This window comes from Phaeodactylibacter xiamenensis, assembly GCF_000759025.1.
In the GTDB taxonomy this organism is placed as follows: domain Bacteria; phylum Bacteroidota; class Bacteroidia; order Chitinophagales; family Saprospiraceae; genus Phaeodactylibacter; species Phaeodactylibacter xiamenensis.
Map to the genome: position 1 here is coordinate 1 of NZ_JPOS01000101.1, position 57,671 is coordinate 57,671.

At 49.9% G+C, this 57,671-nt stretch carries 44 protein-coding genes and 1 pseudogene; 16 read left to right on the top strand and 29 right to left on the bottom strand.

Annotated features, from left to right (window positions below; translation table 11 throughout):
* Positions 1-424 precede the first annotated feature (424 nt).
* The 7 genes from IX84_RS29560 to IX84_RS29590 all read right to left on the bottom strand — a co-directional run bounded on the left by IX84_RS29560 (position 425) and on the right by IX84_RS29590 (position 10,180).
* The gene (locus IX84_RS29560; protein ID WP_044215673.1) at positions 425-637 is read right to left on the bottom strand and encodes a hypothetical protein; all 213 of its coding nucleotides are present in this window, start codon (positions 635-637) and stop codon (positions 425-427) included.
* 690 nt (positions 638-1,327) lie between these two features.
* The gene (locus IX84_RS29565) at positions 1,328-4,771 is read right to left on the bottom strand and encodes an efflux RND transporter permease subunit (protein WP_044230037.1); all 3,444 of its coding nucleotides are present in this window, start codon (positions 4,769-4,771) and stop codon (positions 1,328-1,330) included.
* 72 nt (positions 4,772-4,843) lie between these two features.
* Entirely contained in the window at positions 4,844-6,010 is a 1,167-nt protein-coding gene (locus IX84_RS29570; RefSeq protein ID WP_052516517.1) for an efflux RND transporter periplasmic adaptor subunit, read from the bottom strand.
* A gap of 32 nt (positions 6,011-6,042) precedes the next feature.
* Positions 6,043-7,455, bottom strand: coding sequence for a TolC family protein (locus tag IX84_RS29575; protein WP_081969016.1), 1,413 nt, complete (start codon positions 7,453-7,455; stop codon positions 6,043-6,045).
* Between the two features lie 24 nt (positions 7,456-7,479).
* Positions 7,480-8,091 (bottom strand): TetR/AcrR family transcriptional regulator, encoded by a 612-nt coding sequence (locus IX84_RS29580; protein WP_044230042.1) that lies wholly within the window; start codon positions 8,089-8,091, stop codon positions 7,480-7,482.
* Between the two features lie 278 nt (positions 8,092-8,369).
* Complete coding sequence (locus tag IX84_RS29585) at positions 8,370-8,978, bottom strand: nucleotidyltransferase family protein (protein ID WP_152605297.1); 609 nt, start codon at positions 8,976-8,978, stop codon at positions 8,370-8,372.
* Positions 8,975-10,180 (bottom strand): serine hydrolase domain-containing protein, encoded by a 1,206-nt coding sequence (locus tag IX84_RS29590; RefSeq protein WP_044230044.1) that lies wholly within the window; start codon positions 10,178-10,180, stop codon positions 8,975-8,977. Before IX84_RS29590 ends, IX84_RS29585 begins: the two co-directional genes overlap by 4 nt.
* Before the next feature lie 618 nt (positions 10,181-10,798).
* On the opposite strand from IX84_RS29590, the gene IX84_RS29595 reads away from it, so the two are divergent.
* From IX84_RS29595 to IX84_RS29610, 4 genes are all read left to right on the top strand, one after another.
* The gene (locus IX84_RS29595; RefSeq protein WP_152605298.1) at positions 10,799-11,527 is read left to right on the top strand and encodes a hypothetical protein; all 729 of its coding nucleotides are present in this window, start codon (positions 10,799-10,801) and stop codon (positions 11,525-11,527) included.
* A gap of 6 nt (positions 11,528-11,533) precedes the next feature.
* Positions 11,534-13,330 carry a hypothetical protein gene (locus IX84_RS29600; protein WP_152605299.1) on the top strand — a complete coding sequence of 599 codons (1,797 nt, stop codon included), beginning with the start codon at positions 11,534-11,536 and terminating at the stop codon, positions 13,328-13,330.
* 246 nt (positions 13,331-13,576) lie between these two features.
* Positions 13,577-16,378, top strand: coding sequence for a gliding motility-associated C-terminal domain-containing protein (locus tag IX84_RS29605; protein ID WP_044230051.1), 2,802 nt, complete (start codon positions 13,577-13,579; stop codon positions 16,376-16,378).
* A 514-nt stretch (positions 16,379-16,892) separates the two neighbouring features.
* Positions 16,893-19,694 carry a gliding motility-associated C-terminal domain-containing protein gene (locus IX84_RS29610; protein ID WP_044230053.1) on the top strand — a complete coding sequence of 934 codons (2,802 nt, stop codon included), beginning with the start codon at positions 16,893-16,895 and terminating at the stop codon, positions 19,692-19,694.
* A 72-nt stretch (positions 19,695-19,766) separates the two neighbouring features.
* Here the strand turns inward: IX84_RS29610 and IX84_RS29615 are convergent, their stop codons facing one another.
* Both IX84_RS29615 and IX84_RS29620 read right to left on the bottom strand, forming a co-directional pair.
* The gene (locus IX84_RS29615; RefSeq protein ID WP_152605300.1) at positions 19,767-20,579 is read right to left on the bottom strand and encodes a tetratricopeptide repeat protein; all 813 of its coding nucleotides are present in this window, start codon (positions 20,577-20,579) and stop codon (positions 19,767-19,769) included.
* 154 nt (positions 20,580-20,733) lie between these two features.
* Entirely contained in the window at positions 20,734-21,447 is a 714-nt protein-coding gene (locus IX84_RS29620; protein ID WP_044230120.1) for a CDP-alcohol phosphatidyltransferase family protein, read from the bottom strand.
* Positions 21,448-21,509: 62 nt separating this feature from the next.
* Here IX84_RS29620 and IX84_RS29625 point away from each other — a divergent pair, with 62 nt between their 5' ends.
* Positions 21,510-23,099: a sodium:solute symporter family protein gene (locus tag IX84_RS29625; RefSeq protein ID WP_052516520.1), complete on the top strand. Its 1,590-nt coding sequence runs from the start codon at positions 21,510-21,512 to the stop codon at positions 23,097-23,099.
* A gap of 7 nt (positions 23,100-23,106) precedes the next feature.
* Here the strand turns inward: IX84_RS29625 and rfbC are convergent, their stop codons facing one another.
* Entirely contained in the window at positions 23,107-23,655 is a 549-nt protein-coding gene (gene rfbC, locus IX84_RS29630) for a dTDP-4-dehydrorhamnose 3,5-epimerase (RefSeq protein ID WP_044230058.1), read from the bottom strand.
* Between the two features lie 69 nt (positions 23,656-23,724).
* A complete protein-coding gene (gene der / locus IX84_RS29635) occupies positions 23,725-25,029 on the bottom strand; it encodes a ribosome biogenesis GTPase Der (RefSeq protein ID WP_044230061.1) in 1,305 nt (434 codons plus the stop codon).
* Between the two features lie 194 nt (positions 25,030-25,223).
* Here der and IX84_RS29640 point away from each other — a divergent pair, with 194 nt between their 5' ends.
* Positions 25,224-25,733, top strand: a complete 510-nt coding sequence (locus IX84_RS29640; protein WP_044230063.1) for a hypothetical protein — start codon at positions 25,224-25,226, stop codon at positions 25,731-25,733.
* Here IX84_RS29640 and IX84_RS29645 read toward each other — a convergent pair.
* The 4 genes from IX84_RS29645 to IX84_RS29660 all read right to left on the bottom strand — a co-directional run bounded on the left by IX84_RS29645 (position 25,718) and on the right by IX84_RS29660 (position 29,590).
* Entirely contained in the window at positions 25,718-26,896 is a 1,179-nt protein-coding gene (locus tag IX84_RS29645) for an amidohydrolase family protein (RefSeq protein ID WP_044230066.1), read from the bottom strand. The two genes, IX84_RS29640 and IX84_RS29645, sit on opposite strands and share 16 nt — an antisense overlap.
* Positions 26,897-26,916: 20 nt before the next feature.
* Positions 26,917-28,050, bottom strand: coding sequence for a DUF1015 family protein (locus tag IX84_RS29650; protein ID WP_044230069.1), 1,134 nt, complete (start codon positions 28,048-28,050; stop codon positions 26,917-26,919).
* A gap of 320 nt (positions 28,051-28,370) precedes the next feature.
* Positions 28,371-29,366 (bottom strand): UPF0236 family transposase-like protein, encoded by a 996-nt coding sequence (locus tag IX84_RS32280; protein ID WP_081969018.1) that lies wholly within the window; start codon positions 29,364-29,366, stop codon positions 28,371-28,373.
* A complete protein-coding gene (locus IX84_RS29660; protein ID WP_044230074.1) occupies positions 29,363-29,590 on the bottom strand; it encodes a hypothetical protein in 228 nt (75 codons plus the stop codon). Before IX84_RS29660 ends, IX84_RS32280 begins: the two co-directional genes overlap by 4 nt.
* A 120-nt stretch (positions 29,591-29,710) precedes the next feature.
* Here IX84_RS29660 and IX84_RS29665 point away from each other — a divergent pair, with 120 nt between their 5' ends.
* The 4 genes and pseudogenes from IX84_RS29665 to IX84_RS29680 all read left to right on the top strand — a co-directional run bounded on the left by IX84_RS29665 (position 29,711) and on the right by IX84_RS29680 (position 33,005).
* Complete coding sequence (locus tag IX84_RS29665) at positions 29,711-29,998, top strand: hypothetical protein (RefSeq protein WP_044230076.1); 288 nt, start codon at positions 29,711-29,713, stop codon at positions 29,996-29,998.
* A gap of 65 nt (positions 29,999-30,063) precedes the next feature.
* A pseudogene (metG, locus tag IX84_RS29670) lies at positions 30,064-32,196 on the top strand (methionine--tRNA ligase); the annotation flags it as partial.
* Between the two features lie 63 nt (positions 32,197-32,259).
* Entirely contained in the window at positions 32,260-32,763 is a 504-nt protein-coding gene (locus IX84_RS29675; RefSeq protein WP_044230081.1) for a hypothetical protein, read from the top strand.
* A 14-nt stretch (positions 32,764-32,777) separates the two neighbouring features.
* Positions 32,778-33,005, top strand: a complete 228-nt coding sequence (locus IX84_RS29680) for a hypothetical protein (RefSeq protein ID WP_044230083.1) — start codon at positions 32,778-32,780, stop codon at positions 33,003-33,005.
* A gap of 93 nt (positions 33,006-33,098) precedes the next feature.
* Here the strand turns inward: IX84_RS29680 and IX84_RS29685 are convergent, their stop codons facing one another.
* The 3 genes from IX84_RS29685 to trxA all read right to left on the bottom strand — a co-directional run bounded on the left by IX84_RS29685 (position 33,099) and on the right by trxA (position 34,551).
* Complete coding sequence (locus tag IX84_RS29685; RefSeq protein ID WP_044230085.1) at positions 33,099-33,512, bottom strand: DUF6691 family protein; 414 nt, start codon at positions 33,510-33,512, stop codon at positions 33,099-33,101.
* Between the two features lie 37 nt (positions 33,513-33,549).
* Positions 33,550-34,146 carry a YeeE/YedE family protein gene (locus tag IX84_RS29690; protein ID WP_044230088.1) on the bottom strand — a complete coding sequence of 199 codons (597 nt, stop codon included), beginning with the start codon at positions 34,144-34,146 and terminating at the stop codon, positions 33,550-33,552.
* 96 nt (positions 34,147-34,242) lie between these two features.
* Entirely contained in the window at positions 34,243-34,551 is a 309-nt protein-coding gene (trxA, locus tag IX84_RS29695; protein WP_044230089.1) for a thioredoxin, read from the bottom strand.
* A 220-nt stretch (positions 34,552-34,771) separates the two neighbouring features.
* On the opposite strand from trxA, the gene IX84_RS33655 reads away from it, so the two are divergent.
* Entirely contained in the window at positions 34,772-36,433 is a 1,662-nt protein-coding gene (locus tag IX84_RS33655; protein ID WP_063978316.1) for a methyltransferase domain-containing protein, read from the top strand.
* Between the two features lie 142 nt (positions 36,434-36,575).
* On the top strand, positions 36,576-37,862 hold the full coding sequence (locus tag IX84_RS29705; protein ID WP_044230091.1) for a sulfatase-like hydrolase/transferase: 1,287 nt from the start codon (positions 36,576-36,578) through the stop codon (positions 37,860-37,862).
* Positions 37,863-37,864: 2 nt separating this feature from the next.
* Here IX84_RS29705 and IX84_RS29710 read toward each other — a convergent pair whose 3' ends face one another.
* On the bottom strand, positions 37,865-38,524 hold the full coding sequence (locus IX84_RS29710) for a heme exporter protein CcmB (RefSeq protein ID WP_044230094.1): 660 nt from the start codon (positions 38,522-38,524) through the stop codon (positions 37,865-37,867).
* A gap of 213 nt (positions 38,525-38,737) precedes the next feature.
* Between IX84_RS29710 and IX84_RS32695 the strand changes: the two genes are divergently transcribed.
* Positions 38,738-40,033, top strand: a complete 1,296-nt coding sequence (locus IX84_RS32695) for an N-acetylmuramoyl-L-alanine amidase family protein (RefSeq protein ID WP_052516521.1) — start codon at positions 38,738-38,740, stop codon at positions 40,031-40,033.
* On the opposite strand, the gene IX84_RS31760 is transcribed toward IX84_RS32695, so the two are convergent.
* Both IX84_RS31760 and IX84_RS33660 read right to left on the bottom strand, forming a co-directional pair.
* Positions 40,013-42,793 carry a serine hydrolase domain-containing protein gene (locus IX84_RS31760; RefSeq protein WP_052516522.1) on the bottom strand — a complete coding sequence of 927 codons (2,781 nt, stop codon included), beginning with the start codon at positions 42,791-42,793 and terminating at the stop codon, positions 40,013-40,015. The two genes, IX84_RS32695 and IX84_RS31760, sit on opposite strands and share 21 nt — an antisense overlap.
* A gap of 203 nt (positions 42,794-42,996) precedes the next feature.
* Positions 42,997-46,704, bottom strand: coding sequence for a hypothetical protein (locus tag IX84_RS33660; RefSeq protein WP_044230096.1), 3,708 nt, complete (start codon positions 46,702-46,704; stop codon positions 42,997-42,999).
* Between the two features lie 284 nt (positions 46,705-46,988).
* On the opposite strand from IX84_RS33660, the gene IX84_RS29730 reads away from it, so the two are divergent.
* Both IX84_RS29730 and IX84_RS29735 read left to right on the top strand, forming a co-directional pair.
* Complete coding sequence (locus IX84_RS29730; protein WP_044230099.1) at positions 46,989-47,720, top strand: helix-turn-helix domain-containing protein; 732 nt, start codon at positions 46,989-46,991, stop codon at positions 47,718-47,720.
* A 152-nt stretch (positions 47,721-47,872) separates the two neighbouring features.
* Complete coding sequence (locus IX84_RS29735) at positions 47,873-48,079, top strand: hypothetical protein (RefSeq protein ID WP_044230100.1); 207 nt, start codon at positions 47,873-47,875, stop codon at positions 48,077-48,079.
* A gap of 86 nt (positions 48,080-48,165) precedes the next feature.
* Here the strand turns inward: IX84_RS29735 and IX84_RS29740 are convergent, their stop codons facing one another.
* The 4 genes from IX84_RS29740 to mutS form a co-directional block, all read right to left on the bottom strand.
* Positions 48,166-48,780 (bottom strand): toxin-antitoxin system YwqK family antitoxin, encoded by a 615-nt coding sequence (locus tag IX84_RS29740; protein ID WP_044230102.1) that lies wholly within the window; start codon positions 48,778-48,780, stop codon positions 48,166-48,168.
* 26 nt (positions 48,781-48,806) lie between these two features.
* Positions 48,807-49,895, bottom strand: a complete 1,089-nt coding sequence (locus IX84_RS29745) for an endonuclease/exonuclease/phosphatase family protein (protein ID WP_044230105.1) — start codon at positions 49,893-49,895, stop codon at positions 48,807-48,809.
* A 24-nt stretch (positions 49,896-49,919) separates the two neighbouring features.
* The gene (dapB, locus tag IX84_RS29750; RefSeq protein ID WP_044230107.1) at positions 49,920-50,639 is read right to left on the bottom strand and encodes a 4-hydroxy-tetrahydrodipicolinate reductase; all 720 of its coding nucleotides are present in this window, start codon (positions 50,637-50,639) and stop codon (positions 49,920-49,922) included.
* A 166-nt stretch (positions 50,640-50,805) separates the two neighbouring features.
* Positions 50,806-53,406, bottom strand: coding sequence for a DNA mismatch repair protein MutS (gene mutS, locus IX84_RS29755; RefSeq protein WP_044230128.1), 2,601 nt, complete (start codon positions 53,404-53,406; stop codon positions 50,806-50,808).
* Positions 53,407-53,647: 241 nt separating this feature from the next.
* Here mutS and IX84_RS29760 point away from each other — a divergent pair, with 241 nt between their 5' ends.
* A complete protein-coding gene (locus IX84_RS29760) occupies positions 53,648-53,995 on the top strand; it encodes a 4Fe-4S dicluster domain-containing protein (RefSeq protein ID WP_044230109.1) in 348 nt (115 codons plus the stop codon).
* A gap of 263 nt (positions 53,996-54,258) precedes the next feature.
* On the opposite strand, the gene tnpC is transcribed toward IX84_RS29760, so the two are convergent.
* The 4 genes from tnpC to IX84_RS29780 form a co-directional block, all read right to left on the bottom strand.
* Positions 54,259-55,731, bottom strand: coding sequence for an IS66 family transposase (tnpC, locus tag IX84_RS29765; protein WP_052516523.1), 1,473 nt, complete (start codon positions 55,729-55,731; stop codon positions 54,259-54,261).
* A 60-nt stretch (positions 55,732-55,791) separates the two neighbouring features.
* Positions 55,792-56,028 (bottom strand): hypothetical protein, encoded by a 237-nt coding sequence (locus tag IX84_RS33145; protein WP_152605302.1) that lies wholly within the window; start codon positions 56,026-56,028, stop codon positions 55,792-55,794.
* Between the two features lie 816 nt (positions 56,029-56,844).
* On the bottom strand, positions 56,845-57,255 hold the full coding sequence (locus IX84_RS29775; protein WP_044230113.1) for a type II toxin-antitoxin system VapC family toxin: 411 nt from the start codon (positions 57,253-57,255) through the stop codon (positions 56,845-56,847).
* A gap of 4 nt (positions 57,256-57,259) precedes the next feature.
* Positions 57,260-57,502, bottom strand: a complete 243-nt coding sequence (locus tag IX84_RS29780; RefSeq protein ID WP_044230115.1) for a hypothetical protein — start codon at positions 57,500-57,502, stop codon at positions 57,260-57,262.
* Positions 57,503-57,671 lie beyond the last annotated feature (169 nt).

A 57,671-nucleotide genomic window follows, 5' to 3' on the forward strand; every position in this document is an offset into this window, starting at 1 on the left:
CACCGTACTCAACGCTCGTGCGGATTATTGGTCAGGCTGGGCTCGTCACCACCTTCCCATAATTCCTCATCGGGGTCCCACCGACGATTGTCTTCACTTGTACCTTAACGACCCCTTGGAGGGAGACGCTTTGATTTAACTTCGCCCCTTCGCAGCTTACCAGCACTTTTGGCGCTGATAAGTCAAGTTGACTAGCTTTGCGGTCAGCCATCGCAACTTGTCCTCCAAGTTTTATCCTCCACCCTGTTACCAGAGCTTCAAAGGCTCGGAGTTTAAAACTACTACGGGCTCATCTGCCACCTGCTGGCGTGTGGCTGCTGCCTCGCCTTGCGACTTGTTAGCTGCTTGTCCAGATAAAAAATCCCGGACACCCCAACAGGCTTCCATGGTTAAGCAAACTTTCCTGTATGGGACACCGTCCGTTTTAACGTGGCAGGTTATCCGGCTTTTGGGCTTTCCCACTTTTTGCAAGGTTACCCACCTGCCGCGCCACTCCCGGTTCGCTCCCGCTACGTGCCCCATACTTGCTAAGGCTTCCTTCCCACCCTACCGTTGCCAGTAACGCAGTTGCCTTCGCATTGGCTTCCCACCGATTAGGCGCCAGGGCTTCTTTCAGCCCTTCGGAAAATGTTTGCATGCCATGCAAACAAAAACCCTGTCATAAAAGATGACAGGGGTCTAACGATAAACAAACACTATGAACAACACTAAGATCTTTAGAGTCAGGTGAGTGAGGTAAAAAGCCCCCGAACACTCGGGGGATACGATTACAAAAACTATGAACAAACACTCACCCGACTCAGATATTTTTAACGCACTTATGCGTAAATCTCTCTTTTTAAGTTTGCTAGGTTTCTTCACCAACAATTACAATACAAATATGAAAGTTTTCAAAGACCCTCAGGAAACGATTAGCTAAAAAATGTGACATGGAAAGACAAAGGTTCTTGGTTCAAATGGAACAACTAGCGTTTCCTTTCCCCTTAATTTAGGAACTTACAAGGGAATCAACCTGCTCTAACCTCTGCTTGCAGTCAGCAATAGGTAACAAAATTCCAAGCCTTATACGGTAGGTTTGAAGCCCGATTTTTCGGAAAAAAGCACCAATTTTTTCCCTCTTGACTTGTTGGATCGGGCAGGTTGATGCGCTATCCGTACCAAAAAGCAGTCGACCTTTCAAATTATCAAATCCTCTTCCTAAAAAAACGCACCTCAAGCTCCGGAACGTATATGCCTTTAGCGAAAAATTCCGGCAGCCAAAAAAAGCCCGCTACAACACCATAACGTGAGGTAGCGGGCTCTGATTCGTATCGAACCTACTTAGCTATTAGACTGCAGAAGAAGCTGCAGGCTCTTTTCCAAAGACTTTCAATACCCCCACTTTCAGGCGGTATGCCAAATAGTACATCACCGGCACTACGACCAAAGTCAGGAAGGTAGCGAATACCAATCCATAGATCACCGTCCAGGCCATAGGCCCCCAAATGGCCGTATTATCTCCACCAATAAATATCTGCGGGTCCAGGTCGGTGATCAGGGTGAAGAAGTTGAAGTTAAATCCAACGGCCAAAGGCACAAGACCAAGCACGGTAGTGATGGCCGTCAATAAAACCGGACGCAGACGGGTGGCACCGCCCTGAACAATCGCCTCCTTCATATCCTCAGTTTCCAGGAATTGATTTTTCGAATAGCCCAGCTCTTCCTGCTTACGGCCTACGAGGATATTTATAAAGTCGATCAATACAATGGCGTTATTCACCACAACTCCTGCCAGTGAAATAATCCCCACACCGGTGAAAATCACTGAAATATCGCGCCCGCCAAAGGCATAGCCCAGAAATACCCCAATCGTACTGAAGAGTACCGACAGGATAATGATGAAGGGCGAAGCTACAGAGTTAAACTGTGCGACGATAATCAGGAATATGGAGAATAGCGCAATACCGAAAGCGGTGTACAGGAAGTCCATATCTTCCGATTGCTGTTGCTGCTCCCCGGTAAACTCATAGGTAAAACCCTCAGGCAGATCATAGGAAGCCATCCATCGGTCTATCTCAGGAATGATCTCGTTGGGATAATACCCTTCCAGCACATTCGAGTAAATAGTAATTACCCGGTCCAGGTTTTTCCGCTTAATCGAGCTGTAGGTGGACGTAAACTTAATGTCTGCAACTGCAGAAATCGGCACCTGAGAAATCTGTCCCGTGGCCGGGCTGCGGAAGGTAATCCGCTGATTAAGCAGGTCATCGATGTCATAGCGGTACTTTTCATCCAAACGGATAAAGATGGGATACTCATCCTCCCCTTCCTTAAACTTGGAAACTTCTTTACCGAAGACAGCCGTTCGCACGGCATTTGCGATATCAAAAGTAGATACCTCATACCGGCGTGCTGCTTCCCGATCCACATTAATGATCAATTCTGGCTTGCCAATCTTGATATCAGCCTGTAGTTCTTCGATGCCCGGGATATTCTGGGAGTTGATATAGTTGATAACATCCTCTGACAGAATCGCCAGCTTATCGATATCCTCACCCTGGATTTCCAGGTTAATCGGTTTACCGGCATTCGGGCCATCCGCGTTTTTGTCGACGGTGATTTTCACACCCGGTACCCCACGTACAGCCTCACGGATATCCTCCATCGCATCGAAAGTAGACAACTCTCCCCGGTCTTTAGAAGGCACGAAAGAGACCGTCAAACGAGCTTTTTGGGGAGAAGCTCCTGGTTCCGGCGGACCATTCGGGTCAGCCGTGTTTTCACCAATCTGAGTCAGTACGGCCTCCACAATGCCCTGATAGGGCTCAATGGCCTTGCTGACTCGCGCCTCGACTTCCTGCACAGCTTCATAAGTTGCGTTGATATCCGTGCCCAGAGGCATATCTACAAAAACGTTGACGTATAACGGATCCGCGGAAGGGAAAAATTCAACTTTCGGCATATTCACAGCTAACAGCGCAAGGGCTGCAAACAACAGCACAAAGGTGCCACCAAAGATCACCCCCGGCACGCGCAGGGCACCGCGGATAAACTTGTCGTAAGCATTCTCCAACACAGGCAAAAAGTTATTCTGAAACTTAAATGCCGCTGGCCGCAGCAGGAACCAGTTGATCAGGGTCACAATAAGGGCAATGCCCAACAGGTTGCGCCCTGCCTCAAAGCCAGTAAAGTGGAAAACCACCGCCAGCACCAGCATCACCCCCGCACCAATAAGAATGTTGGTTTGCCGCCGCTTCCGCACCGCAGGGTCTTCTGCCCGTTCATCCACTTTCATAAAGCGGCTGGTAAATACGGTGTTGATCACCAATGCTACAATGAGGGAGGACGTCAGTACAATTATTAGAGTGATAGGCAGGTACTTCAGGAATTCCCCCATGATGCCAGGCCAAAATGCCAGTGGGAGGAAAGCCGCCAGCGTGGTGGCTGTAGAAGCGATAATTGGCATGGCTACCTCGCCCGCCCCATATTTGGCAGCGTCCCAGCCATTATAACCAATCTGCATGTATCGGTAGATATTCTCCACGACTACAATTGCATTGTCCACAAGAAGCCCTAATGCCAGTATGAGGGCAAAGAGTACCACAATATTCATGGTAACCCCGGTCAGTGACAGGAATAGTATCCCCATGAGCATAGACAATGGAATAGCAAGCCCCACAAACAAGGCATTTCGCAACCCTAAAAAGAACAGCAATACCACCACTACCAGGATCACACCAGATATAATGCTGTTTTCCAGGTTGCTCACCTGATCCCGTGTATTGACAGACTGATCATTGAACAGGCTGATTTTCAAGTCTTCCGGCAACTCTGCACTTGCATCATCCACAATGACCTTAATCTTATCAGAAGCATCGAGAAGGTTTTCGCCCTGCCGCTTGATGACATCCAGAGAAATGACCGGAAAGCCATCCGAACGGGCTATACTGGTGGGGTCCTTGTAGCCAAAGGTCACCTCTGCTATTTCCCGCAGGTAGATAGGGCGCTGATTCTCACTCTTGACGATCATTTCCTCCAGCTCAGAAACGTCCTCGAATTCTCCCTTTACCCGGATCGCCCGGCGGAAGTCATCGTTGAGCAGTTCCCCTCCGGACATGGTGATGTTCTCAGAAGAAATCGCATTCTCAATATCCCGGAAGGTGACTTGCATAGACTCCATCTTAGGCAGGTCAATATCCACCTTAACCTCCCGTTCCCGGGCACCTTTCAGCTCCACTTCGGAGATTTCATCCAGGGTTTCGATCTCATCCTGCAGGTATTCAGCGTAACTGCGGAGTTCATCATTGGTATAGTCACCCGAGATATTGACCGTGACGATTGGAATTTCCGATAGGTTGATGTCCAGGACGGTTGGGTCCTGATCCAAATCGTTCGGCAGTTCGCTTTTAGCTTTGTCCACCGCATCCTTCACCTTCCGGACAGCGTCATCCAGGTCCATATCTGCGGAAAACTCCGCCGTAATCACGGAATAATCCTGTATAGACGTTGACTTGATGTCTTTGATGCCCGTAATCGATTGGAGTTCTTTCTCAATCGGCCGGGTTACCAGGTTTTCAATATCTGCAGCAGAGTTACCAAAATAAGGGGTATTGATATACACTGTGGGCCAGTCTACCTCCGGGAATTGCTCTTTGGGCATATTCTGGTAAGACTGAATCCCGAAAATCAGGATCATAAGCGTGAGGATGAACACACTTGTCCCATTATCTACGGCCAGTGTAGACAAGCTAAACTGCCGTAATTTATCTTTTTGCTTATTTTCTTCAGCCATTTGCGTGGTTTTGTATCAGTGTTCAGCGATGTGGGCGGCTCGCCCGGCTGAATTACTGCTTTTAGTGAGTGCTTAACCTTCTTGCTTTACTTCGACGGGCTCATTATTAGCCAGGCCACGTGCCCCGTCCATAATTAAGACCTCTCCTCCTTCCAGGCCAGATTTGATAACAATCTGCCCATCGTAAGCATCGCCGGTTTTCACATATACCTTGCGGGCTAAAGCACCCGATTTACCATCTTCCAGAATATAGACATAGTCCTTCCCTCCAACTTCCTGCTGCACCATTTCCAGCGGGATGGTGACGACATCTTCAGCCTCCTTGTCTTTGATGAACATGGTAGCCAGCAAATTCGGCTTAATCAGGGAGCTGGATGCCGAAATTCTTGCTTCTACATCAAAAGTACGATTGGAAGGATCGATCGTCCGTCCGATCATGGTGATGGTAGCCATTTGCTCCTCGTCCAGCGCCGGAAAAGCCACTTTCACCTGTTCTCCCCTTTTGACCGCACGAAGGTAAGACTCAGGCACATCAGCAACAGCCTTAAGTCTGTTAGGATTAAGCAACTGCACAATCGGCATACCCGGAGAAGCCAGTTCGCCGCTTTTTAGATAAACCTCTTCCACTACTCCACTCACCGGAGCGTAAACCTTAGACTTGGTCATTTGGAATTCCAGGGTCTCCATGCTTTTCTCCAGGCGCTCCTTACTGTTTTTGGCTTCCAGGTACTGTATTTCAGAACCAATATTCTGGTCCCACAGACGCTTTTGGCGCTCGAACACCGTGGTTGCCAGTTCCAGTGACTTCTCCAGCTCTGCCATTTGCTTGTCCAACTGCTCGAGATCCAGCTCGGCAATAAGTTGCCCTTTCCGGACATTGTCTCCTTCCTCTACAGTAAGGTTGAGAATGCGTCCGGCAACCTCACTTGTGACATTGATATAGTCATCGGCAGCAACTGAAGCCTGAATTTCCACAAAGTGCTCAAAGTTGGTGCGTTCCACCGGTGCAGTGGTAACCAGTTTCCTTTTGTTAGCCACCATAGTGGGGTCCTGAACCGCTATAGCTTTTTCAAGTTGTTCCACCTCTTGGGTGAGCTTACTGAGTTCACTGCGCTTTTCCTTGAGCAGGGTGCGCTTCTCTTCCAGCGATTCCGGCAGTTGCCCTTCTTCATTGGCGGCAGGCTGACAACCTGCGAGCATGGCCATCAAAAGTGCGACAATCGGGATGATGTATTTCATGATGTGATATTGGTGTTTTTTGTGGATAAAATTTACTTGCCGAGCGCCATCTCCAGACGCGCTTTGGATTGCAGCACGTCATAGAGCGCCTGCATGTAGTTGCTTTGTGTGGTGTAAAGGCTTTGTTCTGCCTGTGTTACTTCCAGGCTGGAGCCTACGCCTTCGCGGTATTTCACCTGAGCGGTTTCGTAAATCCGCTCTGCCAGATCGAGGTTGTTTTGCTGGCTGTTCAGGCGGCTGGAGGCGTTGCGGAAATTCGTTTGCGCGTTCGCCACTTCCAGGCTGATACCCCGGACCAATTCCTCCCGTTGGTTCCTCGCCTTCTCGAGGTCGAGGCGTGCCCGCTGGATTTTGGCTTTCTTGTTGAGCCCATCAAAAATAGGCACACTCATGCTCAGCCCCACATAGGCAGAAGGCGCCCAAAAACCGGATTGAAAATCGTCGCCCTGATATTGTTGCTGCACGGCTCCGAAGGCGTTTAGGCTTGGTAAATAACCGGCCTGATTCAGCTTGATGTTCAGCTCATTCATACGGATCGCCTGATCAATTAATGCCACTTCCGGACGAGATGCCGGGCTGGCTTCTTCACTCAGCAGTGCCTCCGCTTCGATGGTCATGGCATCCAAGTCATCAGAAACGACCAGAGGCTGATCAATGGGGAAACCAATGGTGTATTTCAGATTGGTCAGGGATACCTCCTTCTGGCGGACCAGGTTTTCGCGCTCGATGCGCAAATTTGATAATGAAAGTTCCTGCCGGTCAAGGTCCAGCTGTTCCGCAAATCCGGCTTTGTACAACTCCCTGGTTTCAAACAGCAGTTGCTCCAGATTCTTGATGTTTTTTTCGAGCAGCTCAATGCTTTCCTGCACCAGAAGCACAGGCAGGTAAGCTTCAATGACTGCATTCTCCACCTCACGCTGGGTAGTGGCAAAATCCCGGAGCGTATACTGCCGGTAAGCACGCGCTGCTTTCAAAGCCACGAAGAAAGAGCCATCAAAGATCATGGCATTGACGTCAATCCCGGCCGTAAAGTTATTGCGCAGGAAAAAGGCAATGCCTTCATCGCCGCCTCCGCCACCATTGCCGGAAAACGACTCGTCAACCGCCATCTGGGTTTGGTTGGACAATTGATCGTAAAGGTCTACAGCGAGTACTTGCCCGAAAAGCCCAAAGATGTCAAAACCTTCAGGAAGTGGTTGCCGCGGCACAGCTAGATAATGCTGGTAATTGAGCGAGCCATTGACTTGTGGCAACCCAGAGGAGCGCCGTTCTACGATTTGCTCCTCTGCGTCCGCAATCGCAATCTGGGCATCCTTGATAGTAAGGCTGTTCTCCAGCGCATAGTCGATAGCATCATCTAGTGACATTTGTACAGCTTGTTGCTGTGCCAGCAATGGTAAAGCCAGCAAAAGCATCATAACGGTCGAGTGAATCCTTATTTTCATTCTTTATGCTATGGTTTTGGATGTTTATTGTTCTTGTTCTTCCGCAGCCAGGTGTTTAGCCAATAACTGCCGCCCCTTTTCAGAAGCAATGCCGTGTATGTGGTAGCGAATGTACTCCTGATGTATAGTAGCCAGGTCATACTCTCCACTCTCGAAAACCTCTTCATCAGCAACGAGCACAGACTTGCCTACGTAAAGCCGGGCGATAATTTCCGGATTGAGCTCTGAGCGATAGATACCTTGCCTCATGCCCCGCTCAATATTATCAATAATCACGCCGTATACATGCTGCTTCATCTGGGACTCCATTCGCTTCCAAATCGTGCCATAGTACTTCCGCAGATCGTAAACTGTGGTTGGTGACATGGACCGCAGCTTCTCCACTACGTACCGGCCAATCCTCAGCATTTCCTCCAGCGCATCGGATGAAGTGGAGCGGATTTCCTCCGTCATGCATTTCTCTTCGCTTACGTGTGCGTGAAAAATCTGCTCTATCAACTCCGCCTTATTGCTCACATACTGGTAAAGCGTTTTTTTGGAGATCCCCAGCTCGCGAGCAATATCATCCATGGTCACGCTTTTTATGCCGTAGCGCATGAACAACTCAAATGAAGCTTTAATAATATCCTGTTTCAATTGCACGCTTGTTTTTGTAGCCCGTGGCAAAATTACAAGCAAAAAACATAGGAAACCAGCAGAAGTTTAAAAGTTTCCTGAGTTTTTGAAACTTTATGCTTAGGGTGTATTTTGATTCGACAAACAGCAGCTCTTTGCCGACAAAACCGCAAAGGCTTTCAAAAATTCTAAAGCCTTAGGGAGCGCAACAACAAAAACAGAATATAATTTTGTAAAAATCAAAACAGCAGGACATGGACTCCCGCTTGCCCGTTCAAGCCAAATCAATACTTAAGATGCTATAATTCCTCTTGTCTGAGAAACCGCTCCCAATCTTCAGGGAAGTCAAGGTCAAGCGCTCCCGCTGGAAACGGCACAGATTGCAGGGACTCGCGGTACTTATGCAAGATAGGCTTAGCCCCTTTCTGCCCATTAAGCGCTAATAGTTCTGGAAAAAGGTGAGAAGCAAAAATAGCAGGCACGCCTAGCCCCTCCGTATAATAAGCCGCGATACCAGGCGCACGGCTCTGCTGAAGCTGGCCTAGCATTTTTTGCAACAACTCTGAGGTAAGGTAAGGTTGGTCTGTGAGCACAAAGCCCGCATACTGAAGCTCCGGCAAAAGCTCAATGGCAGCGGACAGCCCTGCATGTACGGAGCTGCCCATCCCTGTTGCCCAATTGGGGTTGTAAACCGTATGGACAAAACCAGGCAGGACAGCCTCGACAGCCGCCCGACGCGCTCCGGTCACCACGACCACCGCTTCAAAGCCGGCCTCAAGCGCCAGGCAGCTCATCCGTGCCACTAACGGTTGCCCATTGAGTTCAAGCAATTGCTTGGCTTCTCCCATGCGTGAAGAAGCACCAGCAGCTAGTACCACACAAACTGTTGTTGATGCAGATGGTTTCACGGCCCGGTGATTTGTTCCTTATACAAATCAAAAAGGTAAGGGACCGCATTGCCTACAGTTTGGTTTGGAGCGTTTGTAAGCAGAACAATACCAATGTCTTCCTCCGGCAGGAAAGCAATTTCGGCACGAAAGCCATTAACATAACCACTATGACCTACAATCCACTGATTATCAATTTCAAAAACACGCCAGCCCATCGCATAGTAACCGGCTTGCAACCCGGCCCAGTTGCGGTGCATAATGCGGGCAGCCGGTATCGGGATTGCAGGGCAAAGCACATCAGACAAGACCCGTTCAGGCAGCACATCGGGCCGGTGCCCACTGACCGCAACCAGCCATTTTGCCATATCCCTAATGCTTGCATTCACGCCTGCAGCCCCCGGCACTTCATAAAAGTTAGGCTCCACAGCCGTCGGCGCGTATCCTTCAGCCAGCCGGCGATGGGGCATTGCCTTATCTCCATCCTCCACAAAAGCAGCGTATCCGACCGAAGCCCTGTACATCCCTAGTGGCTCGAACAGCCATTCTCCAGCTAGTGCACTAAAGGTTTGCCCGGTTGACTGCCGAAGCATATCAGCCCCAAGATTAAAAAGAACATTCTGATAATTGTGATAACTGCCAGGAGGGTGTACTCGCTTCACCAATGGGAGAAGGCCTAAAATATTGGAATAGGAGCGCCCCATATTCAAGAGATTGGAATAGGTATGCCTTGGCATCCCGGTTGTGTGGGTTAGGAAGTGCTGCAATTCCAGATTCTCCAGCCCTTCAGCAACACCGACCGCTTTCTGGGGCGTGTAAGCGCAGTACGGAGCGGACCAGTCAATCAGCCCTGCATCCACCAAACGACCAGCGATTGCGCCAGTCACCCCTTTTGAAAGTGAAGCGATTCTGAAAAGGGTACTGGGCAGGACTGCATCTCCAACTTCCGCCGATTTAACGCCATGAGTGCCTATAGTCGCGACAACGCCTTCTTTTACGACTGCCCATGCCGCTCCCGGCACCCCTTCCTGCTCCAACTGCTGCCTCAATACCTTTTCGTACCCATTTAAAAAAGATTGGAATGGCTCCTTTGCTACGGCAACTCGCTTTTCAACCGAACGCACCACCATGCCCCCATCTTCTGCGACCATTGTGTCAACAGACATGAACAAACTCATCACACCTAACAGTACCCCAAAAACGGCAATCCGCTTTGATAACATATCCTCGGTTTTTCTTCCCCAACTGCAATTTTAAGGCCCATAATCGAGAATCACAAGAAACTAAAGCACTCAGGCAAAACATTGTTGCACATTAAAATAAAGGCAGCGCCTAGACTGTTTTTTCGGATTAAGCAAATTCTCTTTTTGTTATTGTAACCTTTTTTGTAACTTTGACGTAAACTTAACAGGTGCACCTGCGCGATTAATGTTACAAGTTATTGTTCTGCAATCCGCTAGTAAGTGTTCCTTGAGCTACACACATACCACATAATCGCCTATGCTTAAAGCAAAAGGTAATCCCATCCACCGATTATAAACTCGCTTATACGTATTAGATAAGCGGTATAAACATTCTGCGAAATCCTTGATTTCACCTAGGTAATTCGCATCTTCTACTTTAACAAACACTCAGGCTGAAAAGCCATGAACAACATCAAAAAAAGACACTGACAGGTAGTTACACCTGACTGTTAGTCTTTTGTCTGTTTAGGAGCTAAAAAGAGGCTAAGGGTTATGTTGGGCGTTTTACCAAACAATTCCAACCCTGCCATTAAAATTAAGTCACAAACGAAAGTACTCCTTGTCCGGGCACTTAACGTGTTAGAAATGATTTGCCTCATGATTAGAGCATTCTCCCTCATTAAACCAATGGTATTGCTGCTGTGCCTCACAGCGGTGGTGGAGGGGTATGGTCAGTCTGAAGCCTTACGCCTTTTCGATACCGGGCGGCATTCACTGGGTATTTTCACGGGTTCTACTGCGCTTATAGGCATTGACTACGCTCGCCCTGTTGGCAAAAAGACTTGGCTGAGAAGCTGTTTTAGCTACATGGACTTTGATGTCAGAGACTGGGAAACGAATTTCAATCGCTACGAGCAATATGCCTCTATCAATCTCAACGTTAGAAATTCCTCTTTGAGCCTGCTAATTGATCACGTCATTGCCCCCAAACTGAATTTACGGTTCGTAACTGGTATCGGATTGTTCCTTATGAATGATTTCAGTGGTTCCATCAAGCTGAGGGACCCTCTGAAAATCAACGATATCTACTTTGAGCCAGACGAATTGGGCTACGTATACGGAGGATTGCGTTACAACCTGAAGCTCAACCCTTACTTCGGGGTTGCGCTTGGACGCCTTACCCACCCTAACCGCCGCCTTACCGTAGGCCTTGATATCGGCACTTTTTACAAAGGCGCTCCGGAAGTCTTCATTAACGGGACGGCATTGATCCGCAATAACGAGCATAATGCTGAAATCCTGACCAATAATATGTCTGGCTACCGTTGGTTTCCAGTTTTTAATTTACGTTTTGGCTATTCCATTGATCCTAATTATAATCCTTAATTAATCATGAAAAGATTACATCTACAAAAACTGAGACTGTATACCCTCCTTGCCGTTATGGCTTGGGGCGCATTCTCTTGTACAAAGCCGGGAGACTTGCTTGAAGGTACGTTTGTCAATGTACAAACCGATCTGCTAGTCAACCCAATGACCATTCAGGTCCTCAACTACGACGGGGGGGAAGTCCCCAGAGACATAAGCGTAACAGCCTATGGTGCAGACAAGGACCAGATTTTCACCGTGCTGGGCGAGCGCGAACTCACCCTTAGCTACTCTAACGCCGACAAGAACGCTGCATTCCTGTCGCTGGCTGTCCGCAGAATTGTTGAATTCGACGAACAAGACCCACTCGAATTTACGCTTAAGTTTGAGGCAGAAGGGTATATGCCTTTGTTCCGCACTTTCCGACTGACTAATAATACGGACCGGAGAATGCACAACATTCGGATGTTACCGATCGGTGCAAACCTCGATGGGCTGAACCAGGAAACGGTATCCATTCAGCAGGGCAGCAACGGCACAACTGAGCGGTATAGCGCCCGCACGCCTTCTGCCAATAACAATCAGCGGGTCAGCGTTGAGGTTGCGCCCAACACCCGCATGATGGACAGCAACGGTAAGACCATTTCCGGTAATGTCGATGCATACGTTGTGAGTTATGATTACACGAACCGAATCACGAACAAAGTGGCTCCCGCCAGCCTGTTTTCCAACAACGCACGTGCTAAAAACGGCGAAAGCTTAGGCCAGCTTAACTTTGCCCCGGTTGCGGTCTACTCCATTGATATGTACGGCGCAGAAGGAGAAGTTAAGCAGTTTGACAAGCCGGTTAAAGTGCAGGTCGAAATACCTTTCGGTACACCTCACCCTGAAACCGGAGCTCCAATCAAGCCAGGTGACGAACTGGAGGCCTGGAGTTTCAACGAAAGCATCGGTGACTGGCAGGAAGAAGGCCGGGCATCTGTAATCAGTGAAAACGGTGGCAAGCTCATCGCTGAGTTTGAGCAGACCCACTTATCCACCTGGTTCTTTGGTGGCCGTCGCTACTGTAACCCACCAACCAAATTCTTTATTGAGAACGTTAATCAGCCACAGAATGGCCCTCAAACGTTTTACTACGTAGAGGTTATTAACACACTTAATGGAAATATTGTAGGCACATTTAACAACACCCGCTTTTACGATGGTGAAATCATCACCCTCATCGTACCAGCCAACTTCCAGAATGCGCCTGCAGTCGTGCAGTTTGAAATCTATCAATTTGAAGGAGATGCCACACCGTTGTACACTTCTCCCTTATTCGCGCCCTGTGGCGATCAGTTGACGATCAACCTGGATGATGTGCTGGCTCCTCCTGCGGGACTGGGCACTACCTTCTTTGTAGATGTTGCAGGCACTTGCAGCTCTACGTTCAGTAACCTGGTTGTTCGGCCGACTTTGCCTATTCAGTTCCGTCCTTCCGGAAACACCGGTTGGAATCCACTAGGCTGGCTGGATGAAGGAGAGGGCTCTACGATGGCGCTTGAAAAAGGAGAATATTACGATTTCCGAATTTCTTACCGAACACTTGAGCGTTGTGTATTTAACCTTCAGGTGCCAACCGCAGACTCCACTGTAATCATCGAAAGTTCTGTATACAACTACGGCCCTGGAATGCCCTTTATGGAAACCATTGACGTAGACTACGTAGATACGGACAACGATGGCATAGAAGAAACTGTTTTCTTCAATTATACCAATATCAACGTACCTGATCAGGCGTGCCAGGAGTATATCGATTTCCTGAACGCTCCGATCAACTAAGTTTTTTTCGACAGGTTTAAGTAGTATTATTCTTAGGTAACGCTCCGTTCATGGGCGTTACTTTTTTATTTCATTACTTACCCTCTTTCCTCTGAAATATTAGCACATAGGCCGTACAGCTTACAAACTATTTCCGCACAATTGCCGTTTTAAAGTTTGTAAATCAGTAAATTGAAAAAGACTATGAGTGTGAGCGCCTAAACGCCAGGGCTGCCTTATCAGAAAACTGTACAAATACCTACGCCTATGTCTTACCGATACTATACACAACGCTTTCTGCTTTTATTGCTGTTTCTAACGACAGGGGCTTCCACCCTGCTTGCTACCCACAACCGGGCTGGTGAAATCAGAGTAGAACTTGTGGATGGTGATTGCACGGGGCCAAACGGTCTGACTGTACAGGCCACTGTGATTACCTACACCAAAGCCAGTAGTATCCCTGCTGACCGGGATACGCTCACCATCTGCTGGGGAGATGGCACCTGCGAGCGGGTAGCTCGTTCCAATGGGCCAGGCAGTCCACCACAGGGTGTCATTCTGGAAAATGATACCAAGCGCAACTTTTATATTGCCACTCATACTTATCCGGCAAGGACAACCTACACGATTTCCATGACCGACCCCAACCGGAACGGGGGTATCCTGAATGTCAACTTTCCCAATTCCGATCAGGTCCGTTTTCACATACAAACAGAATATACCTTTCTCAACCCACAGGTTCAGGGCTGCAATAACTCGCCTATACTCCTGCAGCCCCCGATTGACATTGGCTGCGTAGGTCGGGTATTTACACACAACCCTAATGCCTTCGATGCCGACAATGATAGCCTGACCTATGAGTTTATCACGCCCATGCAGGATGTGAACCTCCCAGTACCCAACTATCAGGAGGTCACTGCAATCAATCCGGGGCCCAATAATCAAATTACCATTGACCGGTTTACAGGCGATATCGTATGGGATGCGCCACAGCGGGCAGGCGAGTACAACATCGCCATTCTCATCCGCGAATACCGCAATGGGCAGCAGATCGGCTCTATCGTCCGGGACATGCAGATACTCGTAGAAGAATGCGAAAACCTGCCTCCTGTCGTGGAGGTCCCCTTCGATGAAGTCTGCGTCATCGCCGGCAATGTCCTCGAATTTGATGTGCGGGCTACCGCACCGCTCTCCGAAGACGAACAGCTGGTCCGCCTGACCGCGCTTGGAGGCCCATTCGAAGTCACCTACGGGCCTGCGACCTTCACGCCCAACACAGAAACCTTTGAAGAAGACCCCGTTGTCAAGACCTTCCGCTGGGATGTCCCCTGCGAAGCCATCAGCGCCCAATTTTACCAGGTCGTCTTCAAAGCTACTGATAATGGCTTCGGCGACACCACCGGGCTGGCTACCCTCAAAACCGTGCGCATAAAAGTGGTGGGGCCGCCGCCCGAGGATGTGCAGGCCGAGCCGCAGTCCAACGAGGTCAATGTCTCCTGGCAGATGCCCTACGCCTGCGAGGATACCGAAAATAACTACTTCCGCGGCTTCACCGTATGGAGGCGGGAAGGCAGCGCCAACTTTGTGCGCGACACCTGCACCCCCGGCCTGGACGGCAGCGGGTATACCAAACTTTTTAATGTGCCCATCATGGACACAGAAGACGGAAGGTATATCTACACCGATACCGATGTGGAGCGGGGGCGGACCTATTGCTACCGCATCCTGGCCGAGTTCGCGCTCACTACTCCGACTGGCAGCACTACCTACAACCCCGTGGAAAGCCTCGCCTCGGATTCCATCTGTGTGCAGCTCAATCGGGATATCCCGTTGATTACCAATGTGAGCGTGCTCACCACCGATACTGGCAGCGGTGAGATGGAGGTCTGCTGGTCCAAACCGGTAGCTGAGGATTTAGACACCTTGCTCAACCCCGGCCCGTACGTTTATGAAGTCCTCCGAGCCGAGGGGCAGAACCCGCCCGAGGATGCTTTCCAGCCGATTGGGATTACCTTCAGCAGCCCGACTTTCGCCGGGGCCAATGACACTTGCTTTGTCGATACTGGCCTTAATACCACTGAGCAATCCTACAGCTATATCGTCGCTTTCTACGTCAATAACGAGAGCGAGCCGCTTGGCCTGACCAACCCGGCATCTTCCGTGTTCCTGAGCATCGAGCCAACGGACAACACCAACATCCTGTCCTGGTCAGAAAATGTGCCCTGGAACAACTTTGAATACACGATTTTCAGAGAAAACGACAGCGGGGCCTATGATTCCCTGGCCACCGTAACGGAGCCCCCCTACCGGGACGAAGGCCTCATCAACGGCACCGAATATTGCTACTACGTCCGCTCGGCCGGCACCTATGGCATAGAGGGCATCCCCGGGCCACTGCTGAACAACTCCCAACGCAATTGCAGTATCCCCATCGATAATATTGCCCCCTGCCCTCCTACCCTCGAGGTGACAAATGGCTGTGATACCCAGACCGACTGCTCGGATGAAGAAGCCCTTGCCAATACGCTGGATTGGGTCAACCCGATGGATATTTGCGAGGAAACCGACGATGTGGTTGGCTACCGGATTTACTATGCCCCATTCGAAGGCAGCGACTTTGAGTTTATCGCTTCCATTGACGATTCCAGGCTCACCGTCTATGACCATAAACCAGAAATAGGCATTGCAGGCTGCTACGCCGTCACTGCGGTGGACACCTTTGCCAACGAAAGTGAATTCAGCAATATCATTTGCGTCGACAATTGCCCGTTCTACCAGCTCCCGAACGCCTTTACGCCCAACGGGGACGGCCAAAATGACATCTTCCGCCCTTACCCCTACTGCTTCATTGACCGTGTGGAATTCACCGTGTTCAACCGCTGGGGGCAAGTCGTATTCACTACCAACGACCCTGACCTCAACTGGGACGGCACTAATCTGCAGGGGCAGGCTTTGGAGGACGGCACTTACTTCTACAATTGCCGTTACTTCGAGCAACGGGTTACCGGCATTCAGCCCGGCCCGGAAATACTAAAGGGCTACATTGAACTGATTACGAATAATCGTTGATCTTCATTATGTGAGCTAAAAACTGAAGCCCCGGAGCTGCCAGACTGGCAGCCCGGGGCTTTCTCTTTCAACCGAAAATCTGGAGTACCCTCTGCTAATTTGAAAAATAGGGCCTCATTCTCCAAGAATCTTTTCCGGATACAAACGCCATGCCCCAACTGTGCCTTGCTTTTTCCACCAAGGGCTTTTTACAATCAGAGGACCGGGGCTGCCACTCTCTAAGCCCCAAGATGTTGGTTTTAATACGATCAACAATGACGGCATAGAAAAGCTAACTTTCTGTAGTCTACATGATCGTTGCTTAGGTTACATTCCGGGCACTGAGTGCTGAATTCAAGCGCTGTGCCTAATTGAGAAATGCCTCCATTATTTGGCATATAGGCCGTAAGGTTTACAAACTATTCCTGCCTGCTACCCATTTTAAAGCTTGTAAATCAGTAAATTGCCAGTAGCTATGATCCGGGTACCTGGTTATAGGTTATCCATCAAAAAAACTAAACAAATCCCTACGCCTATGTTTTATCGACTCTTTCCGCTCCGTGTTTTGCTTTTCCTGTTGTTTTTGATAACAATTTCCTCCACTCTGCTTGCCACTCATAACCGGGCCGGTGAGATCAGAGTAGAACTTGTGGATACTACCTGCACCAGCGATAACAGTCTAACGGTCCGGGCTACGGTGATCACCTATACCAAAGCCAGCAGTATTTCTGTTGACCGGGACACGCTCACTATCTGCTGGGGAGATGGCACCTGCGAACGGGTGGGTCGTGCCAATGGCCTTGGTACCCCACCACAAGGGGTCATTCTCGAAAATGATACCAAGCGCAACCTTTACATCGCCACACACACTTATTCGGCAAGGGCAACCTATACCATCTCCATGACCGACCCCAATCGGAATGCTGGCATCCTGAATGTCAACGCCCCCTTCTCCGAACAGGTCCCTTTTCATATACAGACAGAATATACCTTTCTCAACCCTCAGGTACAGGGCTGCAATAACTCGCCTATACTCCTGCAGCCCCCAATTGACATTGGCTGCGTAGGTCAGGTATTCACCCATAACCCCAATGCCTTCGATGCAGACAATGACAGCCTGAGTTATGAGTTTATCACCCCTATGCAAGAAGTCGACTTCTCGGCACCCAATTATCAGGAGGTGATGGAAATCGAACCGGGAATAGACAACCAAATTACTATTGACTCATTAACTGGCGATATCGTATGGAATGCCCCGCAGAAGGCAGGCGAGTACAACATCGCCATTCTCATCCGCGAATACCGCAATGGGCAGCAGATCGGCTCTATCGTCCGGGATATGCAGATACTCGTAGAAGAATGCGAAAACCTGCCTCCTGTCGTGGAGGTCCCCTTCGATGAAGTCTGCGTCATCGCCGGCAATGTCCTCGAATTTGATGTGCGGGCTACCGCACCGCTCTCCGAAGACGAACAGCTGGTCCGCCTGACCGCGCTTGGAGGCCCATTCGAAGTCACCTACGGGCCTGCGACCTTCACGCCCAACACAGAAACCTTTGAAGAAGACCCCGTTGTCAAGACCTTCCGCTGGGATGTCCCCTGCGAAGCCATCAGCGCCCAATTTTACCAGGTCGTCTTCAAAGCTACTGATAATGGCTTCGGCGACACCACCGGGCTGGCTACCCTCAAAACCGTGCGCATAAAAGTGGTGGGGCCGCCGCCCGAGGATGTGCAGGCCGAGCCGCAGTCCAACGAGGTCAATGTCTCCTGGCAGATGCCCTACGCCTGCGAGGATACCGAAAATAACTACTTCCGCGGCTTCACCGTATGGAGGCGGGAAGGCAGCGCCAACTTTGTGCGCGACACCTGCACCCCCGGCCTGGACGGCAGCGGGTATACCAAACTTTTTAATGTGCCCATCATGGACACAGAAGACGGAAGGTATATCTACACCGATACCGATGTGGAGCGGGGGCGGACCTATTGCTACCGCATCCTGGCCGAGTTCGCGCTCACTACTCCGACTGGCAGCACTACCTACAACCCCGTGGAAAGCCTCGCCTCGGATTCCATCTGTGTGCAGCTCAACCGGGATATCCCATTGATTACCAATGTGAGCGTGCTCACGACCGATACAGGTGGCGGAGAAATGGAGGTCTGCTGGTCCAAGCCCGTAGCGGAAGATTTGGACACCTTGCTTAACCCCGGACCGTACGTTTATGAAGTCCTTCGAGCCGAGGGGCAGAACCCGCCTGAGGAGGCTTTCCAGCCGATTGGGATCACCTTCAGCAGCCCGACTTTCGCCGGGGCCAATGACACTTGCTTTGTCGATACTGGCCTTAATACCGCTGAGCAATCCTACAGCTATATCGTCGCTTTCTACGTCAATAACGAGAGCGAGCCGCTTGGCCTGACCAACCCTGCGTCCTCCGTATTCCTGAGCATTGAGCCAACGGACAACACCAACATCCTGTCCTGGTCAGAAAATGTGCCCTGGAACAACTTTGAATACACCATTTTCAGGGAAAACGACAGCGGGGACTATGATTCCCTGGCCACCGTAACGGAGCCCCCCTACCGGGACGAAGGCCTCATCAACGGCACCGAATATTGCTACTACGTCCGCTCGGCCGGCACCTACGACATAGAGGGCATCCCCGGTCCACTGCTGAACAACTCCCAACGCAATTGCAGTATCCCCATCGATAATATCGCCCCCTGCCCTCCTACCCTCGAGGTGACAAATGGCTGTGACACCCAGACCGACTGCTCGGATGAAGAAGCCCTTGCCAATACGCTGGATTGGGTCAACCCGATGGATATTTGCGAGGAAACTGACGATGTGGTTGGCTACCGGATTTACTATGCCCCATTCGAAGGCAGTGACTTCGAGTTTATCGCTTCCATTGACGATTCCAGGCTCACCGTTTATGACCATAAGCCAGAAATAGGCATTGCAGGCTGCTACGCCGTCACTGCGGTGGACACCTTTGCCAACGAAAGTGAATTCAGCAACATCATTTGCGTCGACAACTGCCCGTTCTACCAGCTCCCGAACGCCTTTACGCCCAACGGGGACGGCCAAAATGACATCTTTCGCCCTTACCCCTACTGCTTCATTGACCGTGTGGAATTCACCGTGTTCAACCGCTGGGGGCAGGTCGTATTCACTACCAACGACCCTGACCTCAACTGGGACGGCACTAATCTGCAGGGGCAGGCTTTGGAGGACGGCACTTACTTCTACAATTGCCGTTACTTCGAGCGGCGGGTTACCGGCATTCAGCCCGGCCCTGTAATCCTGAAGGGCTATATTGAGCTGATTAGGAACAGCCGTTAATTTCAAAACAAAAGCCCCGGGAAACCAATCAGGCAGCCCGGGGCTTTTTCTTTCACAGCAACCAGCCTGTTATTAGCCGCCCAGCTGGCCGATTTCGTATTTCGCACGCTCAACGTACTTACTGTCTGTGATCATCTTATACGCTTCAATAGAGCCAGCTGTATCACCTTTAGACTTTAGGATTTCCGCCTTCTGCATCAGGTACTTGTCTGCGCCATCAGCTGCCAGCTCAATGGCTTTTTCGGCATGCATGAGCGCATCATCCTTGCTGCCATCGCTTAGCAATGCGTCGCTAAGGTAGTAATGGACATCAGCACTTTCCCCGCCTTCGAGATAAGCTGCGGCCATATCCTTGACCAGAGCCCAGTCTTTGTACCCCCAGGCAACAGCAACCATATTCTCGGCTTTACTGTTCATTTGCTCAGCCTTGTCGGCCTTGCCCGCCTTTTCGCAAGCCACACCAGCCGTTTGGTAAGCTCCAACAGCCTTGGCCATCATATCCATACCTTCAAGCGCTTGTGCCTTACCGATATAATTAGCATAGAAACCAGGGTTATAATCTAGGCCCTGCTGATAAGCCTCCAGCGCTTTTTCATGGTCATCAGCCTTACGTGCATTAGTACCTACGTAATAAGCTGCAATGGCACCATTTTTCTTGGCCAGTTGCATAACCTTGATATCAGTCTCGGAGGAAGAATCTGCTGTTTCCAGGGCCTGGCCCATTAGCTCAAAGGCTGCATCATACTCTTTCGCTTTCAGCTTAGCAAGGCCATCGTTGTAGAGGCTGGCAGCCGAAGCCGTTTGTTCTTCTTCTTGTGCATTAAGCGTATTGGTAAACAGTCCAAAAATTGCAAAAACACCCGCTAAAATGATTGTTCTTTTCACGATAACAAACACGTTTTGTTAGTTTAAAAATATATACAATGATATCGACTTCGACACTTATTTGCCTTTGAGACGCCTAAATGCCGAATTTGTAACGTCGAATGCTGGTTTTGGGTTTAGAAACTGCGCCGTTAAGCCCGTTTGTCCCCAATTATCATCGGCGGTCAAACCAAAAGGTAGCCAGTATAGCAAAAATGCCAAAATAGAGCAGGGACGATACACTGCCCCACCAAAAGACTGGCATTTCACGGGGCTGATACCAAAGCAGCCCTACCATAGAGACAATAAAGACCACCGTCGCTGTCAGATTGCCCGCCCGCCAGCGTTTTGTCCGGCTTGGATAGGCAAACTTCACCGGTACAAACTGTAGCACCGCCAGTATTATTATAAACAAAAGGTTAATGGTACTTTCCCACTCAAATACGAAAAGCAGATAGAAAGCCACCATATTCCACATCACCGGAAAACCAATGAAGTAGTAATCCTCCGAAATCATGCCCGACTTTCCATAATAGACGGCCGAAGTGACCAAGATGAGAAAAGCGGCCCACAAATCATAGGGGGAGGCGATAATTCCCGCCTGATAGATGAGAAATGCCGGGATTATGGCGTAACCGGCAAAGTCGATCACAAAGTCTATGCTCTTGCCGCTCATTTCCGGCAGCACTTCAGTGACTTTGAAGCGCCGGGCCAGTGTACCGTCCACTCCATCGATAACCTGAGCAGCCAGCAACCACCACATGGCTTTGGTATAGTTGTGCTGTGTACCTTCAACCATTGCCATAAACACGGTGATGATGCCACTTGCGGTAAAGAGGTGGACGGCCCAAGCCTGAGCTCGTTGACAAGTGGTGTACGGCTTCCCCATAGATTGATCTTGCTGCAGCGCTAAAATATGAGTAATTTTCGGCATTTCAGAATAACCAGCCTATGCCCTTACAGACTTGGCGTTTACTCCGTCCCTCCATCGTTCTATTAGTCATTCTTGGACTGGGCGGAGCCTATCTCCACTTTTTCACAGAGCAGCCACTAAGCTGGCCGGCTTACCTGGCCATGATGTTTTTTTACGCGCTCATTTTCGGTGTAGGTGCCTATGCCGCAAGCCTGAGACAGGGCAATGATAGTGAAAGCCTGATGCTGGCCGGGCGGCAACTGCCCCTTTTTCTGGCTATTTTCACCATGAGTGCGACCTGGGTTGGAGGAGGCTACATCAACGGTACCGCAGAGTATACGGCCAGTGCCGGGCTAGTGTGGGTACAGGCGCCCTGGGGCTATGCGCTTAGCTTGGTTGTCGGTGGCCTGTTTTTCGCCCGCCGCATGCGCACCTACCGCTTTCACACCCTTTTGGACCCGCTTGAACAACGGTTTGGAAAACGGACCACAGCCCTGCTGTTCCTTCCCGCCCTGTCTGGAGAGCTTTTCTGGACCGCTGCTATTCTGACAGCCTTAGGCACAACCTTCGGCGCTATTGCAGGGCTGGACACCCCAACTGCAATAATGGTTTCCGCCATCATCACCATCGCCTACACGGCTCTGGGCGGGCTATGGGCAGTGGCCCTCACTGATGTTATTCAGCTTCTTTTGCTCTTTGGTGGATTGTGGCTGGTCACGCCCTACGCACTAGAACAGACTGGCGGATGGACGGCAGCTTGGGCAGATTACCAGCAGGCTTACGGTGCTGCCGCGAGCCTACTGCCTAGCCGCGAAGCACTTGGGGCTTACTACTGGAATTGGTGGGATTATGCTTTGCTGCTCATTTTTGGCGGTATACCCTGGCAGGTCTACTTTCAACGGGTGCTCTCTTCTAAAGATGCAGATACTGCTGTCCGGCTGTCCCTGATTGCAGGAGTGGTTTGCCTATTGGCTGCGGTGCCTGCCGTCATGATTGGTATTGCTGCCCATGCGGCTGACTGGACTGCCTTGGGTTTGCCGCCCCCGCCTGACGCGGCCTCCACCCTGCCGTGGGTAGTCCGGTACCTTACCCCCTCGTGGGTAGGAATCATTGGGCTGGGCGCCATCGCGGCAGCTGTTATGTCCTCGGCCGATTCGTCTATCCTCTCAGCTTCTTCAATGGCAAGTTGGAATGTTTTCCGGCCCTTGGTACAGCCCGAAGCCTCATCAGCCAGGCTTGGTAAGGTCGTACAACGTATGATTTGGATCATTGGCGTGGCTGCCACCTTGATTGCCCTGAATATCCAGAGTGTTTATGAGTTGTGGTTCCTATGCAGCGACTTTGTGTATTGCTTGCTGTTCCCGGCCCTGGTCTGCGCGTTATTCGACCCCAAAGCCAATTCAACCGGGGCTGTTGCCGGATTATTGGTTGCAGCTTTTCTGAGATTTGGAGGGGGGGATGCCACCCTCGGCATACCCTTGCTGCTCCCTTACCCAATGGTGGAGGATGGGGTGTCGCTATTCCCTTTCCGCACTACAGCGATGCTGTCCGGATTACTCACTATCGTAATCGTATCAAGGCTAACCCTGCGGTGGTACCCTCCTAAGCAATTGAAAAAAATCGACTGATGCGGGTTTACCAAACCGGGCGGTGCTCCCCGAATGCAGGCTGCACTTTATCCTTTTCAGACAGGATAACCTCGTTGAGGTCAAACTCCCAGTCAATTCCCAGTTCGGCATCGTTGAATAGGATTCCTCCTTCGTGCGCTTTAGAATAGAAATTGTCGCATTTGTAAAAGAACTCCGCCGTGGGGCTTAGCACAAGATATCCATGCGCAAAGCCACGAGGTACGAAAAGCTGCCTTTTGTTTTCGGCACTTAGCCGAAGGCTGAACCACTTGCCGTAGGTTGCTGACCCGGGGCGGATGTCCACCACCATATCCAAGACCTCCCCTTCGAGTACACGGACCAGTTTGGCCTGAGCCATATCTCCGACCTGATAATGCAAACCCCGCAGCACGCCTCGGGTTGAGCGTGCCTGATTGTCCTGAACGAAGGGCACCGTAATACCTGCCTCCTCAAATCTTTGCTGGTTGAAAGCTTCGTAAAAATAACCCCGGTCATCTTTCCAAACCTGAGGCTCAAATATCTTCAACCCCTCAACGGGCGTATCCAGAAATGGCATATTAGTTTGACTTTACGCCTGCAATATAGCTGCTGCTTGCGGGTTTTCCCAAAGCACAGCGGTAAATCACTATTTTTTTCGGAAAAACACACCAATGGGCACGCCTGAGAAATTAAACTTTTTGCGAAGCTGATTTTCCAGATAGTGCCGGTAGTTATCTTTCACATGTTTGGGGTTGTTGCAGAAAAAGGCAAATGCCGGGTAGTAGGTCGGCAACTGCGTAACATATTTGATTTTGACAAAACGCCCCCGGTGAGAGGGTGGCGGATACCGCTCAATGGCTTCCAGCATGACTTCATTTAGTGTGGACGTTTTGATCTTCCGGCTCCGGTTCTCGTAAACCTCCAGACCAGTCTCCACAGCCTGAAATATCCGCTGCTTGTCTGCAACAGAAATGAACAGAATAGGCACATCCGAAAACGGCGCAATCCGGTTGCGAAGCTCTTTCTCATAGTCCCGAGCCGTATTGGTTTCCTTTTCCAGCAGGTCCCACTTATTCACCAGTATGACAATGCCTTTATTCCGGCGCTGTGCCAGCCGGAAGATGCTCATATCCTGTGTCTCCATCCCCGTTTGCGCATCGATCATCAGCAAGCAGACATCGGCTTCCTCAATGGCTTTGATGGCACGCATCACAGAATAGAACTCCAGATCTTCGTGCACTCTTGACTTTTTCCGTATGCCGGCGGTGTCTATGAGCAGAAACTCTTTATCGAACTTAGCGTACGTAGAGTGAATAGAGTCACGGGTAGTCCCGGCAATATCAGTGACAATATTACGATCTTCTCCCAAAAGCGCATTTGTTAAAGAAGACTTCCCCACATTAGGCTGCCCCACGATAGCGAAGCGCGGCAGCTGGCTAGGCTCCTCTTCTTTTTCTTCAATGTGCTCCACTACGGCATCCAGCAGGTCACCCGAGCCGCTACCTGTCAAAGAAGAAAGGAAGTAGGTATTCTCGAAGCCCAGGCTCCAGAATTCGTTCGCCTCCATCATGCGATTGTGGTTGTCTACCTTATTGACGGCTAGATAAACCGGCTTTTCAGTACGGCGCAGCATACTAGCTACCTCTTCGTCAAGGTCTGTAATGCCCGTGGTCACATCGACCATAAAGACAATCACCCTCGCTTCCTCGATAGCAATCTGTACCTGAGAGCGGATGGCCGCCTCAAAAATGTCTTCGGAATGCTTCACGAAACCACCCGTATCGACCACCGTGAAGGTCTTCCCATTCCAGTAGCTGGTGCCGTATTGCCGATCGCGCGTAACGCCACTGATGTCATCAATAATGGCCTGCCGCTCTCCGATCAACCGGTTGTATAGCGTCGATTTGCCTACGTTGGGCCGGCCGACAACCGCTACAATATTATTACTCATTGCTTTGTATTCAAATTTTTACAGCCCACAAAGATACGGGTTAATCTGAGAACTTGGCTGCATGGCTTGTACATCTGTACAGAAGTTGTGGCTTCTGCCTGCCCAAAATGTTAAAATTCAACTTTTTTCACGATCCAATTATGGAATTTGACCATCCACGCGACAAATAAGTATAAAACAACCCTAAAAAAACCATGTACACCCTAACAATTGTGAAGGCAATCAGTATTGCCCTGCTTTCCGCATGCCCTATGGCACAGCCCGGATTAAGCGCAACGTCTACGGATTTATTTGGCACGCACCAGCTGAATACCGCCTACGGGCTGATGAACATTCAGGTGGGGGTAGCGCTTGAGCAACAGGCCTCAGCGCTAGCCATCGGGCCACAAACGATATTCGTAAAGAACGCCCCTCTGATCCGGGTCCTGGAACTGATGGAGCGGCCGATCGCGCCCTGCCCGCTTACAGCCTATAACTTTGGGCCCCCACCTTCGATGGATGATTTTCCTGAACGAAAGGGCATCACTGCGCAAACGCTGCTGGCAGAGCGTATCCATTTCAAAATTTCCTGCAGCGATTGCCAGTTGGAAGACTTACAGGAAGTGGCTTTTGACTTTTTTCAATCTAAGTTGCCCAAAGAACCTGAGTCACAAGACCATCCGCAGCTGCTCAGTCAAACCGGGGCAACTCAGACCAACCGCTGAACCTGAGTAGAAGCCTCAAGTTTCAGGCTTTCATCTATGCTCAGCAAATTGAGCCCGGGTGCCTTGCCCGGCTCAATACTGCCCAGTTCTGCTTCGTACCCTAAAGCTTCAGCCCCGTTGAGCGTTGCCCACTGTAGCAGAGTCTCGAAGGGCACATAGGATTGATATTTAGCAATGGTCTTCATTTCCTCAAGGACCGAAAGCTGCCAGTTGGAGGTCAGGCTATCCGTACCGATGGTCATGCGCGCACCGTTGTCCATGAAGGCTTTATAGTTGGGCAAGCGGTTCTCAATATAGAGGTTGGCGTTGGCACAGGTCGCCCAGTATACGTTGTCGCTCCATTCCTGCGCCGCCTGAATATCCGCTGCCGTAGTCATCGTATTGTGCACAAAAAGCGTACGGCAGGCCGGGTTCATATGCTGCATCGCATAGTAGATGGATGGCCGCCCGGTAGGCTTCAGCTGCTCGACTGAAAAGCCAAAGGCATTGTAAAAATCCACGAAGCCTCCTTCCTTGGACAGGAAAAACTGGTTCTCGTGCACCGTTTCCTGATTGTGTATGCTAACGGTGCTATTTGTATCCGGATTAAGTGCATTGATTTTTTCGAAAAGTGTTGGAGAGACGGTGTAAGGCGCATGGGGCACAGCCGCTTTTTTATTGCCATTGCCTGCTGCCTGTCCGTCGTAGACCTCTTTGTAGTTCTCAAAGGTTTGCCCGGCCATACTATCCTGCAGGAAGTCAAACATCTCTACGAAAGTATAATACCGGATCGGGCTTTCGGCTTTGCAGGCCGCAGTATCCGTTTTATTAGAGATATCGCCTACAGCCACTATGCCTTCCTCGCACATTTCCTTATCGGCCCGGTCGATAGCGTCGAGTATCTCCTCCATGGGAATATCCCGAAACTTGACCACCTGCTGCAAAAACGGCAACAGCCCCGTCCCGGTATCCACCCGACCTTTCATATGAGAAAGCTCAAGGTGGCAGTGGGTATTAATGAAGCCCGGTACAATGACGCCACGATGGACCTCAAGCGTAACCGGGTCATGTGCCTCGCGGGCATCAATTGACTGGATAAAACCTTGGTCATCAACGACCACCACGCCTTCTTTTACGGGTGTTCCCACCACAGGAAAAACATAGTCTGCAGTTAGCTTTCGCATAGGTTTATTTTTTCAAAACATTATCCTTTCACCTCTACACCGATCTGTTTTCCAATCCGCTTCACCAACAAGCCATTTTTCATTCGGGGTTCAAACCAAGTAGACTTGGGTGGCAGGACCTGCCCAATATCAGCAACTTTAATCACCTCTTCCATTTGTACTGGATAAAGGCAGAACGCGACACTATCCGGTTCTTTTTCTGCTTGCTTAAGCACTCCGGCTATTCCTTTGGGCCCCTCAATATACTTGACCCGCTGATCATTGCGCACATCCTCGATGCCCAGAAGTTTGCTCATCACTTTATGATTCAGCAACATGGCATCAAGCACTACCGGCTGGCTCGCGTACTCCAGCATGATGCGCTCTTTCCATCTCAACCGGTACCACTCCCCGCGCAGGTACATCGTCAGTTCGAACTTCCGGCTGGGTTTGGCGGCTTGCTCAATGGGCTCAATTTCAAAAGTATGAGAAAGGCGCGCCATAAACTGAGCCGGAGAATGCCCGTTAAGGCTCTTGATCACTCGGTTAAAATCCTGTATCTGAATATCATGAATAGGAAAGAATGCCGCAAAAAGGCTGGCGTAGTCTTCCTTGTTGCCCCCGGTCTGATCGAACAGCCTAAGTGCGGTGGAAGTGCGGTGGTGCCCATCGGCAATATAGGTTATCGGGACATGCTCCATAAAGAGCGCCTGCAAACTGGCAACCTGATCCGGTGCAGCAACACGCCATATTTTATGGTACTCTTTGTCCCCGCTGAGCTGAAACTGCATGAGCGGCACCTGCTCCTGTTTGTACTGTTCCAGCCAGTTTTTGATGGCGGGTACAGGGTGATGAGCCAGTAAGACCGGTTTTACTGCCGCTTTTCGGCGCAGTAGCAATTGTAGTTGCTTCTCTTCTTTTTCGGCCAGGGTCTCCTCATGTTTTCGGATCCGGTCATTCAGACAATCAGCCATGTGTACACCGGAGATTACCCCGGTAAAGCTTCTGCTCCCCTTGGTGATCTGGTATACAAATATAGAAGGTTCTTCTATTTCGTGAAAGAAGCCCTCCTCAAAGTATTTATCATACTCCTGTTTGACGGTCCCAAAGAATTGTTCGGGAGTCTGTATTTTTTCAAGCTTAGGGAAAGTTGCCCTGAATGGTAGCAGCTGCATAAATGGTTTTATATGGCTGTAATTCGGGCGGGAAATTACAAAAAAAAGAAAGTGTAGCAGCATTACGCCGCTACACTCCTAAAAAACTAAACCCCAGTTATAATTCTTGTCAGCGAATTTACGCTGTTTGTTTCAGTTGTTTCGCCTAAGTAACGCCTCAGATTTTCGGATTGTTGCCTCGCAAATGTTAAATTTTTTTCAGACAAATCTGGCTCCGGCGTCAGGAGATAGAAAAACGGCAAACTGAAAGATCTTATTGCAACGCAAAGAAAAAAAATTCCCTCCAATGATCCAACGCGTGTGTATAACAAATTGCACAGCTATGCCGCTGCGACAAGTTGCTGGATCGTACTCCACGCTCCACTTTTACGATAGCACCGCAAATCCGCGATGGCTTGCGCCCCATCAACCGTCCAGCGTTGGCCGGATAATTTGAGCCGCTGCTGCAAGACACTACGATGAGCGGCCTCTACTGGTCCAGAGCCGATGAGCAGCCCTTCATCCCTGTAGGTTTTGTACTGCATACGGTCTTCATGCTCTTCGTAATAAGATAGCAGTTTCGCCTTAGCTTCCCGGGCTTCGTGATTTCTCGCTCTGAGGCAGCTTACGTTATCCACTACCTCGTGCACTCTATTGGCTGAGAGTACTTCACACTGGCCAGCCACCCAGGCTTTGCGTTTTTCATCTACTCTAAACTGATGTTTTGCAAAGAGCACCAGTTTTTCTTTGGCGTGATAGAAGTCTAATATTTGACGAGCCCCAGGGAAGTTGTCCTCGGCCCAACGCCATATCCATGGGGCTCCATCTCCCAAAATGACCTTTTTTTGATAGGGTACTAGATGGCGCTCCAGTTTAGGGAAAAACTGGTCGACACTGCCAAAATGGGACACATAGACGGATTGGCGTATTTGTCTGCGCTTGGCCGACAGTTGTACCACATCTTGGTGTTGAAATATGCGGCCGAGCTTAATTTCTTTCCAGCTCTTTTCCTCTCGTGTAGGGAGCATCATGCCATCCATCATCACATAAGTAGGCGCTTGCTCATCAGTAATTTCTAAACTGGGTATGGCCCCTTCCGCATCCGCGCTGACCAATGGGCCTACTAAACTGCCATAGTGCATACAGACACGCTGTATTTGCATACCAGATAAGTCTAGCCTAAGCAGTTCTTCCAGTGTCTCGCTAGCCTGCTCGTAAACACTGCCCTGTCCTAGCAGGCAGCACAGCTCCCGCAGGCGCTCACTGAGGGCAAAGCGTTTTGTGCCTTGGCATAGCACGTGGTTTTTAGACAGCGTAAGCTGCCCAAAACTTGTCAAGACTTTTTTTTAGCGTTGCGGCTCTTTGGCAGTGGCCCATCTTGTTGGGTAGCTACCTTGTGGGCAAATTGGCGGGCTAAATCTAAAACGCTATTCTCATAAGCTGACGATGAGGTCGCGTTGGCTTGAGATTGCAGAAAGTCGAGTAGCTCGGCACGCATGCCACTTAGTATCTCGTCGGCAACTTGTTCTAGCTCGCTCGGGGTGGGGGTTGGCTTCTTCATACTTTAAAGATAGCTAACTTGTGCAATTTGTTATACACACATCCAACGCCCCTTTACACATCGTACATCATTATAGTAACATGTAAAGGTTTCACCCGATTAATCTGAAAAAAATCACCTATGAACACCTTAGCTCTGAAAACAGAACTTACCCATTTGACGATGAGCCGCAGCGCTTTCGGCCGCACCCCTGAAGAAGTGCTCAACCGGCTCCGGCAGTCCATCAACGGCAGCCCGATCCCTTTGGGCTCCTTCCTTGGTATGAGGTGCACGAGTATGCGCAATATCGGTAAGGATATTCGTACTGCTCATTACGTCTTGCTCTATGAAGGTCAGGCATTGCTAATTAAGCTGACCAATTTTCTGCCACGCAACCGCTGGGAAATCAGCACCTGCGCTTTTATGTAGCTACCTCAGGGAACTCTGCTCTTGCTTTAGCCATTAATAAACGGTGAAAGAAATATTATCTTCGCCGACAAAGCCGACTAAACATGAGCAAGAGATATATCGTTACTTCCGCATTGCCTTACGCCAACGGTGCCCTACACCTTGGCCACCTCGCGGGCGCCTACCTTCCCGCTGATATTTATGTCCGCTACCTTCGCCTGCTTGGCAAAGACGTAGTTTGGGTGTGTGGTTCCGACGAGCACGGCGCTGCCATCACCATTCGGGCCAAAAAAGAGGGCATCTCCCCTCAGGAGATTATCGACAAATACCACGGGCTGAACAAACAAACGTTTCAGCAGCTCGGAATTTCCTTTGACATTTACCACCGGACCAGCGCTCCTATCCACCACGAAACGGCTCAGGACTTTTTCACCACACTCTATAATAAAGGTGGAGAATTTGAGGAGCGAGAGCAGGAACAGTATTACGATGAAGACTACGATCAGTTTCTGGCTGACCGTTATATCACAGGTACCTGCCCCAAATGCGGCCACGGCGCTGCCTTTGGAGACCAATGCGAAAACTGCGGTTCCGATCTCTCCCCTACCGAGCTCATCGACCCCAAATCTACCCTCAGCGGAAAAGCGCCCACCCTGCGCAAAACTACCCATTGGTATTTCAAGCTTGACAAACACGAAGACTGGCTTCGGGATTGGATCGACAAAGGCATTCTGGATGGCAAAACGCACCACGACCCCAAGGCCTGGAAACGACATGTAGTCGGGCAATGCCTGAGCTGGCTGGATGGCGGGCTGCAGCCCCGTGCCATCACCCGAGACCTGGATTGGGGCATACCAGTGCCCGTGGAAAATGCAGAAGGCAAAGTACTCTACGTTTGGTTTGATGCCCCAATCGGCTACATCTCGGCCACCCGCGAATGGGCCAAACAAAATGGTAAGAACTGGGAAGACTATTGGAAAAGCGAAGACAGCGAGCTGATCCACTTCATCGGCAAAGACAATATTGTGTTCCACTGCATCGTCTTCCCGGCCATGCTAAAAGCATACGGCGGCTACAACCTTCCGGTAAATGTGCCGGCCAATCAGTTCCTTAACTTCGAGGGTGAAAAATTTTCCAAATCCCGTGGTTGGGGGCTCGAACAGCACCAATACCTGGAAGAGTTCAAAGACTTCCCTAATAAGGAAGATGCCCTGCGCTACGCCCTGACCCGTAATATGCCGGAAAACCGGGACGCCGACTTTAAATGGGACGAATTCGTGGATTTCCACGATAAAGAACTGGCAGACAACCTTGGCAACTTTGTTAACCGGGTGATTGTATTGTCCAACAAGTATTTTGAAGGAACTGTCCCTACTCCAAACACCGATACCTATTCAATCCTGGCCCCTGCCCTTGAGATTGTGGACCGCATCGTACAGGATCTGGACCGATTCAGCTTCCGCACGGCCGCTCAGGGCGTGATGGAACTATCAGCCTGGGGCAATGCTTACCTGCAAGATGCAGCACCATGGGCCCTCTACAAGGCAAACCCGGAAGACCCGGCCATACGGGATATCATGTTTACAGGCCTGCAGGTGGTCGCCCTGCTCAGCTTGCTGACAGCGCCCTTCATTCCGTTTACCAGCCCGAAACTACGCAGGCTGGCGGGCTTGCCGGAATTAGAAAACGGCGACCTCCAAAAAGCCCTGGAGCAACTGGCCAATAAAGAGCCGCTGCTCCCGGCCGGTCACAAGATTGGCCAACCCGAGCTGCTTTTTGCCAAAATCCACGACCGCAAAGACGACAGCCGTCTGCAAATCGTAAACCGGCAAAAGGAAAAACTGGAAGCCATCGAAGCAGCCGACCAGGCTCAGGAACGCGAGCCGATCAAACCCAACATCGAGTTTGACGACTTCACTAAACTGGACTTACGGACCGGCACCATCCTGGCGGCAGAGAAAATGCCAAAAGCGAACAAGCTCCTGAAGCTTACCGTTGATATTGGTAGTGAAAAGCGGACCGTCGTTTCCGGTATCGCTAAGTTTTTCAAGCCGGAAGACTTACCCGGGCAAACGGTAGTCTTAGTGGCCAATCTCGCCCCGCGCAAACTAAGGGGCGTAGAATCTCAGGGCATGGTCTTGATGGCTGAAAACCAGGAAGGTGAACTTGCCTTCGTACATCCGCAGGATGGTTTCGGAAACGGTTGGATTGTCCGCTAATTTTCGGACCCACATTGGGCAGGCTTCTCCACGCTTGCCCAATACTAAACCATTTGGAGCTACATGACTGACCATTATGAGTTTATTCTAGCCGGTAAAAATATCGTACTCAACGCCGAAGGGTTTCTAGACCATGTACGCATCGACGCCGAACCTGCCGAAAAAACGATGACCCTCAAGGAAGGGTTTTTGGAATTATCGCAGTCCCCAACACCTCATTTCCTCCTCGCTACCGTACATAACGGACAACCTATGCTGATCCGAAAATCAGAGCCTAGAAGCAAAAATGCTACAGACAAAGCCCTACAGGACTTTACCCGTACTTCCGGCACTGATGTTTTCTGTTTCACCATGGATGAACAATTCGAGTTCAAGCATTATTTCTACTATCGTGCCGGCAAGCTGCTGAAATCAACTACGAAAGGCAATGCTGCCACAGAAATCCCATACGAAAAAATGGGCCGTACTCCTGAGCTTGTGCTTACTGCTTTCTGCGACAGCTGGCTGGTTCTTCAGCAGCTGCAGTGGCAATGCTTCCGGCTTCAAGCTTCTTTGGAGGGTGCCTGATACTCATCAAATACATGCGCAACAATACCGTTTTTTTTGCCTTTGGTTTATTCCTGTTGCTCTTTGGCGTTGCAGCCGTATGCTTCAGTCAGCTGATCATTGAGGATATTTTACAAATCGAGCGTGAATTCGGGCAGGAGCCGCTCAGCCTCACCTTTGTAAGGGCAGGTTTAGTAAGCAGCCTGATTGGGGCAGGTTTGTTATTCTTCGGAGCCTGGCGCAACCGGCAGCACAAAAATTAGGCTCACAAATTGCTTTGCGAGCCCAATTAATGGAGGATGAGCTATAAGCACAGCCCATCCGTAACCCAATAAATCACCCAACTGAAAATATCTTTAGTGCGGCAGGTACTTTATGACCAGCCCGTAGGTAAAGGTCCCCAGTGTAGCGCCTGCGAGTATCAGAAGCATAATGGTGTAGCCGCTGCCAAGCAAAACGTACATAGGCCCAGGGCAGCAACCTACCAGCGCCCAGCCCAATCCAAAGATCGTGCCGGCAAGCAAATGCCGCTTAATGTTCAAATTCATAGGATTGTAACCGACCAGTGTGCCCCGCAGGGTGGTCATTTTCGTTTTCTTCATCAGCCACATGGAAGCAGCACCCAATACCACTGCGGTACCAATAATGCCATACATATGGAAGCTCTCGAAGCGGAACATCTCGTGAATACGGAACCAGGAAACAGCCTCTGATTTGGCCATTACAATCCCGAAAAAGACGCCCACTGTCAGGAATGATAAGTTTTTCATATCGTTGTGTTTCTACGACTTTTTGCTAAAAAAATGATTACCCCACCAGGAATGGGAAGATGAAATGGGTCATAGCCAGCCCACCGATAAAGAAGCCGATCACCGTAATGAGCGAAGGCAACTGGAAGTGCGCCAGGCCAGAGATGGCATGCCCCGAAGTACAGCCATCACCGTAGCGGGCACCAAAGCCGACCAGAAAACCACCTCCCACTGCCATGAGGATACCACTCAGGCTCTCAAAGTTGAACAGGGAAGTCGGCACAAAACCAATACCCTTGGCATCTGCCTCCGGGTAATTGATCCCGATCGTTGCCAGGTAGTCGACTGTTTCCGGGCTAATCGCGACAGGCTCAGGACTCTGTAAGAAATGAGTGGCAATATAACCACCGATCAGACCACCGATCACAAAGGCGATCCTCCAAAACTCCTCCTTGACATCCATTTTGAAAAAGTCAGATACTTTTCCTGCACCCGCAGCACTGCAAAAGGCTTTAAAAGTAGTAGAAACGCCAAAGCTGCGTCCCATCCAGGTCATCAAAGCGAGCACCAATGCTATAGCAGCACCCGAAACCGCCCAGTGCCAGGGTTGGCTGATGAATTGAACCAAGGATGAAGCATTTACCGCTAAATTCATAATTATTCTATTTGTTAGTATTGTCGAAAAGTTTGTTTACTCCGGTCAGGGTGCCGCAATTTTGCCAGCACGGCAACGCCTCCGGCGAACAGTACTTTAGTTGGCAAACTGATTGATCACATGTTTTAGCTGATGCGCGGACTGCATGCCCGACTGCCGCCACATGATTTCACCGTTTTTAAACAGCACGAATGTAGGGACGCCCTGAATTTGCATCTTAGTAGCGAGCGCCCGGTTGCGGTCTACATCTATTTTTACGATAGACGCTTTGCCATCGATTTCCCCTGCCACTTCTTTCAGGATTGGCGCCATTGCCTTACAAGGCCCGCACCACTCGGCTGAGAAATCAATAAGGACTGGCTTTTCGCCGTTGATCAAGTCGTTGAAAGACATTTTCTTGCTCATGTTCAATTGTATTTTTTGACGATCACAGTGCAAAGATGCGACGATGCCCGCCTCCATTCAGTGACGGCAGTCACACTCTGCATAAATTTAAAACCTACTCAATAGATAGGAAATGTTATCTGGTATAAATTTGTTCGCTTTCACTGATTTGTGATGACAGTCACCAAAACTTTATACTGAATTACTGATATTTAGGCGTCAACAACGAAACTTATAAACTATGCAAAAAACGGTGAGCCATCCACTCCCCCCAGCGAAGACCATCGAAGCACTCCCCAAAGCCTTACAATACATCGCCCGGCAACTGGAAGCCAAACGCGCCTTAAAACCTGCGGATATGCGCAGGATCGTCCTGGAAGCCGGTGTTCAACCTGCAGATATAGCACCCTGGGCCGACTATGACCATCCTGCTGCCGACAGCTACGGCCGTAAACTGATTTACGAGGGCAATCATTTTGAAATCATGGCCATGAGCTGGCAGCCTGGCGATTTCTCCGGCATCCACGACCATGGCTATACAGAATGGGGCGCTGTACAGGTATTCGGCCCCGCAGAGCATGCCACATTCCGGATTGAGGAAGGGCGTATTTCAACCTTGGCACGCTTTCCCTTTGAGCCCGGTGATGTCGTTGGCGTAAGCCACACCCTCGTTCATCAAATGGGCAACCCTACCGCTGAGCCTTTCCAAACCCTGCATGTCTATGGCAGGCCCGAAGACATTGAGAATGTCACCGGCGATGCCCGGGTGTACGATTTGGAAAACCAAACCATTCAGCGCGTTGATGGCGGTGTGTTCTTCGCGCTTCCGGAAAGTGAAATTAAATGGACAGAGCCCGGTCCAAAAGCAGACTTTCCCACCCTGCTGCGCTATCAGGTGGAGCTGACCCGGCGCTTAAAGCGAATGGCAGAGGCCGGACTGCCAGGTGCCCGGGAGCAATTGGAAGCCGCTGCGCAACGCCTTTTTTCTGATGCTGCTCAGTCCCAGCTGCTCAAAGACCTTAGAGCACATACCAACGCGGACAATCATACCGACAACTCCGTATTTTGGCGTATCCTTAATCAGGAACTCCGTGCGGCTGCTCAACTACAGAACGAGCTCGCCGAAACAGCAACACAGGGCGACCAATTCCACAAATATGCAGCGCTCTACGACGAACTTATCTGCCGTCCCTGCCTGAAAGGCTTCATTGCCGGCGGGTTCGAATTTTTCAAACAAAAATTCGCCCCGGATTTTTCAGACAAGCGCTTCCTGTCCATTGGTGCCGGCACAGGCCTGGTGGAACGGTATATCATTGATGAACTGGGACTGCCCTACGATCAACTCCTCGGCATGGACCTTTCGGAGGCAATGGTACAGGAGGCCCGGCAGCGGATCCGTGCCGAACAGGGCGATATTCTTGCTTTTGACGCAGATGGCAAACAATGGGATATTGCCTTCACAGGCCTGAATGTCTTCCACTATCTGCCAAGCAGCCACCTGCAGGAAGCCATTGAGAAGACCGCCGCGCTGGTCAAGCCCGGTGGCTACTTCCTGGGCGACTTTATCACGCCCGACCACATCCGCTGGTACCCCAATGTGATGTACGCCGAAGATCAGTCCATCATCTCACTGCGCACGCCCAGGCTCATTGAAGAAGAAGGGCGCATGTACCAGGAAAGCGAAATTCTTAATATTGAATTCAGGAATGGCCAAATGGATCTCAACTACGCCGGCCGGCACAAGCGTTTCCTCCCTCCTTTGCACCGGGTACGCACCTACTTTGAGCGCGCATTCGGAGGTAATGTACTGCTCTACGATGCCTACAGCCTTGGGCTTATACCCGAAGAGGCAGACAGCTGTAAGAGTACCCGCTACTTTGTGGTGGCGCAGAAAGCGCTTTAGTAGCTAGATAGACTTGATGTTTTGGAGGAATACCTTGTGATTAAACCCGCTCGTTTTCTCCAACGCATCGAGTCTAAATAAGTCCCCTCTGCCTGAGTACAATTCCTGGCTTATCTTCCTTTATCTTTAAAGCGGCGCTTACATGAAGTACTTTACAATATTGCTATTTGCTCTGGCATTCACACTCGGCTGCAATGACGAACCGGAGACCCCCACCCCAACGGCTACAGCTCAGCCCAACATCCTTTTGATCCTGGCAGACGATATGGGCAAGGATGCCACCTCTGGGTTTACGGAAGGTAACACGAAGCCAGGCACGCCCAATCTTGACCGTCTTCGCACAGAAGGCCTCACTTTCAACCGTCTTTGGGTCAATCCAACCTGTTCTCCTACCCGGGCTTCCATCCTGACAGGCAGGTACGGCTACCGTACAGGTGTTAAGTGGGCCGGCGACCCTTTACCGACTACTGAAAAATCACTGCACCAATATATAAAGGACGGTACAGATGGTGCCTACGCTACTGCACTGATCGGCAAATGGCATTTATCAGAGGAAGGGGCGGTGGCGACCCCGGAAAGCTTTGGCATTGATTACTATGCAGGCCTGGCCCGTGGGGCAGTCCAAAACTATTACCAATGGCAACTGACAGAGGATGGCAGCGGCAGCCTTCAAACCGAATACATCACTCAGGTATTCACGGACCTTTCAATAGATTGGGTCAACAGCCAGTCTAAACCCTGGTTTTTATGGCTGGCGTACAATGCCCCTCACACGCCTTTTCATACGCCACCGGCTGCTATGCATACTCAGGGGGCGCTTCCAGACTATACCGATGGGCTTGACCCCACACCTTATTATATGGCAGCTATTGAAGCGATGGACTTTCAAATTGGACGCCTGCTCGAGGGCATTCCGACAGAAGTGCTGGACAATACCCTCATCATTTTCTTAGCGGATAACGGTACGCCTGCCCAGGTGGCACAAGCTCCTTACTCTGGCAGTACCGTCAAGGGCAGTCTGTACCAGGGAGGAGTGAATGTCCCTATGTTTGTCTCCGGCAAAGGCGTTACACGTCAGGGGGAGGATAACAGTCTTTTATGCAGCACAGACCTGTTCAGCACTATTGCCAACCTGACGGGCATTAACGAAGCTGTTTATCAGGATAGCTACAGTTTTGCCAACCTCCTCACCGGGGGCCAGGGAAGCAGGACGTTTCAGTATACAGAGATGGACAATGGCACTACCAATGCCTGGGCAATCAGTAACGGAAAGTATAAGCTCATTACCGGCGCTGATGGGAATGAAGAATTGTACCAGCTCGAGCAAGACCCCTACGAAAACACTAATTTACTCATAGATGCATTACCCTCAGAGGCAGCTGAAGCCAAAAGCGTTTTGGAGGCAGAATTATCAGCCATCAGAAATTAAGCCTAATCCCGCCAAAGGAAGGGAAAAAGGACCAGTGCAATACCCAGCAACAGCAAATCGATCGACACCAGGATCATCACATCTTTCTCAATGCCGGTATCCCGCATCAGCCGCAGGGCGTTAGCCGAGAGCTTGATGAGGGTCAGCAGGACCGGGATGACAAGCGGAAAACCCAGTATGGCCATAAGCGTAGCGCTGCTGTCTGCTTTGGAAGCGATAGCGGAAACAAAGGTGAATGTAATAGAAAACCCCGTTGCCCCCAGAAAAATTATGCCAAAAAACTGCGCCGTTTCCTTGACCGGATTGCCCGCCACAAAGCTAAAGCCCAGCCAGGTGAGCAGGCTCAGCAGGCTCAGGAGCAGGATATTGTAGAGCATCTTGGACAATAGAATGGAGGTCGGGTTTGCCAGGGTGTAGTAGTACAATTCCCGGGCACCATGCTCCTGCACAAAGCTTTTGACCACAGCGCTAATGGAGGCAAACAGCACGATCACCCAAAATAAGGCATTCCAAACATCCGGCTGTACCCGCTGAAAAGAGGAATAGACAATAAAAATGGTGGAAAACACGTAAAGCAATATACCGCTGATGGCATAGCTCGACCTGAGCTCCAGGCGGAGGTCCTTGCGCAACAGAAAAACCACTTCTTTCATCAATCCCATGGCGCGAAGGTAGGGAATTTGGGGGTTAATGAGTATATTTTGCCCCCAACTATACTGACGATTAAGTGGTTTGCCATAGCAAACCTACTGAATGCCTGTCCGCCGTACTTAATACTAAGGCAGGCGGGTCAGCATTCACGCAATACGAAGTGGCTTGCGCTTGTCCTGACAAGCTACGCTTCGTCAGTGGTCGACGTTGCAAACCACTTCGTATTGCATATAAACCAAAATGAACTGGTAGTCATTAATATGGACTACAAAGGGTTTGCAATGATGCAGAAAATTATATCCCTGACAATACTAATGACTTACTGGCTGACCATACAGCCAGCACAAGCTCAACTCCCAAAAGCTACTGTACCGGAAAGCAACCGGTATTTTACGGTCAAAGCCGTGTCCGGTGATGGGATTTACGCGCTTATGCGACGATACGGGCTCGACGGCAATTCCTGTAACTTCACCAAATTTTATACCCTCAACAGTCTTAAGAAAAATTCGCATCTCATTGTAGGGCGGACCTACGAGCTGCCCATCCTCCTCTATGAGTTCAACGGGCGTACGATCAGGTCCACCATTGGCATTGATGACTGGAATCTTGCCGTTCGGATTCAGGACTACAATGAGCGTATGCTGGCAGAAAAACAGCGCGATCAATCCTTTAAAGACAACCGGGTCCTTTGGGTGCCCTACCATGAGCTTTACTGTCCGGAGCCAGACCTCAAAATCCCGGAGCCTATAACCGAGCGGCAGCCAGAGGAAGCTGTTGACAAGTCCGGCAGCGGCAATCGCCGGTTCCCTATTTTCGGCCCTAAATATGCCTACACTCCTCTGGAAAGCACCCGGCTCAAAGGCAAGGTTTTTTACATTGTAAGTGGGCATGGGGGCCCGGACCCCGGCGCCATAGGCCGGCGTGGCGAGTATAGCCTTTGTGAAGATGAATACGCCTATGACGTGGCGCTGCGCCTTTGCCGGAACCTTGTAGCCCATGGTGCAACCGCCTATATGATCATCCGCGACGACAACGATGGGATACGAAGCGACAAATTCCTGGACTGCGACTATGACGAAGTGGTCTGGGGCGGTCAGAAAATAATGCGGCAACAAAAGCCCCGGCTGTTCCAGCGGTCTAATGCCATTAACGAACTGTACGAAAAAAACAAGGCCGCAGGAGTTACCGAACAAACGACCATCATCGTGCACGTAGATTCCAGAAACAAAGGCGAGCGCAAAGACGTCTTTTTCTACTATCACCCAACCAGCTCTGAGAGTAAAACAGTGGCTTTGGACCTACAGCATGCACTGCGCAAAAAGTACCGCAAATACCGCGCCAACGGTCAGTACCATGGTACGGTCACTCCCCGCGACCTGCACATGCTGAGGGAAACACTAACACCTTCCGTGTACGTTGAACTGGCTAATATCAGGAATAAGTTCGACCAACAGCGGGTCATTCTGGAAAGCAACCGGCAGGCACTTGCCGATTGGCTGCTAGAGGGGATTTTGGACTGAGGCCAGCGGGCGCTCCATTTCCGGCCATTCCGGTTCAAACGTACCGAGGGCATCGTAGATCACATTATGGATACGCTCTCTCACTTTATCCTTGAAAAGTTTGCGGTTGCTGCGGTCCGGGTGAATCCGGTTGGATAGGAATATATAAATCAGCTCTTCGTCCGGGTCTACCCAGACACAAGTGCCCGTAAAACCGGTATGCCCATAAGTACGCTCACTGATGGCTTCCGGGTAACCTCCCTCTTCGATATCATCTTCCTCTGGTTTATCAAAGCCCAGCCCACGGTGGTTACCATGATCGGCGCTGGTGAAATACTCAATCGTTTCCGGCTCCAGGAACTGCTGCCCGCCATAAGTACCGCCATTGAGGAGCATCTGGAACAACACCGCCAGGTCCTCTGCATTGCTAAACAGGCCCGCATGCCCGGCCACGCCTCCCAAAAGCGCCGCTGTTTCATCGTGCACAAACCCATGTACCAGCTGATGCCGCCAGCGATAATCATCTTCTGTAGGTACAATCTGATCTGCAGGGTAGTGCGCGAGCGGTGTAAAGCGGGTAAAGCGTAACCCGAGGGGCTGGTAAAAGTGCATGGTTGCAAGTGTATCCAGGCGGTGCCCGCCGAGGGCTTCCACCACTCGTTGGGCCAGCACAAAATTGGCGTCGCTGTAACGGTATCGGGTACGGCGGCCGCGCAGGCGTTGCATGTCTTCCCAAATCTTGTCGTGAAACTGTGTAGAGAAGAAGAAGTTCTTCGATACCGGCACGGCAAAATCAGGTGAGCTGGTTTTACAAAAGTAATCAGCGCAATTATCGTTGTCTGCTTCGCGGGCGAGCAAATAAGGGATTACTGGCAGGTGAGGTTGCAACCCGCTGCGATGGGTCATTATTTTTTGAAGAGTCAGGTTGCGCAGGCGGCTGTTGGATGGCAGGTCTAAATATTCCCGGAGCTGGCCTTTGGGCTGCAACTGACCGGCTTCATATTGCTGCATCGCCATCAGGGTAGTCGCTGCAATTTTTGTAATGGAGGCCACATCGTACAGATCCGAGTGCTGTATCTTTTGTTCCTTTTTATAGGTATGGTGGCCAAAAGCCTTATTATAAATGACCTTCCCGGATTTCGCAACCAGCACCTGTGCCCCGGGCGTTGCCCCCTCGTCAATGGCTGACTGCACAATCGCGTCGATACCAACCAGGCGTTGAGGCAATACCCCCACCTGCTGAGGCAAAGCATACTCCAGGCGTACGGCCTCTGTTTTCTCCCCCTGCCCGATCAGGAAATCGGGGCTGTAGGTCAATGGCAATCGCCCTCTTGCAGCAATCCCCCCGAATAGGAGTTGTGCTGCCAGTTCTTTTTCAAGATCGCTATTGCCAAAAGCCTGTACCACCACTTCATTCCGGCTCAGCTGTTGAAGGTTAACGGGGTGCCCAAGGTTGACCACCACCACTTCTGCCTGCTGCCTGATACGGTCCAGCTGGCCCAGGTCAGGCGCTTGCAAAAGGTATTGATCCAGCAGCACAATAAGGCGGTCGGCAGTTGCTGCTTCCGCCCATGAGCGCACCAGCCGATAATTGGCATAGTGCCCGAAGCGCTGTTCAAAATGCCGGTCATAGACCGTACCTGGCAGGTGCAGGATCGTCCAGCCTTTCTCCCCTGCTTCGAGAGGGACCCGCTGTTCGGGGTTGGCAGCCAGGACAATCGAAGAAGCATAGGCTTTGCGCTGCCATACCGCCCAGCTTGTGGCACTGAAGTATTCTTCTCTGGAAAGCCGTTCGGGCTGTGCTTCCACTGTTGCGCCCGCTACAGAAGCCTCCAACGCTGGTTTTGAGGCAGCAGGACGGGGCTCGGGCTCAGGTTTATCCCCTGCCCAGGCGCGGGCTTTAAGAATTCTTGTCAGCTTTTGATTGAGCTGTTCTTCGCTAAGTACGCCTCTGCGGTAGGCTTGCTTTAGCGCTTTCAGCGCAGGGGTATATTGACCGGCCTCAATCACCAGCAAGTCAACATCCTGTTCAAGCCAGTTGGCGATTTGAGCTTCTGTCGTTACCTCTGCGATGAGCAGCCCGCCAAACTGAAGCCGGTTGCGAAAGAGATCTGCCAGGCGGCCACTCCGCCCGAGTTGTTCCACCGGCAGCCAGAAACCACCCAAGCCTGCTTCAATTAAAGTTTTATGGTAGGCTAAGGACTTCAGAAAAGCTTTGGTGGTGTCTACCGAAAGTAAATCTGTATCTGAAAAAGGAGCGGCGACAGAAAGCAAATGGGCTTTGTTCATTTGATTGATCCAGCGAGCCTGATTTTGGATACCCGCTTCCGGCAGCAAGGTTGCTCCTCCTTCCATACCGTAGCCAGGCAAACTTAGCCAGCTCAGCTGTAATGCATTCGCCTGATGAATATAGGCTTGTTCCAACCGGATGCGCAGACTATCGTCTCCAATTGAAGAGATGACCTCTAAGGAAGGGAAGGCTTGCTGCTCCCCAAACAGATAGCCGGGCAAACGATTAGGCTCAGTCACCTTTAAAGGCGGGAAGGAAGTCCGGGTTTCCCAAAGACGGTCTATACGGTCCAAATCCTCCGGAGCAGCTACAGTAAGCCAGCAACCGGAAGCCGCACCCAGGCGGGCAGCACTTACCTGAGCTACATCCGTTTTCAAGACCAATAACTGCTGTAGCTTTTCATCCGTTGTTTTTTCTTTCAGGTACTGATCGATTCCCGGGGGAGCAGACTGTAAAAAGAGTGACAGCCCGGGCAGCTCTACATCAGGCAAAGGGGCTTCCGTTTGGCAAGACCATGCCAAACTCAGTCCTACAACCACTAAAATTAACTTATTCCTCATCATCCTCGCTACCTGATTATATTCCAATATACGAAGCAGCTCCGCAATGAGTTGCTCACCTAATAGAGAAAACGCAAAATAAAACCCGGCGGCCGTTAAGAAAGGATTAAAGTTGCATTTTATACTGCTAAGCTCTACTCTTCCTCTTCTGCTGTTAAAAACGGCAGTGGGGGTTCCTCCTGAATCAGAATACTGGCCAGCTTCCGGGCCTGCAACTCGGGGTTGCGCCACCACTCCGGCGACCAGATTTGGTGGAGTTCGTAACCTTGTCCCTGCCAGCATTGCCGCTGTTGAGCCTCCCACGCAAAACTAGTGTACGGAGTGTGGGCCTTAAAGCCATCCACCAAAAGGCCAAATCTCCTGGAAAAGCCGGGTGCCGGATCAATGGTTAAGGCTATCTGGCCATCAGGTGTACGTTCGGCCAGGTGCAGGCGCCCCGGGCTCAAATAAGGCTTCAGATAATGCTGTACCTGCCGCAGTAAATTGTAGGGAGGCGGAAAAGCAGGTGGTTGTTGCAATTGGCCTGCAAAACGAGCGGACAACTGTTCGATTTTAGATACATCATTATTTGCGCAGGCTTTCAAAAATGCGAAATAAACCGGCAGGCGCTGCCCGGCTTCGAACAGTTTTTCTCCTTCCTCCAGCCAATCAACAGGCAGGGAGTTGACTACCCATGCTTTTTGCCGGGCTGCGCTCATCAGTGCTTCTAATTGTTGCTGTACACCGGGCTGATCCAGCCGGTGTACATGCCCTGTGACAGGCCCGTTAGGCCCTACCGGACCGAAAGTGGCAGAGACAATCAAAATATCAAATTTCTGCCCTTCTACTTCAGACAAATCCATCAGTGTAAGGCCATTACGATCGAGCTGCTGAATGGTTTCCACACCGGTGCTCCGCCTTTGCTTGATGCCCAGCAGGTAGTCGGCCAGCAACAACCGCTGCCCTGTCGTGAGACAAACGATGCCAACCGATGGGTAGGTACGCTGTGGGGTCCTTTCAATTTTGGCAAGCATGGCTAATACGGAGCGCGCTTCCGCGTCGTTCTGCTCAAGCGCTTCATCGTAAATACCATCCACCTGTTCGAAAGCCACCTGTTCTTTGGTGGGCAATACGGGAGCAGGTTGTGCTGCGTTTCGAAAGTGCAAAGTGCTGGTTCCGTGCATGTGCCGCAGTTGAAAAGCCGGCACTTCTCCCTGAAGCTCCTGCGGCTGCAGCGACTGATCATCCCATCCTCTGGGGCTTAACATAAGGGTACGGTGCCCCATTGCGGATAAGCGTTCCAGCATAGCTGCCGGCACCAGATGTGCTTCTTCGATGATTACCAGACCAAAGCGCTGTTTGCTTTCTGAGAATAGCTCATCGGCTAAATGGGGCACCGTCAGCAAAGCCGGGCTGGTGGCAACGGGAACGTCTCCCAGGGTGCGCAGATGACGGGCAAACTGTATCTGCTCTTCAACTGTTCCGCCCTGCATCAGCCATTTGTAGGCGATTTTACGGCGGCGGCGCAAATCCTGTACGGCCTGCTCCTTTCTGGACTGCCAAAGCTGCAGGATATGCGCGGGCAGGTTTTCCTTTAGGCTTTCCGTTACCTTTGCATATTCTTCCAGCGCATCCAAATCTGGCGGCAATACTGCTTCGTAAGATTGGCTAAGCACATTATCAAGGAACCAGGTCCGGAAGGCCGCCATCCAGTTATCAGGTTTCACCCTGAGGAGGCCTTTGACCATCCGTCGGGCGTGCTCATCCAATTGCAGCCAATTGCGCTGCCAGGCATAGAAGTTGCCAAATTCAGGCAGTGCGCGCTTGGTTTCTTCAAGCTGCTCCACCACCTCATCCAAAAACCGCTGCCGTTTGGGTAACGTGAGGGTATTGTGGCTTAGGGGCAAGTGATAAAGCCCGGTTTCATTAATATCATCGAGTAGGCGGTCGAGACTTTTTTCTAACTCCTCCACCTGATTGTCAAAGCCCAAACGGGGATTCACGGACTTACGGCTGAGGCGGGTTACTTCATCCTGAACCTGCTCCCGCAGGTTCATCCGCCATTGCTGCAATCTAGATTCAAAAGCTTTCAGCCACTGGTTCAGCCCGGGCATTTCTGCCTCATCCCAACTGGGGAATTCAGCATCAAAATAGGGCTGCCGCTGAAAGTCTACCTTCAATTTGCGGTATCCTTCCAGAATCTCTTTTCGGGCAGCACGCAGCGCCTTCGCCCGGTCTGAGAAGACTTGTCTGAGGCGAAGGGAACCTGCTCCGGCACTCCAAAACTCTTTGCCATGCTCGGACTCCTGCTCCGCCATCGTATCTTTGAGCTCAATAAGCTGTCGGGCAAACTTTTGGTAATATTGTTCGTAGTGAGCTGAAAGCTGATCGGCGTAGGCGTCAATGCGGTTGATGAACCACAATTGCAGCCGGGTGGCTTTATCCAGGAGTTGCCGGACCTGTGTCTCTGCAAACATCCTGGCATCTTCTTCCTCCATTCTCAAAAACAGGCCCGGGCTAAGCTTTCCCAACGGGCTGCGGATGGTGTGGGTCTTTTTGAACAGCTGATAGCAGCGCTCCACTACTTCGGAGAGTGCATCGTAGGCCTCTGAGTTGAACGTATAGTCCTGCGCATTGAGCTGCGTACCCAAAAGTTCTTTACCTTCCGTTTGAGCGCTCTCCAGGTACTGCCCCACTGTCTGTGCCCAGGGTTGCCCGGCAACGGTAACAGCCCGGTAAGCCCGATAGCTCTCCGTGAGCTTGGCGTGGAGGCGCTGTCCCTTGTTCATAATTTGCTTTAGCCTTCGGTGATCCCCGGGCTGTTGCGCGCCCCGGTTTGAAGCAGAGGCACGCAGAATATCGAGCATTAGCATCTTATCAGCCGCAGTATCACGGAGAAGGAAAGCCAGCCTTGAAAGCCCCTGTTGATCGATGGCCATTTCATACTCCTTAAGAGTACCGGTCCGGGGCGAAACAACAAGGCAGGGTTTTCCATGAGCTAACTGATTGACCAGGAGGTGGACCCCCAGAGCCGATTTGCCTGTCCCACTGTGGCCGTCTGCCCAGCTACAGCCCTTTTGCTGTAATTGTTCTGCTACAGTGGCCTGAAAGGGGTCCAGGGTATAGGGCCCAAAAGTATCTGACATACCCTCTCTATGAGCAGGCGTTGCCTGTGGGAGGCCAATGGTACAGGGCGGTTGATGCGGGAAACAGCTCAGAATAGCAGCTTCCACAAAAGCACCATTGCCTCTTTCAGTACGAACAAAGGCGTGGCTGTCAGTCATTATGGGCAAACCCTTCAGGGCAGGTGACGGCAATTCCAGCTCGGTAGCTACATTTTGACAAAATTGCTGCAGATGTTTTAATCCAAAGGACTGCTGGTTGAGAAACCGGTCAAAAACAGGAGCGAGGTCTTTCCCTGTTTTATTTTTCCAGTACGAAATAAGATAGACATTAGGCCGCAGGCGGTGAGTCGGTGTCCTGGACAGGCGCCAGGGGCTATTGTACTGATTTCCCGGCTCCAGGTGTACTTCCCAGATCAGCAGCGGAGCAAAAACCACTCTGCCGGATTCGGCTTCTTCATCCTGAAAGAAAGGATAGCCGATGCCAACGGCTGCCCCGCCCCGGGACCGCTCCCAGGCCCGGCTTTCAAAGTACACCTGCCTTAATCCAGGCTCCTGGTCCACACCTGTGGCAATGATACTTCGAAAATCGCCCTGTATCAATTGCTGGAGTAAAGACTCGCCCTGTTTATCCGGTAGGCTGACAAAATCAAGAGCAACCTCAAAATCAGGATGTGTATTAAGGTGTGTGCTGCTTTCACTCCAGGCATACTGAATCATTTCCTGGGCACTCGCCTGCATCTTCATCGTATTTTTACTGTTAGTAGGGTCTTAATTTATCGCCATTTTCCCGAATCCAATAACTTTTTTGGAAAGTCTTTTAAACGCCCCCTTTTTAGTCACGGTAATGTCATCTTGTATCCTTGTCCACTATTTGAAACAAACCTGAGTCTTCTAAGCTTCTAAAAAACTTGGAAAAGGCCTGCCAATAGCCTATATTGTCTTCATAAGCCACTGGCTATCAAATGTTTAACCTTTTAGAGGTAAATACCATCAAAGGTTAAACAAAACAGACAAAAAACAACATGATTCCAAACATCGCCGTCATATTAACCAATGCCCAAAAGCGCATTCTCTGGGTCAATGATGACTTTACCCACATCACGGGCTATTCTTTGCCCGAGGTGGTTGGGAAAAGCCCCGGGGGGATATTGCAGGGGCCAAATACAGAACCTGAAGCTATCAATCAAATCAGGCAGGGGCTGGCCAATGAGCTGCCATTCCGGGGAGAAATTACAAACTACCGCAAGAACGGAGAGGAATACCTGTGCCGCCTGGTCATCCACCCGGTGTACGATGAGTCTCAAAACCTGACCAACTTCATAGCATTTGAAGTGGACGGCAATGCGGTAGAAACAGAATTACCGATTCCTCTGCTTAATCTGGAAGAGAAATACAGCTCAAGCAGCCTTAAAGGCATGGAAGAACTCCGGCTTTATCTGCGCATGAAACAGACAATAGAGGAAGAATCTTTGTTTTTGGACCCTAACCTCTCCCTTCGCAGTGTTGCCGACCGACTGAGCACAAATACCAAATACCTTTCTCAAGTGGTCAATCACAATGCAAAATGCAACTTTCAGCAGTTTATCAACTTCTACCGGGTAATAGAGGTCAAAGAGAAAATTAAGGACCCAAAATTTTACAACCTCACGCTATTTGGGATCGCCCGGCAATGTGGCTTCAAAAACAAGTCTACGTTTTATAAAGTATTCAAGGAGGTGACCGGGATGACGCCCCGCAAATACCTTAAGCAATAGCTCTGAAAATGAGTGCTTTGTTCCATATTCGCGAATACGGACCCTTCCCTTCCGCTTAAACTTGCCTTACCGCTTAATAAACAGCACCTTGAGTGTAGCAAGATTGCAAATGGCTTGCTCAGGTGCAAGCTTCATCATTTAAAGTTAAAATTATGAGCGGTATCAGAGAAATGATCGGCTTTGCTTTCTGGGTGAATAATACCAGGAAGGAGCCGATGGAAGCACTGCTCAACGGCCACAATGGTTATTCCAAGGAAAGGACCACTATTATGCATGACCTTGAGGAAGAAAATATTAGAAATATCCTAAAAAGGACAGCAGAAAAAATTGGAGATTCTCAGGTAAATCACTACAATTGAGGTCTCTACGTCTTTTTTAAGGCATTGGAGAATTATCATCATTTCATTAGCCGAAGCCCCGGGGGCTTCGGCTTTTATATTTCTGGTTACTCCACTACGCCTCCTTCGACCTTCTCTCCATCCCGGTATTCGTACTCCAACATGACATTGCCTTCTTCGTCATAAAAGCGATAGGCGCCGTGCTGTTTGCCATCCTTATAATTGACTTCTTTTTGCAGGTCACCGGTTTTTCTATTGTATTCGAGGTAGGTCCCGTCGAGTTCTCCATTTTTATAATTGGCTTGCTTTTCAACCCTGCCAAAACTATAGGCAGCCCAGGGGCCATCCAGCTTGTTGTTCTTATAGGTAGCCCTCAGGGTGATATGCCCCCGGGTATTGAACTCCAGATAAGTTCCATTGTAATTCCCATCTGCATAGGTGGTGAGCTTGGCCGGGAATTTACCCTCCAGTCCGTATTCAATCCAGGCGCCAATCTTTTTGCCATCGTAAAGCATTCCTTCTTCGATAATAGCACCTTCTGCGTTGCGCTTCACCAGACGCTGTGCCGGCGAGTTCTCAATGTAAGTGACCTCGTATCCCTCTGTCACAGCCTTATTGGCGTCATTGCCGGTTGGTGGAGCAGACTGTTGCGGGCTTTTAGCGGGCTGCTCACAAGCGGTGAAAAATGCTGCCAAAGCAAGCATCATGAAGAATTTGTACATGCTACTATGATTTTTGTTTTCGAAAATTATTTCAACTCAACCTCCAGGTAGACGGGCTGATGATCAGAATAGCGGAATTTCTGATCGATACCTTTCACCTGCCTGATTTGAACATTAGGGCTGACCAGGAAGAAGTCGATCAGGGTAATGAAAGTCTCGCCCGGGCGGTAGGGTGTTTTGGTCTTCCGGTTGGTGGGCACCCTGGGGTCATACGCCCACTGCCAGTCCGCAGGCAGGTATTCCGGGCCGATATTGATTTGAGTGTACCCCTGTGTGCGGCCTGGCATATAGCCATCAAAGCGGAAAAAAGGCGGCACCTGATTCCAGTCGCCACCAACTACTACATAATGCCCCGCCTGATATTCTTTAAGGAATAACTCCTTCAAAAAAGCCATCTGTTGTTGTTTCAGCGACCCATCAGCATCGTAGGCTGAGTTGTGTACATTCATGACCACAAGCTCTTTGTCGCCTTTTACGCGGAAGCGGTGCAAAGCCACGCAGCGGTCCAATTGAAACAAGCGGACCGGCCAGGGGAAGGCGCCCGGAAGTTGCAGGCGGACCGACTCGTAAGGCTGGTACTTGCTGTAGGTACCCAGGCCGCTCTCTACTTCTCCGTAAAGATGCCAGGGCTCAAAAACGGGAATCGGTACGAGTGGCGAGCGGTAATTGGTCGCGAAAAAAGCACTGTAATCCGTTTTCTGCCCCCTGACCAGTTCATGCTGATTCGCAAAATAGCTGCGCTTGGAGTGGTAATCGACTTCCTGGAAGAGGAAAAAGTCTGAGGCGGTGGAACCTACAAATTGCTCAACGCCTTCGTTGTTTTTTTGTACGGCTTCCTTAGGGGCACGCACCATCCGTCCTTTGGACAAGTACATGTTCCCATGGTCGAAAAAGAACTCCGACTCCTCGCCCAGCCCACCAAAGCCCAGGTTCCAGGTTACGAAGGTCAGTAAGCTATCTTCAATAACCGGAATGGAGGCTGCTCCCGAATTTTCCAGTGGTGTTTTTGCTTCCGGCACCCAATCATTTAATGTACCATAGAGTAGCACACCGCCTACGTAGAGCACTAGAAGCAGGGTGAAAGCGATAGCAACTCTGGCGATTAATTTTTTCATAAGCCTGTCTCTTTGTCTATATTTTTACAGCCCCAGCATGTCCCGCATTCCAAACACCCCTTTCTTCCCGATCAGCCAATGGGCTGCCTGCAGAGCGCCTCTGGCAAACCCCTCCCGGCTGTGTGCTTCGTGACGGATAGTGAGGGTATCCACAGCCGAGGTATAGCGAATTTCATGCGTACCTTTCACGTCCCCTTCCCGTATGGCTTCGATAGGGATGTGCCCGGCTTCCGCATTTGTACCCTCCTGCCAGCCTTTTACGCGCTCCAGACTTTCGATCATATCCTCCGCAAGGGTAATGGCTGTGCCGCTTGGGGCATCCAGCTTTTGGATATGGTGGATTTCTGTCATGGAGGGCTGATAAGCTGGCCAGTCATTCATCAGCTCTGCCAGCTTTTGGTTGAGAGCGAAGAAGAGGTTGACTCCTATGCTGAAGTTGGAGGCGTAGAAAAAAGCGCCCTCTTTTTCCAGGCAAAGCGCCTTAGCTTCTTCAAAACGGTGCAGCCAGCCTGTAGTGCCGCTAACGACCGGTACGTTGGCCTTCAAACAGGCCTCGATATGCCTGAAACCGGTATCTGGGTGGCTAAAATCAATAGCGACATCCGCTTGTTTCAGATTAGTTGTGGTCAATACCGCTTCATTATCAGCACTAAGCCGCATGACAATTTCATCACCAGCACTGATCGCCAGTTGCTCGATGGCTTTTCCCATCTTTCCATAACCAAGTAGTGCAATCTTTGGCATCGCAGGTCCTTTTAATACCGAAGGTAAAGAACTTCATTCAAAGTTGTGACTTTTCGAAGAGCACTCGTCTAAAAGGCAAACATCAAGCAAATAAACACAGCTTTATATAGCCAAATGAATCCCAAAAACGTTTGACAGGAGCCCTGGTAACAACGCCGGGGCTTTTTTATTCTTCTAACAGGCCCTTTAGCTCATTTAGCTTCATCATGCATTCGATCGGTGTCATATTATTAATATTCAGGTCGGTAAGCGCCTCTTTGATTTTACCCGCTGTTGGGTCCACCGTTTCGAAAATACTGAGTTGCAGGGTCTCCGTTGAAATCCTTCCCGTGTCTGGTTTGGCTGCCGTTATTGCACCGTTGCTGTTATCTTCATTATTAATGGATTTTTGCTCCAGCTGAGTGAGGATATGAGCAGCCCGTTCCACGATAGTACGTGGCATACCTGCCATTTTGGCCACATGTATACCAAAGCTATGCTGACTGCCCCCTGGTACGAGCTTGCGCAGGAAAATGACCTTCTGGCCGACTTCCCGGGTAGCGATATTGAAGTTTTTAATCCGCTCAAATTTATTGGCCAGCTCATTCAGCTCGTGGTAGTGGGTAGCGAAGAGCGTTTTGGGCCGGGCGGTGCCATTGTTGTGAAGAAATTCAGCAATGGACCAGGCAATGGAAATCCCATCATAGGTACTAGTGCCCCGCCCAATCTCGTCCAGCAGAATGAGGCTGCGGTCTGAGATGTTATTCATGATGGAAGCCGTTTCATTCATTTCCACCATAAAGGTCGACTCTCCGGAGGAGATGTTATCTGAAGCCCCAACGCGGGTAAAGACTTTATCAATGAGGCCAATAGAAGCTTTTTCAGCAGGAACAAAGCTACCCATTTGTGCCATAAGGCCGATCAGGGCCGTTTGCCGGAGCAAAGCTGACTTACCCGCCATATTCGGCCCGGTAATCATCATAACTTGCTGGGTTTCCGTATCCAGGTAGACATCATTGGGCACGTAGGGCTCATCGATAGACAACTGTTGCTCGATAACCGGGTGCCGCCCCTGTTTGATGTCGATAACCGTACCATCATTAATTTCCGGGCGGCAGTAATTTTGTTTGCGTGCTACTTTAGCAAACCCGAGCAGGCAGTCGATGCGGGCGATCAGGGCTGCATTGTGCTGAATAGGCTGAATATAGTCTGCGAGGGTGAAGACCAGCTCTGAGAACAGCTTTTCCTCCAACGCGAGGATTTTTTCTTCTGCGCCGAGGATTTTAGACTCCAGTTGTTTGAGCTCATCGGTAATATAGCGCTCGGAATTGGTCAGGGTTTGTTTACGCATCCACTCCTTCGGTACTTTGTTTTTATGTTTATTGGTCACCTCCAGGTAGTAGCCGAACACATTGTTGAACCCAATTTTAAGACTCGATATGCTTGTATTTTCAACTTCTCTTTGCTGAATGCCCAGTAGCAGGTCCTTGCTGTTGTTGACAATATTGCGCAACTCATCCAACTCTTCATTGAAGCCATCCGCCATGACTCCCCCCTTGGATAAATTGACGGGGGGGTCATCAATCAGCCGTTTTTCGATCTCATCCCTCAGCAGAGCACAAGGGTTTAGCCCCTCCCCTATTTTTGCCAGTTGCTCCAGGTTACTGTTTTGCAGAGTCTCTTTGATGGGCCTGATAAGCTCGAGGGCCCTTTGCACTTGCTTGATTTCCCGTGGATTGATCTTTCCGAGCGGGACTTTAGAAATCAGGCGTTCCAGGTCACCAATTTGCTGGATATACTGAGTGAGGGCGCCTTCCAGTTCAGTATCCTTATAGAAGTGGTCAACGATATTCAGACGGTTATCAATCGCAGAAGGGATGGTCAGGGGCAGGACCACCCATTTTTTCAGCAAGCGGGCCCCCATTGGCGAAACGGTCTGATCGAGGACATCGATTAGCGCCACTCCGGTTTCGTGGTTACTGTAGACCAGCTCCAGATTGCGGATGGTGAAGCGGTCGAGCCACACGTATCGATCGGGCTGCAGGCGGCTGATGGCATTGATGTGCTGCAGATTTTTATTCTCAGTCGTAGCCAGGTAGTGAAGGGTTGCACCGGCAGCGACCTGCCCGAGCTCCATCTCTTCCACCCCAAAGCCTTTGAGGTTTTGGACTTCGAAATGTTCAAGCAGCTTTTCCCGGGCATAATCGAAAGTGTAGACCCACTCATCAAGCATAAAAGTGTAGAGCTTATCCCCAAACTGCTTCAGGAAGTCTTTTTGGCGATCTTTAGGGAAGAGGACTTCCGATGGCTTGAAGCTTTGGATGAGCTTATCGGCATAGGTCAGGCTGCCCTCACAGACCATGAACTCCCCGGTGGAAACATCCAGGAAGGAGACCCCGACGTGGTCTTTCTTACCAAAGTACAGGGAAGCCAGGAAGTTATTAGACTTATGGTCCAGCAGTTTGTCATCCACGGCAACGCCAGGCGTGACGATTTCAGTTACTCCACGGCGGACAATTTTTTTCTGTGGGCTGGGCTTTTCCAGTTGTTCACAAATTGCCACCCGGTAGCCTGCCCGGACGAGGCGTGGCAAATAAAGGTCCATGGAGTGATAGGGAAACCCCGCCAGCTCGATGTCACTGCCGCCGTTATTCCGTTTGGTCTGCACGATACCCAGCACCTGAGAGGCGGTGATAGCATCCTCCCCAAAGGTCTCATAGAAGTCCCCCACCCGGAAAAGCAGGATTGCATCCGGGTGTTTAGACTTGACTTTAAAATACTGCTGCATCAGAGGCGTGACCTTACCATCGCCCTTTGTTTTCTTTGCCTTTGCCAATGTGGATCATTTTCGTTAATCCACAAATATAGTTGTTCCATTTGGGTTGCCATAAAGGGAAGCTATCCAAAGATAAGACTACTAGAGAAGGCTTTGCAAAATCTAACCCCTTGGCTTATTTTTGCCCCATTGGACAACCAACCGGAACTGCCCGTGTTGGAATTAAGAACAGAAGAACAAAAGCAATCCAGATATGGCTATTATAATCACAGATGAATGTATTAACTGCGGCGCTTGCGAGCCGGAATGCCCTAATAACGCCATTTATGAAGGCGGTGTGGAATGGGCTATTGCTGACGGTACAGGAGTAAATGGTTCTTATAAGCTGGAAGATGGCTCAGAGGTTGATGCAAATGCTCAACATGATCCAATCTCTGACGACTTGTACTATATTGTGCCAGATAAGTGTACGGAGTGCGTAGGTTTTCACGAGGAACCACAGTGTGCTGCCGTCTGCCCGGTTGATTGTTGTGTAGATGACCCCGACCGCAGAGAGTCTGAAGAGAAACTGCTTGAGCGCAAAGAGCGGCTGCATTTGTAGAGAGAAGTAGGATTTTATTGAAAAGAGCGCTGTCAGATGCATTTCTGACAGCGCTCTTTAGGGTCTACCCTGAAAATTACTTCCAGAAGCCATGTCAATATAAAATTTGGGGGTTGTAGACCGTGTAGACTTGCGTAAAAATAAGACAGTTTAAAAATTCACTAACTTTAAGCTGTTATGAAGAAATCAAAGTTTACAGAGAGCCAAATAATCAAGGCGCTCAAAGAGAACGAATCAGGCAGGGTAACCATTCAGCCGGTATATCAATCGCCCCAGAGCAAATTCGATACGAATGGCTCAGTTTGGGCAGTGAAGAGTTTTTTCATAGCCTCAAAAGCGGAGTATCCCTGTTTAGTGGCTGTCGATAAGAAAGCCCTGATACGCAAGAAGCGGTTGCCAGTCTCTATGCTGTGAAAGAAACCGGATATTTTCATTTTCACTTTTAGCATCCTTATGTCCCGCTCCGCCCTGTTGTTGTCAAAAGGGACCCGGAAGTCGTACAGAAAACGGAGCACCTCGCTGGCATATTCTTTTAAGGCCATAAGGAGGTTGTGGGTTTTGGTTTGCTTAGGCGGCCCTTTTGTGCCATCCCCATTTACAGCAGGGTGCAGTTTTAGCCCCTGTTGTACCCAGGTCATGTATCGTTGGCGGTACTGTGCGCAGTGGCTGGAAGAAAACGCATCTTTGCCCTTCGCTTTTGCCCGTTTTACTGCTTTATTGATGTTTTTGAGCAGTTCCTGCAGTTGCCGGGCCCAGTAATCATTATGCTCGTCAATGACGGCTTGTAAGTTGCGCAGTAAATGGGCATTGCACAGGCTATGCTGGCAGTCATAGCCGAAGTAGTTAGCGTAGCGGTCATGCACTGCAATGCCTTTAAAACCTGGCAAGATGCCCATTTCGTCCATCGTAGCATAGCCCCGCTTTCCAAGAAAGAAGTAAGTATGGGCGCTGCCGCTGGCCACATGGGCATAAGCCTGCCCTTGCGCGCGCACGCCTGTTTCGTCAAAGCCTGCTACCTCCTCTTGTTGAAAGCGCCTTATTATTTGTTCGCTGAAGCTGTCCAGTTGGCAGCAAGCCTCTGAAAGCATATTGTCTAGCGTCCCTTCGCTTATTGGCTGCCCTAAAAAATCGGACAGCAGTTCTGCCGTGCGTCCGTAAGGCAGCAATTGGTATGACATGCAGTAGCTGGCAAATGTCCGCAGGTTGGGGCCGTACACCGCATTATTCGTAGCTTCGGCGGGGAAGAGCCCCTGCGTGCGCACCCCACAGCAGGAACAGCTGGCGCGGTGTGCACGGTGCTCTGTGACTTGTATCTCAATTGGGGGGATATCGAAGACCTGACGGCGGTCAAACCCCAAGCTTGGCTGCCCCGATAAATCTGCGCCGCAACCAGAGCAAGCCTTTGGGTAATGATCCTCAATCTTCGCCTCGGCGCTGGGCACCATCTTCAAAGTAGTGCCCTTATGCCCTGGCTGTCCACCGGGTTTCCTGCCTTTCTTACTTTTTTGGGTTGTTGTGCGTGACTTCGTAGGGCCATCACTGCTCGGCGGTCGAGAACTGTTCCGGCTGTTTTGGTTGAGCTGGGCTTCCAGTTCTTTGATGCGCTGCTCTAATGTCCGGATCGTTTCGTCGCGCTGGGATATGGTTTCTTGCTGCATAGAAATAATAACCCTGACCACCTGGCTAATGTCAGGCGGCAGCTTGGATAGTAGGTTATTCAGTGCAGACGGTTCCATGGGATTAAATATCGTATTTTATTTTAACTTTGTCTAAAGCGGCTGAATGTTTACCTAAATTTACTCTTTTCGTCCGATTTCACCAATACTAGCGCAGGCAGCAAAAGACGAAAATGGCAGAGCCTGGCTTTTGCTGGCTGCAGCGGGCTTTTCATTCTCTTTTTTCATTCGTAGACTTTTACCCAGCTTGTGTGTAGCCATTGTTATGGGTTGCCGCTTTATTCTTTTACCCGTTTCAAAAAAAGGGCCCATTTCAAATTCTGGACTAACCAAAAGGCGGCTATTCAATCTTTTCAACTGATTTTAATCTCTTGGTTTTCAATTGGTTCAATTTTAGAATTCTGATTCTTCAATTTGATCGATTCTAATCTCAAATCAACCAAAAATCGGACGACAATCAATCTGTTTCCGGATTCAGATCTCAATTTCCAGAAGATTCAACCTGATTTTTGATTCTTGATTCCCTCAATTCGATCTCCCAAATTCATCAAAATCAGTTTCAGGTTCTCCAAATCTTGAGTTTTGGTTTCTGATCTTAGGTCTTCAAATTGATTCAATCAACGATTTTCAGTTCAAAATTTCCAAATTCCTGATTCCCGATTTCTATTTTTGGACGAGATTCAAATTCCTGATTTTCATTTCAAAAGCCGCCTAAACTCAAACTCCCTTTGAAAAAACTAATCTCATTTTTCAAGATGGGCCCGGTTAATCTTAAGAATCCAAATCTTTCGTTTTCTGACCAATTCACCGTAAAGAATACAATACTCGACAGGACATTTACCCGCCTTTTTAAATTTCAATTGCCCGATTTGGAATTCAGATTCTCGATTTCTGAAGAACTCCTGATTGTGAGTTTTCATTTTTGAGGCGGGACAATCCATATTTTCAATTCCATAGAAGCCAATTCTGATGCGGTACCCCATAACGGCCCGGCTACGTGACGTGCCGGACTCTAAATTCACCATTTTCATTCCATTTCACAAATGCTAGAGCAGGCAGCAAAAGGCCAAATTGGCGCAGCCTGGCTTTTGCTGCCTGCGCGGGTTTTTCATCTCCATTTTCCAATCGAAGATTTTTACCGGCATGGCATGTAGCCATTGTTGTGGGAAGTATTTATTTTACTTCATTTTTAATCCAATTCTCTATTTTAATACCTGATATTCTACTTAAGTGCTTCTCATTATTTGTAACCATTATCATGTCGAAATGAACTGCTGTAGCACCTATCAAAAGGTCAAAATCGTGAATAAGATTACCTTCTCTTCTAAGCTTTGCTTTTTCTTTGCCAAAGAAATCCAAGCATTCAAATATTGGGACTATTTGAAATAATTTTTTCGTCTTTATTACTTCCTCTTTATGTTTTTCTATACGATCACTGTAATAAGCTCCATAAGTTAATTCTCCAATTGTAATTTCTGATACATGACAATTATCAAATCCTACTTTTTCTGTTTTCTCGAGCAAATTGTTCTTTCCTTTTAGAAAGGCTACACAGATATCTGTATCTAATAAATATTGAGCCATTTTATCAGTCTAAGTTGATTTCTCTATCAGAAGTCGTTCGTGATGAATAAATTAATTCAGTTATGTCATCATCCATATCTGCCCAAGCACCAAATAATTCGCGTGATAACTCTTTCTTATCAGGTTCCCTATCTCCAGAGTATCCACTCTTTATACTATCTGCCAGCCTTGATAAAAGCTCTATTTTTAGTTCTAAAGACATTAACTCAAAGAGCTTCACGTACTTCGAAATCATCAAATTCTCCATAGCTTTAGCTTTTCTTTTTTCTGTTGAACAAAAATAAGAACTTCAAAGTTCCGAATCCAGTCTATTAGTAAAACTCTTCAAAAAATAATCATAATAAACTGATTTCCAGATGTTAACAAAATGCTATTCAATCGTCTTTTTCTATGATTAGGTTTAATCGTAGGCCAAA

What these genes read in the sequence shown, in the direction of transcription:
- IX84_RS29640 (WP_044230063.1), top strand. Translation starts at nt 25,224, where the DNA reads ATGTACACCCTAACAATTGTGAAGGCAATCAGTATTGCCCTGCTTTCC.
- IX84_RS29680 (WP_044230083.1), top strand. Translation starts at nt 32,778, where the DNA reads ATGCGCAACAATACCGTTTTTTTTGCCTTTGGTTTATTCCTGTTGCTC.
- IX84_RS29690 (WP_044230088.1), bottom strand. Translation starts at nt 34,146, where the DNA reads ATGAATTTAGCGGTAAATGCTTCATCCTTGGTTCAATTCATCAGCCAA.
- IX84_RS29730 (WP_044230099.1), top strand. Translation starts at nt 46,989, where the DNA reads ATGATTCCAAACATCGCCGTCATATTAACCAATGCCCAAAAGCGCATT.
- IX84_RS29610 (WP_044230053.1), top strand. Translation starts at nt 16,893, where the DNA reads ATGTTTTATCGACTCTTTCCGCTCCGTGTTTTGCTTTTCCTGTTGTTT.
- IX84_RS29565 (WP_044230037.1), bottom strand. Translation starts at nt 4,771, where the DNA reads ATGGCTGAAGAAAATAAGCAAAAAGATAAATTACGGCAGTTTAGCTTG.
- IX84_RS29775 (WP_044230113.1), bottom strand. Translation starts at nt 57,255, where the DNA reads ATGGCTCAATATTTATTAGATACAGATATCTGTGTAGCCTTTCTAAAA.
- tnpC (WP_052516523.1), bottom strand. Translation starts at nt 55,731, where the DNA reads ATGGAACCGTCTGCACTGAATAACCTACTATCCAAGCTGCCGCCTGAC.
- IX84_RS29780 (WP_044230115.1), bottom strand. Translation starts at nt 57,502, where the DNA reads ATGGAGAATTTGATGATTTCGAAGTACGTGAAGCTCTTTGAGTTAATG.
- IX84_RS29645 (WP_044230066.1), bottom strand. Translation starts at nt 26,896, where the DNA reads ATGCGAAAGCTAACTGCAGACTATGTTTTTCCTGTGGTGGGAACACCC.
- IX84_RS29575 (WP_081969016.1), bottom strand. Translation starts at nt 7,455, where the DNA reads ATGAAAATAAGGATTCACTCGACCGTTATGATGCTTTTGCTGGCTTTA.
- IX84_RS29620 (WP_044230120.1), bottom strand. Translation starts at nt 21,447, where the DNA reads ATGGGGAAGCCGTACACCACTTGTCAACGAGCTCAGGCTTGGGCCGTC.
- trxA (WP_044230089.1), bottom strand. Translation starts at nt 34,551, where the DNA reads ATGAGCAAGAAAATGTCTTTCAACGACTTGATCAACGGCGAAAAGCCA.
- IX84_RS29595 (WP_152605298.1), top strand. Translation starts at nt 10,799, where the DNA reads ATGATTAGAGCATTCTCCCTCATTAAACCAATGGTATTGCTGCTGTGC.
- IX84_RS29605 (WP_044230051.1), top strand. Translation starts at nt 13,577, where the DNA reads ATGTCTTACCGATACTATACACAACGCTTTCTGCTTTTATTGCTGTTT.
- mutS (WP_044230128.1), bottom strand. Translation starts at nt 53,406, where the DNA reads ATGCAGCAGTATTTTAAAGTCAAGTCTAAACACCCGGATGCAATCCTG.
- IX84_RS29685 (WP_044230085.1), bottom strand. Translation starts at nt 33,512, where the DNA reads ATGAAAAACTTATCATTCCTGACAGTGGGCGTCTTTTTCGGGATTGTA.
- IX84_RS29760 (WP_044230109.1), top strand. Translation starts at nt 53,648, where the DNA reads ATGGCTATTATAATCACAGATGAATGTATTAACTGCGGCGCTTGCGAG.
- IX84_RS33655 (WP_063978316.1), top strand. Translation starts at nt 34,772, where the DNA reads ATGCAAAAAACGGTGAGCCATCCACTCCCCCCAGCGAAGACCATCGAA.
- IX84_RS29590 (WP_044230044.1), bottom strand. Translation starts at nt 10,180, where the DNA reads ATGTTATCAAAGCGGATTGCCGTTTTTGGGGTACTGTTAGGTGTGATG.
- rfbC (WP_044230058.1), bottom strand. Translation starts at nt 23,655, where the DNA reads ATGCCATTTCTGGATACGCCCGTTGAGGGGTTGAAGATATTTGAGCCT.
- IX84_RS33660 (WP_044230096.1), bottom strand. Translation starts at nt 46,704, where the DNA reads ATGCAGGCGAGTGCCCAGGAAATGATTCAGTATGCCTGGAGTGAAAGC.
- IX84_RS29745 (WP_044230105.1), bottom strand. Translation starts at nt 49,895, where the DNA reads ATGAAAAAATTAATCGCCAGAGTTGCTATCGCTTTCACCCTGCTTCTA.
- IX84_RS29675 (WP_044230081.1), top strand. Translation starts at nt 32,260, where the DNA reads ATGACTGACCATTATGAGTTTATTCTAGCCGGTAAAAATATCGTACTC.
- IX84_RS29665 (WP_044230076.1), top strand. Translation starts at nt 29,711, where the DNA reads ATGAACACCTTAGCTCTGAAAACAGAACTTACCCATTTGACGATGAGC.
- IX84_RS29660 (WP_044230074.1), bottom strand. Translation starts at nt 29,590, where the DNA reads ATGAAGAAGCCAACCCCCACCCCGAGCGAGCTAGAACAAGTTGCCGAC.
- IX84_RS29570 (WP_052516517.1), bottom strand. Translation starts at nt 6,010, where the DNA reads ATGAAATACATCATCCCGATTGTCGCACTTTTGATGGCCATGCTCGCA.
- IX84_RS29735 (WP_044230100.1), top strand. Translation starts at nt 47,873, where the DNA reads ATGAGCGGTATCAGAGAAATGATCGGCTTTGCTTTCTGGGTGAATAAT.
- IX84_RS29625 (WP_052516520.1), top strand. Translation starts at nt 21,510, where the DNA reads ATGCCCTTACAGACTTGGCGTTTACTCCGTCCCTCCATCGTTCTATTA.
- IX84_RS29740 (WP_044230102.1), bottom strand. Translation starts at nt 48,780, where the DNA reads ATGTACAAATTCTTCATGATGCTTGCTTTGGCAGCATTTTTCACCGCT.
- der (WP_044230061.1), bottom strand. Translation starts at nt 25,029, where the DNA reads ATGAGTAATAATATTGTAGCGGTTGTCGGCCGGCCCAACGTAGGCAAA.
- IX84_RS29710 (WP_044230094.1), bottom strand. Translation starts at nt 38,524, where the DNA reads ATGGGATTGATGAAAGAAGTGGTTTTTCTGTTGCGCAAGGACCTCCGC.
- dapB (WP_044230107.1), bottom strand. Translation starts at nt 50,639, where the DNA reads ATGCCAAAGATTGCACTACTTGGTTATGGAAAGATGGGAAAAGCCATC.
- IX84_RS29650 (WP_044230069.1), bottom strand. Translation starts at nt 28,050, where the DNA reads ATGCAGCTGCTACCATTCAGGGCAACTTTCCCTAAGCTTGAAAAAATA.
- IX84_RS29560 (WP_044215673.1), bottom strand. Translation starts at nt 637, where the DNA reads ATGCAAACATTTTCCGAAGGGCTGAAAGAAGCCCTGGCGCCTAATCGG.
- IX84_RS29705 (WP_044230091.1), top strand. Translation starts at nt 36,576, where the DNA reads ATGAAGTACTTTACAATATTGCTATTTGCTCTGGCATTCACACTCGGC.
- IX84_RS29600 (WP_152605299.1), top strand. Translation starts at nt 11,534, where the DNA reads ATGAAAAGATTACATCTACAAAAACTGAGACTGTATACCCTCCTTGCC.